The following is a 54,055-nucleotide window of genomic DNA, read 5'->3' as shown; positions in this document are numbered from 1 at the left end:
CGCGCCTGGCGACACGCTGCACGTCGACCTCGCGCGCGGGAGCAGCCACGGGAGCTGGATCTGGCTGCAGACGGTGGTGGCACATCCGCCGCTGACGACGGAGCCGTAGGGATTTCGCATCCGGTCGGCGTCGAACGTTTCCGTGTACCACGATGGCACTCCTGGGCGTCGCGGCCGGCTACCTCCGGCTCCTCGGGACCCGCGAGGGTCTGCCGCCAGTCGCCGCAGCTGCCGCGGTTGCGGTGCTGGCCGTGGTCTCGGCCGCGGCGCAGCCACTGGCCGGCCGCGTCCGCGACCGCGTCAGGCTGCCGGTGCGGCTCGGAGTCCCGGTCGCGCTACTGGTCGGCGCCGCGTCGCTGCTGCTCATGCTGTGGTCGAACCCGGCCGCGGTGTAGGTGTCCGCGCTGCTTGCCGGACTCGCGGTCGGCACGGCGACCCCGCCCACCTCGCTGCGACCACACCTCCCGGGCGGATGGACCACACCATGGGCGACGCCGAACTCGGCCGCGAACTCGGCGATGCGGGAGGGCCGCTGCTGGTGGGCGCAATCGGAACGGCGGCGGGGATCGGGGTGCTGGCGGCGGTGACGGTGGCGGCGTCGGGGGCGACGGCGGTGGGGCTGCGGGAGCCGGCCGGCCGCGGGTAGGGGTCGGCCACGCCCAGCGGCCGCGGTCGCTCGTCTGAGCGCTACAGCCAGAAGGAAACGCGGTCGCGAAACTCCTTCCGCATGCCGCTAGGAAGGAGCCGGGCGGCGTGTCGCGAGCAGTTCTCCTGCGGAGGGCGGGAGGGAGGGAGACTAGGTCGACTACACATTGAACCGGAACTCCACCACATCCCCGTCCTGCATCACATACTCCTTCCCCTCCATGCGCGCCTTGCCGCGCGCCCGCGCCTCCGCCACGCTGCCGGCGTCGACGAGGTCGTCGAAGGAGATGACTTCGGCCTTGATGAAGCCCTTTTCGAAGTCGGTGTGGATGACGCCGGCCGCCTGGGGCGCCTTCCAGCCCTTGTGGATGGTCCAGGCGCGCGACTCTTTCGGGCCGGCCGTGAGGTAGGTCTGCAGGCCGAGCGTGTCGAAGCCGATGCGGGCGAGTTGGTCGAGGCCGCTTTCCGTCTGGCCGGTGGAGGCCAGCAGCTCGGCGGCGTCTGCGGCGTCGAGGTCGATCAGCTCGGACTCCAGTTTGGCGTCCAGGAACACCGCCTGGGCGGGGGCCACCAGGGCCGCGAGCGAGGCGCGCCGCGACTCGTCGGTCAGCACGTCCTCGTCCACGTTGAACACGTAGATGAACGGCTTGGCGGTGAGCAGCCCGAGCTCGCGGATCGGCTCCAGGTCGATGGTGGAGGCCGACAGCGGCTTGCCGTCGTTCAGGAACGCGATCGCCTCCCGGGCCGTCTCCAGCACCACGGCCTCCAGCTTGCGGCCCTTGACCTCCTTCTCGTAGCGCTGCTCCGCCTTCTCCAAGGTCTGCAGGTCGGCGAGGATGAGCTCGGTGTTGATGGTCTCCATGTCGCCGGCGGCGTCCACCTTGCCGGCGACGTGCACCACGTCGGGGTCGGAGAACCCGCGCACGACCTGCGCGATCGCGTCGGCCTCGCGGATGTTCGCGAGGAACTTGTTTCCGAGGCCCTCGCCCTCGCTCGCGCCCTTCACGATGCCCGCGATGTCGAGGAACGACACCGGCGCGGGGAGGATCCGCTCGCTCCCGAACAGCTCCGCCAGCTTGTCCAGGCGCGGGTCGGGGAGGTTGACGACGCCGACGTTCGGCTCGATGGTCGCGAACGGGTAGTTCGCCGCGAGGGCGTCGTTCTTGGTCAGCGCGTTGAAGAGGGTCGACTTGCCGACGTTCGGGAGTCCGACGATACCGATAGTGAGAGCCACGGTCGTCCATTCTACGGGCGACCGCGGCGACCCTCAGCCCCCCCCCCCCCCCGGTCCAACCGGGCGCCGCGCGGCGTCAGCCCAGCGCGGCCCGGTAGCAGCGCGTCACGTAAGGCAGCTCGATCCACTCCGCCCCGGCGAGGTCCGGATGCTCGGCGTGCAGGCGGCGCAGGGAGGCGATGACGGCCGCCTGGGCGTCCGGCTGCTTGGCGATGAAATAGCTGCGCGAGCGGGCCAGGTCGAGGAGGCCGTCCAGCGTGAGCCGCTGGACCCAGCGAACGTCGTGCCGCTCCAGCGGGCCGAACGGCGCGCCGACTTCGGGCTCGGCTTCCTCGCCGAACGTCGCCTCCCCCGCGCCCATCAGTTCGCCGAGCTGACGCACCCAGTCGACGCTCTCGTCGCGGTCGTTCCAGACCAGGCCGATCCTGCCGCCGGGGCGCAGCACGCGCGCGACCTCCGGGACCGCCCTGGCGCGGTCCACCCAGTGCCAGGCCTGCGCGGCCACGACCAGCCCCGCTGCGGCGTCGGCGACCGGGATGCTCTCGCCCGCCCCGATGCGCGTCTCGGCCTCCGGGACGCGCTCGGCCAGCACGCCCAGCATCTGCGGCGACGGGTCGACCGCGACGACGTCGAAACCGCTCGCGACCAGGGCCTGCGTCAGCTTGCCCGTGCCCGCGCCGAGGTCGACGACCGGCCCGGTCACACCCTCGGTGAGCCACCCGACCGCCTCCGCCGGATAGTCCGGACGCGCCGCGTCGTAGAGTTCCGCCGCCTGATCGAACGCGCGCGAGTGCGCCTCGCGTTCCCGTCTCTCCCGCATGGGTTCGACCCTACTCCGACGGTTTTCCTGTGCTCGGCGGCGTGGGCGACGGGGGGACGTCGGTGGGGCGTGCGAGAGTTCGGGCGTGCCATTGGACTTCACCGCCATTGATTTTGAGACTGCGAACTCTTCGGCGGCTTCGGCCTGTTCGGTCGGGCTGGTGAAGGTCCGCGCCGGGCGAGTGGTGGACCGCGCGAGCTGGTTCATCCGGCCACCGCTCGGGCACGACGTGTTCCAGGAGTGGAACGTCCGCATCCACGGCATCCGGCCGGAGGACGTCGCCGGCGCTGCCAGCTGGGTCGACCAGCTCGCCGACCTCGTGGAGTTCGCGGAGGACGACCACCTCGTCGCCCACAACGCCGGCTTCGACATGGGCGTGATCCGCGCCGCGTGCGCCGCCACGTTCGTGGCCTGCCCCGACTACAGCTACCTGTGCAGCCTCCAGGTCGCCCGGCGCACCTACCACCTGGAGTCGTACCGCCTCCCGGTCGCGGCGATGGCGGCCGGTTTCGAGGACTTCAACCACCACGACGCCCTCGCCGACGCGGAGGCCTGCGCGGCGATCGTGACGCACGCCGCGCGCCGGCACGACGCCGCCACCATCGACGACCTCGCCGCCCTCACCGGCGCCCGCATCGGGCGCATCGGCATCCCCGCCGCGGCGTAACCCGCCTCGCTCCCCTGCCCGCGCGCCGGGCCCGGACGCTGCATCGGCCATCCCGCGCGCATGTCCAGAAATCAGGCATAAAAGCCTCATCAATAAAAGCATTGCAACTTCGCGCGTCACGTTCTAATGTCCAGACATAGCAACAAGACGCGAAGGAGCGATCATGACCGCATCCCCTCACCCGGAGACCGCAGCCGCGGCCTCCGCCACATCCCACCCGGAGCCGCCCCATCCCGACGATCCGCGGGCACGCCGCTTCCTCCGCCGGGTCGCCGTGCTCGCGACCTTCGGCGGCCTCCTGTTCGGCTACGACACCGGGGTCATCAGCGGCGCCCTGCCGTTCATGCAGTTCGACCAGCGGCCGCTCACCCCGCTCGAAGAAGGCACCATCGTCTCGTCGCTGCTCATCGGCGCGGCGCTCGGCTCGTTCCTCGGCGGCCGGATCGCCGACCGCCGCGGCCGTCGCGGCCTCATCGGCGCGCTGGCCGTCGTGTTCTTCATCGCCGCCGCCGCGTGCGCGTTCGCGCCCACGATCGGTGTGATGATCGCCGCGCGGTTCATCCTCGGGCTCGCCGTCGGCGGCGCCTCGGTCACCGTCCCGATGTATCTGGCCGAGCTCTCCCCCGTCTCCCGCCGCGGCCGCATCGTCACCCAGAACGAGCTCATGATCGTGTCCGGCCAGCTCGCCGCCTTCGTCGTGAACGCCGCGCTCGCCGCCGCCGTGCCCGAGCACGCCGCGGTGTGGCGCTGGATGCTCGTGGTCGCCTCGCTGCCCGCGGTGGTGCTGTTCTTCGGCATGCTCGTCGTCCCGGAGAGCCCGCGCTGGCTCATCCTGCACGGGCGCTTCGCCGAGGGCGTCGCCGTCCTGCGCCGCATCCGCATCGAGGAGCAGGCCGTCCGGGAGGCCGAGGAGATCCGCCGCCACGACGAGCGCGCCGTCCGCACGCCCCTGCTGAAGGAGCTCGCCGTCCCCTGGGTCCGCCGCGTGTTCGTCATCGGCCTCGGCATCGCCATGGTGCAGCAGCTCACCGGCGTGAACTCGATCATGTACTACGGCGTCCAGATCCTCCAGAAGTCGGGCTTCGACCAGCAGGGCGCGCTCATCGGCCAGATCGCGAACGGAGTCATCTCGGTGCTCGCCACGTTCGTGGGCATCGCGCTGCTCGGCCGCATGGGCCGGCGTCCGCTGCTGATCACGGGACTGGTCGGGACGACGACGTCGCTGCTCCTCGTCGGCGGCGCCTCCGCGCTGCTCGCCGGCTCGCCCGCGCTGCCGTTCGTGGTGCTCTCGCTCACCGTGACATTCCTGGCGTTCCAGCAGGGCGCGGTCTCGCCGGTGACCTGGCTGATGCTCGCGGAGATCTTCCCGGCCCGCATCCGAGGCGCGGCGTTCGGGCTGGCCGCCCTCATCCTGTGGCTGACGAACTTCCTCGTCGGGTTCCTGTTCCCGCAGCTCGTCGACGGGATCGGGATCTCGCCCACGTTCTTCCTGTTCGCGATCGTGGGCGTCGGCGCGGTCGTGTTCGTCGCACGCTCCCTTCCCGAGACGCGCGGGCGCAGCCTGGAGACGCTGGAGGCCGAGCTCCACGAGCGCTTCACGCGCTGATCCGCCGCCGCGAGCGGGACCGCCCGGCGGGCGGGACGGGAACGTATTCCCGCCCCGCCCGCCCGCGTTCGCGGCGGTTGTCGGCGGCCCCTGCGACACTGAGGCCATGGACACTCCCGCTCTCCTCCTCGGCCTCCTGATCGGACTCCTCGTCGGGGCGGCGGGCGCGGGTTTCGCCGTCGCGAAACTGCTCCGCAGCCGCGAGACGGCCGCTCCGCTCGCGGAGGACCCGGCGGTCGTGGCCGCCCGGCATGAGAAGGAGATCCTGGAGGTGCGCGCCGCCGAGGCCGCCGCCCAGGCGGGCCTCCGCGCTGAACTCGCCGCTGCCGACACCCGGGTCGACGCCCTGCAGGAGCAGCTGCGCGGCACCCAGGAGCAGCTTCGCGAGACCGAGGAACGGCACCGCGCCGAGGCGCTGGCCCAGAACGAGCGCGAGCGCGCCGAGAGCAAGGTCCTGCAGGCGCTGGCGCCCGTGCGCGAAAGCCTCACCGACATGCAGCGCAAGGTGGTCGAGCTGGAGACGCAGCGCAACCAGCAGCACGGACAGCTCGCGCAACAACTCCGCTCCGCGGCAGAGTCCGAGGAGCGCCTGCGCAGCACGGCGGAGTCGCTGGCGTCCGCCCTCCGCTCGAACAGCACGCGAGGCGTCTGGGGCGAGACCCAGCTCCGCAGCGTCGTGGAGGCCGCCGGCCTGATCGAACGCGTCGACTTCGATGTGCAGTCCAGCATCCACTCCGAGTCCGGCGCCGGCCGTCCCGACATGATCATCCGCCTCCCCGGCGGCAAGAACATCGCTCTCGACGCCAAGGTGCCGTTCAACGCCTATCTGGAGGCCAGCCAGATCCCCGCCACCGCGACCGGCGTGGAGGGCGCCCAGCGCGAAGCCCTGCTGAAGCAGCACGTGAAGGCCGTGCGCGACCACATCACCACGCTCGGCAGCAAGGCGTACTGGACCGGGCTCGAGTCCTCGCCCGAGCTGGTGATCGCATTCATCCCGAGCGAGTCCCTGGTGTCGTCGGCGATGGAGGCCGACCCGTCGATCATGGAGTTCGCGTTCGGCAAGCGGGTGGCGCTGGCGTCCCCCGTGACGCTGTGGTCGGTGCTCAAGACGGTGGCGTTCAGCTGGCAGCAGGACGTGCTGACCCAGGATGCCAAGCAGCTCTTCGACCTGAGCCGCACGCTCTACACCCGGCTGGGCACCACGGCCGGCCACATCGAGAAGCTCGGCCGTTCGATCGAGCGCACGGTCAAGGACTACAACGGCTTCGTCGGCTCCTTCGAGCGCCAGGTGTTCCCCACGGCCCGAAAGCTCGCAGCGATCGACGAGTCCAAGGTCATCGGCGTCATGGAGGGCATCGAGGAGGCTCCGCGCGAGCTCACCGCATTCGAGCTCGTCGATGAGCTGGAGGCGCAGGCCGAGGCCCGCATCCACGTCGAGGCACCCGCCGACCACACCCGCGACATGCACGGCATCGACACGCTGGCGATCGAGGAGCGGGCTCGCGCCGCCTCCTCCGACGAGGCCTCCGGCGCCGCCTGACGCGCGACCCTGTCAGAGCGGCGAACGATCACAGCTCGTCGGCCGACAGCCACTTCTCCGCGAGGTGGTCCGCGACCACGCGGCGGATGGTGCCCGACTTCGAGCGCAGCACGATCGACTCGGTGCGGATGATCGGGCCCTTGCGGCGCACGCCCTCCACGAGTCCGCCGTCGGTGACGCCGGTCGCGACGAAGAAGGTGTTGTCGCCCTTCACCAGGTCGTCCGCGCCGTAGATCCTGTCCATGTCCAGGCCCGCGGCGATCCCGCCCGCGCGCTCCGCGTCGTCCTTGGGGGCGAGCCGGCCCTGCATGAAGCCGCCGATCGCCTTGATCGCGCACGCCGTCGTGATGCCCTCCGGGCTGCCGCCGATGCCGACGCACAGGTCGATGCGCGACTCGTAGCGCGCCGCGTTGATGCCGCCGGCGACATCGCCGTCCAGCATCAGGCGCGTCCCGGCGCCCGCCGCGCGGATCTCCTCGATGAGACCCTCGTGGCGCGGCCGGTCCAGCACCGCCACCCGGATCTCGCCCACCGGCTTGCCCTTGGCCTTCGCCAGCTCGCGGATGTTGTCCCCGATCGGCTGCGACAGGTCCACCACACCGCGGCCCTCCGGACCGGTGACGATCTTGTCCATGTAGAAGACGCTGGAGGCGTCCAGCATCGTGCCCCGGTCGGACACCGCGATGACCGACAGCGCGTTCTGGCGTCCCGCAGCCGTCAGCGAGGTCCCGTCGATCGGGTCGACCGCGATGTCGCAGGCCGGTCCGCGCCCGTTGCCGACGTGCTCGCCGTTGAACAGCATCGGGGCGTTGTCCTTCTCGCCCTCGCCGATCACGATCAGCCCGTCGAAGTTCACCGTGCCGAGGAACTTGCGCATCGCGTCGACGGCCGCGCCGTCCGCCGCGTTCTTGTCTCCGCGGCCGATCCACGGGGTGGCCCGGATGGCCGCCGCCTCGGTCGCCCGGACCAGCTCCATGGCCAGGTTCCGGTCGGGATGAAGGAAGAGGGACGCGGTGTCGGTGCTGGTCATGATGGGTCCTCCCGGACGAATCGGATCGGGCCGCCGGACGACGGCGAAGCCAGTGTATCGAGGGGAGGTCGCCGGAGGCAGTGCGGCCGCGTCGGTATGATGAGTCCCGTTCGACATCCCGATCCCAAGGAGCTCCAATGCCCATCGCCACGCCGGACCAGTACGCAGAGATGCTCGACAAGGCGAAGGCGGGCGGCTTCGCCTACCCCGCGTTCAACGTCTCCTCGTCGCAGACCATCAACGCCGTGCTGCAGGGTCTGACCGAGGCGGGCAGTGACGGCATCATCCAGGTGACCACCGGCGGCGCCGACTACTTCGCGGGCCAGACGGTCAAGGCCCGCGCGACCGGCGCGCTGGCCTTCGCCAAGTTCGCCACCGAGGTCGCCAAGAACTACCCCATCACGGTCGCGCTGCACACCGACCACTGCCCGAAGGGCGCCCTCGACGACTTCGTGCTGCCGCTCATCGCCGCCTCCGAGGAGGAGGTCCGCGCCGGCCGCAACCCGATCTTCCAGTCGCACATGTGGGACGGCTCGGCGGTCCCGCTGGCCGAGAACCTGGAGATCGCGCAGGAGATGATCAAGCGCACGAAGGCCATCAACGCCATCCTCGAGGTCGAGATCGGCGTTGTCGGCGGCGAGGAGGACGGCGTGCGTCACGAGGGCTCCAACGACGCCCTCTACACGACCCTCGCCGACGTCGAGAAGGCCGTCGAGGCCCTGGGCCTCGGCGAGAACGGCCGCTACATGGCCGCGCTCACGTTCGGCAACGTGCACGGCGTGTACAAGCCGGGCAACGTCAAGCTGCGTCCCGAGCTCCTCAAGGAGATCCAGGACGGCCTGGCGGCCAAGTACGGCACCGGCCCGAAGCCGCTCGACCTCGTCTTCCACGGCGGCTCCGGCTCGACGGACGCCGAGATCGCGGAGGCCGTCCGCAACGGCGTCGTGAAGATGAACATCGACACCGACACCCAGTACGCGTTCACCCGCTCGGTCGCCGGCTACATGTTCGAAAACTACGACGGCGTGCTGAAGGTCGACGGCGAGGTGGGCAACAAGAAGGCCTACGACCCGCGCGCCTGGGGCAAGGTCGCCGAGACCGCGATGGCCGCGCGCGTGGTGGAGGCCACGCAGCAGCTCGGCAGCGCCGGTCACTCCGGCAAGTAGCCACGGAGGCTGGGGGGGATGAGCGAGCACGACCCGAAGAAGGCGCCGGACGAACGTCCGCGCCCGCAGTACGGCGAGCTCGCCCCTCCCGGCTGGGTGTGGAAGCCGCCGCAGGACGCGGACCGGCTCGACACCACGCACCACAGCCCGGCGGCGTCGGAGGTCGAGCAGCCTCCCGTCGCGCAGCCTCCTGCGCCGTACGGCGCAGGTCAGTACGACGGAGTCCCGCACGACGACGGCCCGGCCGGGCGAGACGCCTACGGCCGCCCGTACCCGTCCAGTCCGCAGCTCCGCGCCGACGCGCCGCGCTGGAACATCACGACCACGATCGTGCTGCTCGTCATCGGCTTCTTCGGCATGTCGTACACGATCGGCACCCTCCAGGGGCTGCCGTCGGTGATCCAGCTGATGCACACCTCGCTGAACCTCGGCAAGTACGTCCAGGACCCGTCGGTCGCCCCGCTCATCACCGGGGGCACGATCGCCATGGCCGGCATCTGGGCGGTCTCGCTCGGGCTGTCGGTCTGGCTGCTCGTGCAGAAGCGCCTGGCGTTCTACGTCCCGCTGGTCGCCGGGATCCTGGCGTTCCTCACCCTCTTCGTGATCCTGGGGATGATCTTCTCGACGGACCCGGTGCTGCTGGATTACTACAACGGGATTGCCCCTGCGACACCGGGCCCGGCGACACCGAGCCCGGTGCCCACGAGCCCGGTGCCGACACCGGGGTCCACGACCTCGGCCTGAGCCGCCGGACCCCCGCGGTGTTCAGGCCGCGCGCGACTCCGCGAGCCCCACGGCGAGCGGCGTCGTCGGCCGGCCGATCAGTTCGCTGAGCGTCCCCGGGGCGTCGGCGAGCGCGCCGTCCCGGATGTTGCCGTCGAGCGCGACCACGAACCCGGCGGTCCCCTCGTCGAGCCCGGCCTCGCGCAGCGCCTCGCCGTGCTCCTCCGGGGTCACCGAGCGGTACGCGACCGGACGCCCGAGCAGTTCGCCGACGGCCGCGGCGAGGTCGTCGAACGTCCACGCGACGTCGCCGGAGAGCTCGTACACCGCACCCTCGTGGCCGTCGGTGGTGAGGACCACCGCGGCGGCCTCCGCATAGTCCTTGCGGGAGGCGCTGGCGACCCGGCCGGCCGCCGCGCTGCCGACCAGCTCCCCCGTCGCGGCGGCTGCATCCAGCTGCCCGACGTAGTTCTCCGTGTACCAGTTGTTCCGCAGCACCGTCGCCGGGAGGCCGGAGGCCGTCAGCAGCCGCTCGGTCTCGGCGTGCTCGGGCGCGAGCACGAGGTCCGTGTCGGTCGCGTGCGGGGCGCTGGTGTAGACGATGCGGCCGACGCCCGCGCGCACGGCGGCGTCGATGGCGTTGCGGTGCTGCGGGATGCGCTGGCCGACCTCCGAGCCCGAGACGAGCAGGAGGGCGTCGGCTCCGGCGAACGCCGCGTCCAGGGTCTCCGGCTTCTCGAAGTCGATGACGGCCGTCTGCACGCCACGTGCGGCCAGCGGGGCGAGCCGCTCGGCGCTGCGCCCCAGGGCGCGGATGTCGGCGGCGGGCACTCCGCGGTCGAGGAGGGCGTCCACGGTGAGGCGTCCGAGGTGTCCAGTGGCTCCGGTGACGACAATGGTCATGGGTGTTTCCTTTCGGTCGGTCGTCGGTGGCAACTCCGGTCCCGTCCCGAAACTTCCCTGTCGGAGGTACCCACTTTTCGGTAAGTTACTGACGTGGACACCAGATTCGAGTCGTTCGAAGCACTCGGCTTCACCGACGGAGTCCTCCCGTCGGAGTGCCCGTCGCGCATCGTGCTCAACCACGTCACCAGCACCTGGGGCGTGCTCGTGCTGGTCGCGCTCGGCCGCAGCGACCTGCGCTGGGGCGAGCTGCGCCGCACTGTGCAGGGCATCAGCGAGAAGATGCTCGCCCAGACCCTCCGCACCCTCGAGAAGGACGGCTTCGTGCTGCGCACGGCACAGCCGACCGTCCCGCCGCGCGTCGACTACAGCCTCACCGCGCGCGGCCGGGAGGTGACCGGGCTCCTGCTCCCGCTGATGGGCTGGATCGCGGTCAACGCCGACGACATCCTCTCCGGCGAGCCGGCCGCGCCGCCCGCTCCGCTCGGCTTCGAGACCGGGTACGGCTCGGTCAGCGGGGACTACCGCGAGGGCAACGAGGACTCGCTCTACGCGTCGGCGTGGTCGGCGTTCGTCGCCGACGGGGTCGGCGGGCACGCGGCCGGCGAGATCGCCTCGGCCACCGTCGCGATCCGGCTGGCGTCGATGCTGGACGCCACGGAGGGCCGCGTCTCCGGCGAGGAGCGGCTGCGCGAGCTCGTCGCCGTCGCGAACTCCGACCTCGCGCTCCGCGTCCGCGTCGACCCGGCGCTGACCGGCATGGCCACCACGCTCGTCGGCGTGTTCTCGGACGGCGAGCGCATCGCCGTCGCGCACACCGGCGACTCCCGCGCCTACCGCCTGCGCGACGGCATCCTCGACCAGATCACCCAGGACGACTCCCTGGTGCGCGAACTGCTCGCCACGGGCGCGATCGGGGAGGCCGACGTCGCGCACCATCCGCTCCGGTCGGTTGTCACGCATGTGCTCGGCGGGGACCCGGAGGACGCCGCCGCGCTGCACGTCGCCGCCGAGCCGGCGCGCCGCGGCGACCGCTGGCTGCTGACCAGCGACGGGCTGACCGACTATGTGCCTGTCGCCGACGTCGCCGAGACCCTCGTGGCGGCGGCCACGCCCCAGGAGGCCGCCGACGCGCTGGTCGCGCTGGCGCTGCTGCACCAGGCGCGCGACAACATCTCGGTGGTCGTCGCGGATGTGGTGGAGCTCGCCGAGACGCCCGTCTACCGCCCCGCCTTCGGCGGCTCAGCCGCCGCCGACCCCGCGTCAGCACGCGCCGTCTGACGTCGCACGCCGCGCGTCAGGACTGGGAGCGGCCCCCGAGGGCGCGGGAGTCCTGCTTGCCGCTGATGTCCTTGCGGAGCTCCTTCGGCAGCGAGAACATCAGGTCCTCCTCCGCCGTCTTGACCTCCTGGACCTCGGCGTAGCCCGCACCGGAGAGGTCGGCCAGCACCTCCTGCACCAGCACCTCGGGCACGGACGCTCCGCTCGTCACGCCCACCGTGGCGACGCCGTCGAGCCACTCCTGGCGGATCTCGCTGGCGTAGTCCACGCGGTACGCGGCCTTCGCACCGTACTCGAGGGCGACCTCCACGAGGCGCACCGAGTTGGACGAGTTGGCCGAGCCGACCACGATCACCAGGTCGGCATCCTCAGCGACCTTCTTGATCGCGACCTGGCGGTTCTGCGTCGCGTAGCAGATGTCGTCGCTGGGCGGGTCCTGGAGGTTCGGGAAGCGCTCGCGGAGCCGGCGCACCGTCTCCATCGTCTCGTCCACGGACAGCGTGGTCTGGGAGAGCCACACCACCTTGTCCGGGTCCTTCACCTGGATGCGGTCGACGTCCTCCGGGCCGTTGACGAGCGTCACGTGCTCGGGGGCCTCCCCCGCGGTGCCCTCGACCTCCTCGTGGCCTTCGTGGCCGATCAGCAGGATCTCGAAGTCGTCGCGGGCGAAGCGCACGGCCTCGCGGTGCACCTTGGTCACGAGCGGGCAGGTGGCGTCGATGGCCAGGAGGCCGCGCTCGGCCGCGGCGTTCACGACCGCGGGCGAGACGCCGTGGGCGGAGAACACCACGTGGGCGCCGGAGGGCACCTCGTCGACCTCGTCGACGAAGATCGCGCCCTGCTGCTCCAGCTCGGACACGACGTGGACGTTGTGGACGATCTGCTTGCGCACGTACACCGGCGCGCCGTAGTGCTCGAGCGCCTTCTCGACCGCCACGACAGCGCGGTCGACGCCCGCGCAGTAGCCGCGCGGCGCCGCCAGCAGCACGCGCTTGTGTCCCTGGACCGGGATATCCTGAAGCCGCCCGCGCTCGCCGGCGTCCCGTTTGACGGGGATCCGGGGCATGGGGAGGCTGATGGTCGCATCGCTCACCCTTCGATCGTACGCGGTGGGCGCTGATCAACGGATGGGAGGCCGGGTGGCACAGGTCGCTGGCGGTACGTCGGGTGCTCCGACGATGAACCCGGGACCGCCGACCCTGGACGCCCCGTGGCCGGTCGCGCTGCTCGCCGACCGCATCCGCGGCTGGATCGACCGGCTCGGCACCGCGTGGGTCGAGGGCGAGATCACGCAGTGGGGCGTCTCCGGCGGCAACGTCTACGGCAAGCTGAAGGACCTCCGCGAGGACGCGACGATCAGCTTCAGCATCTGGTCGTCGGTGAAGGCGCGCATCCCCGCCGACCTCAAGCAGGGCGACCGGGTGATCGCGGCGGTGAAGCCCAACTACTGGGTCAAGGGCGGCAGCCTCACCATGCAGGTGAGCGATATGCGCCACGTCGGCCTCGGCGACCTCCTGGAGCGGCTGGAACGGCTGCGCGCGCAGCTCGCCGCGGAGGGGCTGTTCGCGGCCGAGCGCAAGAAGCGGCTGCCCTTCCTCCCGCACACCATCGGCCTGGTGACCGGCAAGGACTCCGACGCCGAGAAGGACGTGCTCCGCAACGCGCAGCTGCGCTGGCCGCAGGTGCGCTTCCGCGTCGTCCACGCGGCGGTGCAGGGCGACCGGACAGTGCCGGAGGTCGTGTCGGCCATTCGCACCCTCGACGCCGACCCCGAGGTGGAGGTCATCATCGTCGCGCGCGGCGGCGGCGACTTCCAGAACCTGCTCGGCTTCAGCGACGAGCGCGTGGTGCGGGCGGCCGCCGAGGCCGTGACGCCGATCGTGAGCGCCATCGGCCACGAGGCCGACCGGCCGCTGCTGGACGACGTCGCCGACCTGCGGGCTTCGACGCCGACCGACGCCGCCAAGCGGGTGGTCCCGGACGTCGCGGAGGAGCTGACGCGCGTGCAGCAGGCCCGCATCCGGATCGGGACGCGGCTCACGCACATGATCACCCACGAGATCGACCGCATCGGACACCTGCGCACCCGCCCGGTGCTGGCCTCCGCCGGCTGGATCGTGGACTCCCGGGCCCAGGAGCTCACCCGCTACGTCGCCCGCGGCGTCGAGCTGGTCGAGCGCCGAGCCGACCGGGAGACCACGCGCATCGCCGAGCTCCGCGGCCAGCTCCGCGCGCTCTCGCCGCAGGCGACCCTCGACCGCGGCTACGCGATCGTGCAGAACGCGGCGGGACACGTCATCACCTCGCCGGCCGAGGCGCCCGCGGGCGCCGCCGTGCGGGTGACGGTGGCGGGAGGCGCGTTCGCGGCGACGGCCGGCGATCCGCTGCCGTCGCCGGCGGGCGATCCGGATCCAGCGGCCGCCCAGCGAGACAAATAGAATGGATGCCATGCCCACCCCGGAGATCAGCACGCTCAGCTACGAGGAGGCGCGGGACGAGCTCGTCCGTGTCGTCACCGAGCTCGAGCAGGGCTCCACGACTCTGGAGGAGTCCATCGCGCTCTGGGAGCGGGGCGAGGCGCTCGCCCGGCACTGCGAGGAGTGGCTGATCGGCGCGAAGGCCCGGCTGGACGCCGCGCGCGCCGGCACCGTGACCGCTGCGGCAGGGAGCGTGTCGGAAGCCGAATGAGCCCCCGAACCCGCAGCAGCACCGCCGCGAAGCCTCCTGCGATCGTCGCCGAGCTCGGCCGCCCGGAGACGCCGGAGGAGACCGCCGCCCGCAAGGCGCAGAACTCCGCGAACCACCGCAACCGGCAGACGGTCAACAACCTCGTCTACTCGCTGATCGCCACGGTCGCCCTGGTCGCCGTGATCGTGCTCGTCGTGCCGCGCGGCAACCCGACCTCGTCGGCGCCCGCTGTCGACTACGCCGCCGTCGCCCAGCAGGCGCAGGGCAGCGAGCCCGACCGGCTCGTGGTGCCGCGGCTCCCCTCCGCCTGGACCTCGAACAGCGCGGAGCTGCGCACCAAGACCGCCGACGGCGTCGACGCCTGGTACATCGGGCTGCTCACCCCGAAGGGCCAGTACATCGGCGTCACGCAGGGCTTCGGCGCGAACGACAGCTGGGTCGCCGACCAGGTGAACCGCACCCGGATCGCCGGCACCCGCGAGATCGACGGCGTGAAGTGGGACGTCTACGACAACCGCGCGGCCGGCTCCGACGCGGGCAATGTCGCCTACGCGCTCGTGACGAGCGCCGGAAAGAGCACCGTCGTCGTCTTCGGCACCGCCGCCGACGCCGAGTTCACGGCGGTCGCCGCCTCGCTCTCCGACCAGCTCCACTCCCTCGGCTCACCCACCCCAGGAGGAAACTAGATGCCCACGACGCGCCCCGGCCGGATCTGGAACGAACTGCTCGCCGGCAACGAGCGCTTCGTCTCGGGAGCGCCGCAGCACCCGCGGCAGGACGTCGAGCGCCGGGAGACCGTCGCGCAGGGGCAGAGCCCGGTGGCCGCGATCTTCGGCTGCGCCGACTCGCGGCTCGCCGCCGAGATCATCTTCGACCTCGGCCTCGGCGACGCGTTCGTGGTCCGCAACGCCGGACAGGTCGCCTCCGACTCCGCGATCGCCTCGCTGGAGTACGCGGTCGCCGTGCTGAACGTCCCGCTCATCCTGGTGCTCGGGCACGACGCCTGCGGGGCGGTCGCCTCCGCCATCGCGTCGCAGGCCGACGGCGCCGACCCGCTGCCGCCGCACATCGCGCAGCTCATCGCACCGATCGTGCCCGCGGTCCACCGGGTCGCCGGCACCGCCCCGGGCCAGGCCGTCGAGCCTGCCGCGGTCGACGCAGCCGAGGTGGGGCGCCTGCACCTGCGCGACACCGTCGGGGAGCTCCTCGCACGCTCGGAGATCATCAGCGACGCCGTCGCCGCCAATCTCCTCGCCATCGTCGGAGCGAACTACGTGCTCCAGGAAGGTCGGGTCGTCCCCGACGCCGTCGTCGGACTGGCCGAACCGGTCGCCGACCCAACACTCGGGCGCTGACGCGCCCGGGCCCAGAAAGGAAGAACACACCGTGGTGGACACGCAGGCGGGCTCCGAGTACCGCATCGAGCACGACACGATGGGCGAGGTGCGGGTTCCCGCGGCCGCCCTGTACGGCGCGCAGACGCAGCGCGCCGTCGAGAACTTCCCGATCTCCGGGTCGGTTCTCGAGCCGGCTCAGATCGCCGCGCTCGCCCGCATCAAGAAGTCGGCGGCGCTCGCGAACGCGCGCCTCGGCGTCCTCGACGCGGACGTCGCCGAGGCAATCGCGGCCGCCGCGGACGAGGTCGTCTCCGGCGCGCACAACGGCGATTTCCCGATCGACGTCTACCAGACCGGGTCCGGCACCTCCTCGAACATGAACATGAACGAGGTGCTCGCGACGCTCGCCTCGCGCCGCCTCGGCCGTCCGGTGCACCCGAACGACCACGTCAACGCGTCGCAGTCGTCCAACGACGTCTTCCCGACCTCGGTGCACATCGCCGTCACCGGGGCCCTGATCGACGACCTGATCCCGGCACTCGACCACCTCGCGGTGGCGCTGGAGGAGAAGGCGGAGCGCTGGGCGACCGCCGTCAAGTCCGGCCGCACGCACCTGATGGACGCCACCCCGGTCACGCTCGGGCAGGAGTTCGGCGGCTACGCCGCGCAGATCCGCTACGGCATCGAGCGCGTCCAGGCCGCGTTGACCCGCGTCGCGGAGGTCCCGCTCGGCGGCACCGCCGTCGGCACCGGCATCAACACCCCGATCGGCTTCCCGCAGCTGGTGATCGAGCTGCTGACCGCCGAGACCGAGCTGCCCATCACCGAGGCGCGCAACCACTTCGAGGCCCAGGCCAACCGGGACGCCCTGGTGGAGGCCTCCGGCGCGCTCCGCACGATCGCCGTCAGCCTCACCAAGATCTGCAACGACCTGCGCTGGATGGGCTCCGGCCCCAACACCGGTCTCGGCGAGCTGCACATCCCCGACCTGCAGCCGGGCTCGTCGATCATGCCGGGCAAGGTCAACCCGGTGATCCCGGAGGCCGTGCTGATGGTCGCCGCCCGGGTCGTCGGAAACGACGCGACGATCGCGTGGAGCGGCGCCTCCGGCCTGTTCGAGCTGAACGTGGCAATCCCGGTCATGGGCACCGCGCTGCTGGAGTCGATCCGCCTGCTCACCCAGGCCAGCCGGGTGCTCGCGGACAAGACCGTGACGGGCCTGGAGGCCAACCTCGACCGCGCCCGCGCGTTCGCCGAGTCGAGCCCGTCGATCGTGACGCCGCTGAACCGCGTGATCGGCTACGAGGCCGCCGCCAAGGTGGCCAAGCACGCCGTGGCCCAGGGCATGACCGTGCGGGAGGCCGTGATCGACCTCGGCTTCGTCGAGCGCGGCGAGGTCACCGAGGAGCAGCTGGACTCGGCGCTCGACGTGCTGAGCATGACCCACCCGGGCTGAGCCCGGACCCGGACCGCTCGCGAGCCGTTCGATCGAGGCGCCCCTCCCGCGTCGTCGGGAGGGGCGCCTCACTGTTTCGCACGGCGGTCACCCCAGCAGCACGAACCCCCAGAACGTCCCCAGCAGCACCGGCCCGAACGGCACCTCCCCGAACGCCACCGCAGCGGGCAGCCGCGGCCTCACCCCGCGACCGCTGACCGCCAGCCACGCCACCGTCGTCCCAGTCACGAACGACAGGACCGCCCAGCACCCGACGACCGTCACGGCCTCCTCCAGCGGCTGTCCGCGCTCCGCCGCCACCGCCGCGAGCGCCGCAGCCAGCACCGCCGCGAGCTTCACATCGCCCATCCCGAGTCCGTCACCCGACGCCAGCACGACGAACCCGACGAGCGCACCCGCACCGCAGACGGCCGCGGCGACCGCGACCCGCCAGTCACTGAGAGCGAGCGAGCTCCACACCGCACCGACCGCCACGAACGCAGCCCCGGGGAGCACGAGAGCGTTCGGGAGCCGCAGCTCGCGCACGTCGTACTGGACGAGCGCCGCCGTCACCGCGGCGACGTAGAGCGCACCGATCGCGGCCGGTCCGGCGTCGCGCGCGGCCAGCAGCGCGACGCCCAGACCGACCGCGACGGCGATCCGTAGCGTCGTGTCCCCCATCCCCTCACGCTAGGCGCGAGAGTCCGGTGGGATCACGAATCCACAGTCGATACCGGTATCCCGGAACTGTGCACAGCCCTCAGGCGAGTTCGTTGCCCTCCAGCATCTCCGTCACGAGCGCCGCGATGGCCGACCGCTCCGAGCGCGTCAGCGTGACGTGCGCGAACAGCGGGTGGCCCTTGAGCGTCTCGATCACCGAGGCGACGCCGTCGTGCCGGCCGACCCGGAGGTTGTCGCGCTGCGCCACGTCGTGGGTCAGCACCACCCGCGAGTTCTGCCCGACACGGCTGAGCACGGTCAGCAGCACGTTCCGCTCCAGCGACTGCGCCTCGTCCACGATCACGAACGCGTCGTGCAGCGAGCGGCCGCGGATGTGGGTGAGCGGCAGCACCTCCAGGATGCCGCGGTCCAGCACCTCGTCCAGCACGTTCTGCGACACCAGCGCGCCGAGCGTGTCGAACACCGCCTGACCCCAGGGGTTCATCTTCTCGCCCTGGTCGCCCGGCAGGTAGCCGAGCTCCTGGCCGCCGACCGCGTAGAGCGGCCGGAACACCATGATCTTCTTGTGCTGCTGACGCTCCAGCACGGCCTCCAGCCCGGCGCACAGCGCGAGCGCCGACTTGCCCGTGCCTGCCCGGCCGCCGAGCGACAGGATGCCGATCTCGGGGTCGAGCAGGAGGTCGATGGCCAGCCGTTGCTCCGCCGAGCGCCCGTGCAGGCCGAAGACGTCGCGGTCGCCGCGGACCAGCTTCAGCTCGCCGTCCGCGACGACCCGCCCCAGGGCCGAGCCGCGGTCCGAGTGCACGATCAGGCCGGTGTTCACCGGGAGCGCGTCGACCTGCGAGGTGCTCATCCACTCGTTCTCGTAGAGCGCGCTCATCTGGTCGCTGCCGAGGGAGATCTCCGCCAGGCCCGTCCAGCCGCTGTCGACGACCTGCTCGTGCCGGTACTCCTCCGCCGCCAGGCCGATCGACGACGCTTTGACGCGCATCGGGAGGTCCTTGGAGACGACCGTGACCGCCAGCCCGTCGTTCGCGAGGTTCATCGCCACCGCGAGGATGCGCGAGTCGTTGTCGCCGAGCTGCATGCCGCTCGGCAGCACCGACATGTTGGAGTGGTTCAGCTCCACCCGCAGCGAGCCGCCGTCCCCCACCGGGATCGGGAAGTCGAGCCGTTCGTGCTGGACGCGCAGATCGTCCAGGTTGCGCAGCGCCTGCCGCGCGAAGTACCCGATCTCCGGATCGTTGCGCTTGCCCTCCAGCTCGCTCACGACGACGACAGGGATGACGACAGAGTGTTCGGCGAACCGGAAGATCGCCTTGGGGTCGGACAGCAGAACCGATGTGTCGAGCACGTACGTGCGCTCGTCCTGACGGGTTCCGCTGGGCGCCGACTCGAACTGCCGGGTTCCTGATTCAGCCACGACCACTCCCACCCCGCCGCTCCGCTTCCGCAGGAGCCGGCGGATCATTGGCGAGCCGGCCAGTTGGGTTTCGAAACGAACTTATGTGGCCGTCTCGATCGGGCGCCGTGCCCGATGAGTCGAACGTACGCCGCACCGGCGACATGCGCAGATCGCGCGACCGCGTGTCGTGTTTCGTTCAGGTGAACATTCGCCCCCAGTTCTGGGAGGCGCGGATCAGGCCGCCGAGGCGTACGAGGTGAGCGCCGCGCGCAGCATGTCCAGCGTCTCCCCGGTGGTGCCGGCGTGCACGCTGAGCCGCGCGCTCGTCGTGCGCACCTTGGCGCTGACGCCGTGGTTGAACAGGGAGGCCGCCAGGACCGTGAGCTGTTCGGGCAGCGGCTCCAGCACGACGATCCCCGCGCGCTCGGCGGCGTTGCGCGAGGAGGCGACCGGCACGGCGAACTCGTCGGCGAGGTCGATCACCTGTTCGGCGAGGTCGGAGATCGCCGCGGAGATCTCGGCGACGCCGACGGCAGCGACCTCCTCCAGGGCGGCGGCGAACCGGGCCTCGGCGACCGGGTCCGCATTCGACACCGTGAAGGCCGCTGCGGTCTTCGCCGGCTCGACGATTTCGTCCCACAGTTCGCCCGCACCCGTTCCCACCCAGCCGCTGAAGACGGGTGTCAGATGCTCGATCGCCCGCTCGCTGAGCGCGAGGAAGCCGGTGCCCCAGCCCGCGCGCGTCCACTTCTGGCCGCCGGAGACGACGACATCGGCGACCTCGTACGGCGCTTCGACCACCCCGAAGCCCTGGATGGCGTCGACGATGAGGAGGCGGTCCCCGATCACCTGGCGGATCCCGTCGATGTCCGCGAGGTAGCCGGTGCGCGAGTCGACCAGGCTCACCATCACCGCGCTCGTGGAGTCGGTGAGCTGCTCCTTGATCTGCGCCGGCGTGACCCGGCCGTGGTCGGTCTGCAACCACACCGGCGTCACGACGCGCATCGCCTGCGCGGCGCGCGCGGCGGCGTAGGTCACGCTCGGGAACTCGGCCGGCGACACCAGCAGGTCGCCGCCGGTGAGGCCGAACGCGGCGTGCATCAGCCCGGTGGAGGCGTTCGGCTGGAAGGCGATCTGCTCGGCGGGGAAGCCGGTCAGCGTGCCGATCGCGTCGCGCACGCGCTCGTTCTCGGCGTGCATCCGGTCGACCGTGCCGAAGCGCGCCTTGCCGAGCACCTCGTACTGGCCCAGCGCCTCGGCGCGGACCGTCGCGGACACCGGGCCGACCCGGCCGTAGTCCAGGTACCCCGGCTCCTCGCCGAACCCGGCGGCGAACTCCTCGATCGTCGTCATCGTGACCTCCGGGGTCCATCCTGCCGCCGGAGCCGCCGACTACGCGAATTCTGCGCGCGTCCGGCTGCGGATCAGGACCCGTACCGGCGGTGGCGGCGCGAGTAGTCGCGCATCGCGCGCAGGAAGTCGACCTCGCGGAGGTCAGGGCCGAGCGCCTCCACGAAGTAGAACTCGCTGTGCGCGCTCTGCCAGAGCATGAAGTCGCTGAGCCGCTGCTCCCCCGAGGTGCGGATGACGAGGTCGGGGTCGGGCTGGCCGCCCGTGTAGAGGTGCTCGCCGATGAGATCGGGGGTGAGGAGGTCGGCGAGCGTCTCCAGGCTGCCGCCCTCCGCCGAGTGCGCCGCGACGATGCTGCGCATGGCGTCCGTGATCTCCTTGCGCCCGCCGTACCCGACGGCGAGGTTGATGTGGAGGCCGGTGTTGCCGGCGGTGCGCTTCTCGGCGTCCGCCAGGGCGGCGACCAGCTGCTCGGGGAGGCCGGCCGTCGAGCCGACGTGCTTGACGCGCCAGTCGCGGTACCGGGAGAGGTCGTCGGCGAGCTCGGCGATGATCTCGATGAGCTCGGACAGCTCGGAACTCGGACGGTTGGTGAGGTTGTCGGACGACAGCAGGTAGAGCGTCACGACCTCGATCCCGAGGCCGTCGCACCACTCCAGGAACTCGCGCATCTTGGCGGCTCCCGCGCGGTGGCCGTGTCCGACCGTCGCCATGCCCGCCTGCCGGGCCCAGCGCCGGTTGCCGTCGATGATCATGGCGACGTGCCGCGGCAGCGACTCCGGGCCGAGGTCGCTGAGATAGCGCCGAAGCCGTTTCTGGTACAGGCCGTAAAGCAACCCGTTGGCCGTCTCGGAACTCCGTCTGCTCACGCAGCTACGTTAGCGCCCCCGGAACGGCCCGGTTCCCAGCATCCGGCCACTCGTCTCCCCTACTCTTGCTCCATGACGCCGCGAAACGCCCCCGAGCCCGAGGACGTGGCCGAGATGCTCACCGAGCCGGCCGCCGACCTCCCGCCCGCCGACGCCGCCGTCAAGGAGGACGAGTCGCGCGGGCCGCTGCTGCCGAACATCCCGCTGCTGGACGCGTCCCCCGCCTACCCGGCCGACATCAAGCCGACCTGGCGCGGCTGGATCCACGCCGGCACGTTCCCGGTGACCATCGCCGCGGGCATCGTGCTCATCTCCCTGGCCCAGGGCGCTCCGGCCAAGTGGGCGTCGGCGGTCTTCATGCTCACGTCGATGCTGCTGTTCGGCAACTCCGCGCTCTACCACCGCTTCAACTGGAAGCCACGCACGAAGGTCGTGCTCAAGCGCATCGACCACGCCAACATCTTCCTGCTGATCGCCGGCACCTACACACCGCTCGCGGTGCTCGCGCTGCCGCCGTCGAAGGGCATCGTGCTGCTCTGCTTCGTGTGGGGCGGCGCCCTGCTCGGCATCGGCTTCCGAGTGTTCTGGATCTCGGCCCCGCGCTGGCTGTACGTGCCGATCTATCTGCTGCTCGGCTGGGCGGCGATCATGTACATCGCCGACCTGGTGGACGCCAACGTGGCGATGATGGTGCTGGTCTGCGTCGGCGGTGTCTTGTACACGATCGGCGCCGTGATCTACGGGATCAAGAAGCCGAACCCCTTCCCCGGGGTGTTCGGATTCCATGAGATCTTCCACACCCTGACGGTGCTGGCGTTCCTCTGCCACTGGACGGCCACGCTGCTGATCGCGCTGCATCCCGCGTACAACGGCTGACTCAGCGCCGGGCTGACTCAGCGTTGGGCTGACTCAGCGTCGGGTGTCGCCGTCCGTGTCGTCCGGCTCGGCGCCGTCCTTCGGCTCGCCGGCCTCCGCGTCCAGCTTCTGCGCGATCTCCTCGCGGTAGCGCACGCGGCGGATGCGCCGCGTCATGTCGAGGACCAGCAGCACCGCGGCCACAGCGATCAGGAACGTGACGGTGAAGCCGACCACGCCGGGCGTCACCGAGTCGTCGCTCGGCCCCGAGGTCGGCGACGGCGTGGGGGTCGCGGCCAGCCAGACGCCCGCCTTCAGCAGCAGTTCGCCCATCACACGGCCTGCACGAACGCTGCGGACGGGTCGTTCTGACGCATGGCGGGCTTCGCTTTCGGGTCGGGTGGTTCGGGAGGCGCGAAGCGCGATTCACAGCTTCGTCTCCTAGTCTTGTCTGAGCCTACCGTCACCCCGACGGCGGGCCTGAACGAAGCCCCTGAGAGGCGGACGGCGAGGACATGGCACGCGAGACCGAGGCGCCGTCCGAGACCCTCGCATCCCGCTACGGCCGCACTCCCACGCGCCGCCGCCGCGACCGCTGGCTCCTGATCGGCGGGGCCGTCGGCGTCCTCGCCGTCGTCACCGCCTGGGTGTTCTGGGCCGGCTGGGACAACAACCAGGTCGACCTGGACACCACCGACACCGCTTATGTGATCCCGGACGCCCACCACGTCCGCATCACCTTCACCATCAACGCCCAGCCCGGCACCGGGGTCACCTGCGCGCTGCAGGCGCTGAACGAGGACTTCGCCATCGTGGGCTGGCGGATCGTGAGCTATCCCGGCTCCGTTTCGCGGGTGACGACGCACACGGAGACGATCCGGACCATCCAGCAGAGCAACACGGGTTTGATTAACACCTGCTGGCTGACCTAACATTCTCTGGATACGCCCCGGCCGAGGCCGGGGCGTCTACTTTACCCACCGGCACCGTCCCGGCCGGCTCCGGCCGGTCGTCAGCCGACGCGGCTCAGGCCGCAGGCGCGAAGGAGTTCATCATGTCCCAGGAGTCTCAGGTCACGTTTCTGACCCAGGACGCGTACGAGCGGCTGTCGGCCGAACTCGAGGAGCTCAGCGTCAACGGCCGCAACGAGATCGCGAAGCGCATCGAGGCGGCGCGCGAGGAGGGCGACCTCAAGGAGAACGGCGGCTATCACGCCGCCAAGGACGAACAGGGCAAGATCGAGGCCCGCATCGTGCAGCTCACCAACCTGCTGCGCAGCGCCACGGTCGGCGAGGCGCCGGAGAGCCACGGCGTCGTCGAGCCCGGCACCGTCGTGACCGCGACCATCGCGGGCGACGAGAGCGTCTTCCTGATCGGAAACCGCGAGATCGCGGCCGGCACGGAGCTCCCCGTCTACAGCGAGCAGAGCCCGCTGGGCGCCGCCATCCTCGGGCTCAACACCGGCGACGCGACCGAGTACACCGCTCCGAACGGCCGCCAGATCCCGGTCACGATCGTCAAGGTCGAGACCTACACCGGCCAGTAGCCGCTCGGGTACGCCCGAATCCTCTCGAGAACCGCCGAATGCGCAGACTGTCTGCGCGCCCGGCGGTTTTCGTCATTCCTCGTGGAGGACGGGGTCGTAACCGGCGGAGCGGAGCACCTGGATGACCTGCTGCCGGTGCTCCGTGCCGCGGGTCTCCACGGAGACGTCGAGCTCCACCTGGCTGAGCTGGAAGCCGGTGCCGTGCCGCGTGTGCAGCACCTCCACCACGTTGGCGTTGACGCCGGCGAGGATCTCGGCGATGCGGGCGAGCTGTCCCGGCCGGTCCGGAAGCATGATCGAGAGCCGCAGGTAGCGGTCGGAGGCCGCGAGGCCGTGGGCGATGACGCGCTGCATGAGCAGCGGGTCGATGTTGCCGCCGGAGAGGATCGCGACGACCGGGCCGGGCTGCGTGCCGTCGCCGGTTTCGGGGATCAGCCCGGCGAGGATCGCCGCCACGCCGACCGCTCCGGCCGGCTCCACCACGAGCTTCGCGCGCTCCAGCAGCACCAGCAGCGCGCGGGCGATGTCGTCCTCGGTGACCGTGACAACGGCATCCACCGCGTCGCGGATGATCGCGAAGTTGAGGATGCCGGGCTTGCTGACCGCGATGCCGTCGGCGATGGTGGCGACGAGCCCGATCTCGGTCGGCTCGCCCGCGGCGAGCGACGCCGGGTACGCGGCGGCGTTGGCCGCCTGCACGCCGATGACCCGCACGGTACGCCCTTCGCGGGCGGCGCGCTGCTTGACAGCGCTCGCGACGCCGGAGATGAGCCCGCCGCCGCCGATCGGAACGACGATGGTCTGCACGTCGGGCACTTCGTCCAGGATCTCGAGGCCCAGGGTGCCCTGCCCGGCGACGACGTCCGGGTGGTCGAACGGCGGGATGAGCACCGCGCCGGTCTCCGCTGCGAAGTCGGCCGCGGCCCGCAGGGTCTCGTCGACGATGCTGCCGCTCAGCACGACGTCGGCGCCGTACGCGCGCGTCGCCTGGAACTTGGGGATGGCCACGCCCACCGGCATGAAGATCGTGGCGTGGATGCCGAGCTCGCGGGCGGCGAAGGCCACACCCTGCGCGTGATTGCCCGCCGATGCGGCGACGACGCCGCGCGCCCGCTCCTCCGCGTTCAGCTTGGAGAGCCGGTGGTAGGCGCCGCGGATCTTGTACGACCCGGTGCGCTGCAGGTTCTCGCACTTGAGGATGACCGGTGCGCCGAGCACGTCGGTCAGGTACCGCGAGGTCTCGAGCGGCGTCGGCTGAGCGACCTTGGCCACGATTGCGCGCGCCGCTTCGATCTCGTCGAGGCCGGGGCCTGCGAACGGGGTGCGCGTCGGATCGGTCGCCGTGTCCACTCGCACAGCCTACCGGTGCGCATATACCGCTGACTGTATGCGTTTGCCGCTATCCGCGGGGCGCACGCCGGGGCCGCGGGACGGTCTCCCAGATCGCGCCCTCGGGGGCCACGGTGGCCACGGGCGGCCGGGTGCGCCACGCTCCCGACGAGACGTAGTGCACCATCACGTTGAGCACGGCCACGAACGGGACCGCGAAGAGTGCGCCGGGGATGCCTGCCAGCAGCGACCCGGCCGCGACCGCCAGCACAACGGCCAACGGGTGGACCTTCACGGCGCTGCCCATGATGAGCGGCTGGAGCACGTGCCCTTCGATCTGCTGCACGAGCAGCACGACCCCGAGCATGATGAGCGCGAACACCCAGCCCTTGAACACGAGCGCGATGAAGACCGCCAGTGCGCCGGTGATGACCGCGCCGACGATCGGGATGAACGACCCGAGGAAGACGAGCACCGCGATCGGGATCACCAGCGGCAGGCCGAGGAAGAACGCGCCGAGGCCGATGCCGAGGGCGTCGATGGAAGCGACGAGCACCTGCACCTTCGCGAAGTTGCGCAGCGTCAGCCAGCCCGCCTGGCCCGCGCCGTCGACGGCCGCGCGCGCGTTCTTCGGGAAGATCCGGACGATCCAGCCCCAGATGCTGCGGCCGTCGATGAGGATGAACAGCACGCTGAACAGCGTCAGCAGCGCCCCGGTGAGCACGTGGCCCAGCGTGGAGCCGATCGAGAGCACGCCGGAGATGTAGACCTGGCTGTCCTGCTGCACGGACGTCCAGATCGACTGGAACGCGCTGTCGATCTGGTCCTTGGTGAGGCCGAGCGGCCCGGTGGTCAGCCAGCGCCGGAACTCGTCGAACGCCGCGACCGACTGGGTCTGGAGGTCGCGGCTCTCCCGCGTGACCTGCCAGATCGCGAGGTAGAACAGTCCGCCCACGACCACGACGAGAGTGACGACGGTGACGACGATCGCCAGCCAGTGCGGCCAGCGGCGCCGGATCAGGAAGTCCTTGAACGGCACCAGCAGCGCCGCGAGGAGCACGGCGATCAGCACCGGGACGACGATGAGCCGGAGCTGGACGATGAGGAAGATCGCCACGGCGATCACCGCACCGATGACCAGCAGACGCCACGACCAGGCACCCGCCAGGCGGACGCCGCGCGGCAGCGACTCCGCCACGGGCTCGGCCGGCTCGGTGCGCGCCGCGAGGTCGCGCCGACGCTTCAGGAAGCGCGCCCTGGCCGGCGGGACGGACGGATTCTGCGCTGCCGGAGCGTCGCTCTCTGCCATGCCCGCCAGTCTAGGCGCGCTCAGCGGTGGTTCCTGAAGGATCGCTCAGCGAGCTCCGATCAGGGTTCGAACACGAGTGGCGGGTGCTCGATGGAGGTCGAGAACCACTGCCAGCCGGGGCCGGACGACGTCTGCTGGATCGAGGCGTAGGTGATCTGGTTGGGTGGGACGTTGTTGAGGCGGACCGAGACCGAGACGTTGCCGTTCACGGTCTTGACGCCGGCGCCGGAGACGGTCCCCGGTCCGGCGTAGCCTCCCACCGTGAGCGACACCGGGCCGCTCGTGGCGATCAGGAACTCCACGACGTAGCTCGCGACTCCCGTGGCCCCGTAGGCTCCCGGGTCGAAGTGCACGGAGACGCCCGGGCCGCCGGACGGGACCTGCCGGAAGCTGAACGACGCGTACGGCGTGCCGGTGGTGTCGGTCTGCATGATGTCCGACGCGATCAGCGTCAGGTTGGTGCGGCCTTTGCCGACCGTGTGGGTCGGGCTGATGGTGTCGATCGGGAAGAAGAAGGGCGGCCACCAGTGGATGTCGCCCGGGCGGATCCGAGTGACCACGTCACTCGGCGAGAGGGTCTTCACGAATGTTGAGGGGTCGATGGCGTCCGAATACTCGGCGTCCGCCCCCGGGACGATGCCAGACATGAGGATTACTCTACTGACGCCGCCCGCGATGCGCGACCGTGCCTCCACGGATTCCGGGCGGAGGCTAGGCCTCCGGCGCGACGGTGACGGGCGTGCCCGACAGCGCGAGGCGCACGTGCTCGCCCGGCACGGGGAGGTCGCGCGCACCGTGCTGGACGGCGAGCTCGGACCCGTCCGCGAGGCGCACCCGCGTGCGGCGCAGCGCGCCGAGGAAGCTGGTCGTCAGCACCTCGGCCGGGATCCCGTCGCCCGCCAGCAGCACGTCCTCAGGGCGCAGGTACGCCGTGACCGGCCCGTCCGCCGCGGGCGCCGCGAGCGGCACCGTCTGGCCGAGCACGGCGAGCACGCCGCCCGACACCGTCCCCGGCACGCGGTTGGTCAGCCCGACGAACTCCGCGACGAACGCCGTCGCCGGCCGGTGGTAGAGCTCCTCCGGCGAGCCGATCTGCTCGATCGCGCCCGCGCGCATGACCGCGACCCGGTCGGCGACGGCGAGCGCCTCCTCCTGGTCGTGCGTCACGAAGAAGGTCGTGATCCCGAGCTCGGTCTGGAGGCGGCGGATCTCCTCGCGCAGCTGCACGCGCACCTTGGCGTCGAGCGCCGACAGCGGCTCGTCCAGCAGGAGGACGCGCGGCTCGGTGACCAGTGCCCTGGCGAGCGCCACGCGCTGCTGCTGACCGCCGGAGAGCTGGTGCGCGTAGCGCTCGGCGTGGTGGTGGAGGCCGACCAGCTCGAGGGTCTCCAGGGCGCGACGACGGCGCTCGGCTGCCGGGACCTTGCGCATCCGCAGCCCGAACTCCACGTTCTGGCCGGAGGTGAGATGCGGGAACAGCGAGTACGACTGGAAGACCATGCCGAGGTCGCGCCGGTTGGTCGGCTCGTCGGTGACGTCGCGGCCGTCGATGAGGATGCGGCCGGAGTCCACCCGCTCCAGCCCGGCGAGCGAGCGCAGCGCGGTGGTCTTGCCGCAGCCGGACGGCCCGAGCAGGGCGATGAACTCCCCCGGCTCGGCCGCGAGCGAGAACCCGGCCAGGCCGGCGCCTCCGCCGAAGTCGCGGACGAGCCCTTCGAGCGCGACGGTCGAGCCGAGGCGCGGGGCGGTTTCGAGTGCGGACATCTACGAGCCTTTCGCGACGCGCCGCCGGGCGCTGACGGCCCGGTCGACGACGAAGAGGAGGACGAACGCGAACACCAGCGCGAGGAGCGCGAAGATGACCGCGACGAACGGGTCGGACTGCGACACCAGCAACAGCGAAGTCTGCAGGTTGACGCGGCTGAGCAGGGAGGCGATGGTGAACTCGCCGAGCACCACGGCGACCGACAGGGCCGAGGCGGCAAGGATCCCGCGGCGCAGGTTGGGCACGAGCACGCGCCAGAACACGATGCCCCACCGGGCGCCGAGCGAGCGCGCGGCTTCGCTGAGCGTCGTCATGTCGACGGCCGCCACGTTGCTCTGGATGGCCCGATACGCGTACGGGAGCACGGTGATGCCGTACGCGAAGGCGAGCGTCCAGGCGCCGGAGCCGAACACGCTCGTCACGACGGCGTAGGTCGGCGCGAGGCCGACCACCATCACGATCGCCGGGATCATGATCGGCAGCAGGCAGACGCCCTCCAGCAGCCGGCGCAGCTTCGGGAAGCGCAGCTCGACGAGCACGATGGTCGGCAGCAGCACGAGCAGGACGATCGCGACCGTGACCACCGCGAGCACGAGCGAGTTGCCGAGACCCTGGTAGACGCGGTCGTACCGCGTGGTCTCGCCTCCGAACACGGCCGCCCAGCGGTCGAAGCTGTAGACCCCCGGCTTCGCGGTGCGCAGCGTGAACTCGAGCATCGAGAACAGCGGGATGAGGAAGAACGCGCCGAGCACCACCCAGATCACCGTACGGACGACCGGGCCGGGACCGAGGCGCAGCGGCTGCGCGCGCCGGCTCATCGCTGCCACCGGGCGGTCCGGCGCACCAGCGCCGAGTAGGCGAGCATGACGACGACCATGACCGCGAGCATCCCGAGCGCCATCGCGCCGGCGAGGTTCGCCCGGCCCAGCACGGTCTCGGAGATGAGCGCCTGGCGGATCTGCAGCGACACGATGTTGTTCGCCTGGCCGACGAGGGCCGCCGCGGTGGCGTACGACGAGAACGCGTTGGCGAACAGCAGCAGCAGGCTGCCCAGGAACGACGGCAGCAGAATCGGCCCGCCGACCCGGGTCCAGTAGGTCCAGCGGGTGCCGCCGAGGGTCGCGGTCGCCTCCAGCCACTGCGGGCGCAGGCCCTCCAGTGCGGGCAGGAAGGTGATGACCATGAGCGGGATCTGGAAGTACAGGTACGGCAGGATCAGGCCGGGCACGGTGTAGAGCCACACGCCGTTCGCGTAGATGTCGAGGTGGAAGGTGTTGCGCAGCAGCACCGTCACCAGGCCCTGCGCGCCGATCGTGGCGATGAACGCGAAGGCCAGCATGACGCCGCCGAACTGGGCGAGGACGCTGCTGGCGGAGTCGACGAGGGACCGCGCGGCGCCGCCCTGGCGCGAACCGAGCATCGCGAAGCACAGCGCGGCTCCGGCGACCGCGCCGACGATGGCGGTCACGGCCGACAGCCAGAACGCACCGAAGAACGAGCCGGCGATGGCCGGCTCGGCGAGACCGGTGAGGTTGGCCCAGGTGAATCGGCCGTCGGCGTCCACGAAGCCGCTGCCGACCGCGACCAGGGTCGGGACGGCGAGGAAGATCACGACGTAGAGGGCGAACGGGGTGAGGCCGAGCGCGGCGGCGACACCGCGGCGCCGGCCGCGGCCGCGCGTGGAACGGGGCGGCTGCGCCGCCGACGACGGCTGCCGCCGGGAGTCGCGTGAGGCGACCCCGGCGGCAGCGTCGGCCGCGGGTGCGGCGATGGTTTCGGTCATCAGCCGACCGCGTTGGCCCACTTGGCGTTGAGCAGGGTGCCGGCGTCCGTGGCCTGCTTGTCCGTCATCACGGCGACCTTCTCCAGCTTGCCCGGGAAGTCCTTGGTGTCGAGCGTGCCGGCCTTCTCCATGGCGTCGACGCGGGCCGGGTAGGCGCCGCCCTTCAGCCAGGCGTTCTGCGCAGCGTCGCTGTAGAGGTACTCCTCCCAGAGCCGGGCGGCCGCGGGGTGCGGGGCGTCCTTGTTGATGGCCTGGTTGTAGTAGCCGACGTACGCGGTGCCCGGGAGGACGACGTACTTCCAGTTCACGCCGCCCGACTTGATCGTGTCGGACGTGGCGTAGCCCTTCTGGTTGAACGACCAGTCCAGCAGGACCGGGGTCTCGCCGGACGCGATGGTGTTCGGCTTGCCGTCGGCGGCGTTCCAGTTGCCCGCAGCCTTCAGCTTGGTGAACCAGTCGATGCCCGGGGTCAGGTCGTCCAGCGTGCCGCCGTTCTGGAGGTCGGCGTACGCGACGGCGCCCGCCGCGGCGGCCGCCTGGGTCGGGTTGCCGTTGAGCGCGACGGCGCCCTTGAACTCCGGCTTGAGCAGGTCGGCGAACGACTTCGGCGCGGTCTTGATCTTGTTCGCGTCGTAGCCGACGGACATGACGCCGTAGTAGCCGACCTTCCAGAGGCCGTCCTTCTCCTTCTGCGCGGCCGGGATGTCGGCGAAGCCGGTCGGCTTGTACGGCGCGAAGTACTGCGTGTTCGCGAGCGCCACCGACGAGCCGATGTCGAAGGTGTCGGGAGCGGTGTCCTGACCCTTCAGCTTCTTGGCGGCGTCGATCTCCTCCTGGCTGGACGCGCTGTCCTGGCTCGGGTTGATCGTGATGCCGTACTTCTTGGTGAAGCCGTCGAAGATCTCCTGGTAGTTGGCCCAGTCACCCGGCGTCGCGATGATGTTGAGGCTGCCCTCCTTCTTCGCGGCGGCGACGAGAGCGTCCATCCCACCGGCGGAGGCGACGTCGGTGGCGGTGGCGGCCTTGTCGCCCCCGGTGCTGCTGCTCGCGTCGGCGCCGCCGGAGCAGGCGGCGAGCGAGAGGGCCACGACGGCGGCCGCTGCGGCGAGTCCGGCGATGCGGGCGCGCTTGTTGATCACGGAATATCCTCCAGTGCACGGGTTGTCGGCCGGGAAGTGCGACCCGGCTCGTCGCCACGCTAGGGACGTTGGGATACGCGTGGGCCAGCGGGCGGTGTCCAGTCGGTGAACGTCCAGTGTCAGACCTTGCCGCTAGGGTCGACCCGTGGTCGAACAGCTCTCCCCCGCCCTCGCGCGCCGCATCGCGCTCGCCGCCCAGGGCTTCGGCCGCCCGCGCCCCGCCGTCGTGGGCGCGCGCCAGCTCAACGGGCTCATCGACCGCATCAACCTCCTGCAGATCGACTCGGTGAACGTGTTCGAGCGCAGCCACTACCTGCCGGCGTTCGCCCGGCTCGGCGCCTACGACCGCAGCCTGCTCGACCGGCTGACCTTCGACGCGCGCGGTCCGCACACCGAGTACTGGGCGCACGAGGCGGCGTTCGTCCGCAAGGAGGACTGGCCGCTGTTCCGCTGGCGGATGCGCCAATATCAGGAGCGGTACGGCACCGGCAACGCCTGGTTCGCCGCCCACGAGTCGACGCTGACGTGGCTGCGCAGCGAGCTGGCCGCCAAAGGCCCGCTCGCGGCCAGCGAGATCGAGCACGACGCCAACCGGCGCTCCGGGCCGTGGTGGGGCTGGTCGGAGGTCAAGCGCGCGCTGGAGCGGATGTTCCTGTTCGGCGAGGTCGCCATCGCCGGCCGCACGCGCTTCCAGCGCCGCTACGGGCTGGTGGAGGACGTCCTCCCGGCGAGCGTGCTCGACCGCACGGTGAGCGACGCCGACGCCATCCGGGAGCTGATGCGCCGCTCCGCCGTCGCGCACGGCATCGGCACGGTCCGGGACTTCGCCGACTACTACCGGCTGAAGGGTCCGGCCGTCGCGGTCGCGCTGCAGGAGCTGGAGGACGCCGGCGAGGTGATCCCGGTGCAGGTGAAGGGCTGGAACGGCGCCGGAGACCGGCCGCTCACGACCTGGCTGCACCGCGACGCGCGCAAGCCGCGCAGCATCGAGACGGCGGCGCTGCTGTCGCCCTTCGACCCGGTCGTCTGGTTCCGCGACCGGGCGCTGCGGGTGTTCGGGTTCCACTACCGCATCGAGATCTACACGCCGGCGCCGCAGCGCGTGTACGGGTACTACTCGCTGCCCATCCTGCTCGACGACGAGCTGGTCGGCCGCATCGACCTCAAGAGCGACCGTCAAGCCGGCGTGCTGCGGGTCCAGTCCGCCTGGACGGAGGACGGCGACGCCGGCCGCGTGGCCGAGCGCCTCGTCCCGCTGCTCGGCGAGACGGCCGCCTGGCAGGGCCTCGGCGATGTCGTGGTCGCCGAGGGCGCGCGGGGCGACCTGGCGCCGATCCTCGCCGCCGAGCTCGCGGCGCAGAGCGCGTCGGGCGGCTGAGACTCGACCTCGCGGAAGCGCGGGGTGCGGGGGTAAGGTGCGGGCATGAGTTCACCGCTGGAGTACCTGGACGCCGACGGGGCCGATGAGGCCGACTACGAACAGCCCATGCGCGAGCTCTTCGCCTACCGCGACGGCGAACGCTGGCTCGACGGCATCGTGACCGGCGTCAAACGCGGGGCCGACGGCCGCGCGCACGTGCAGTTCGACAACCGGATGTGGGTGACCACCGACGACATCCGGGAGTCGAGCCACTACATCGCGGTGCTGCTCAACCCGGACTCCACGGTGTACGCGGAGGTCATCACCGGCTACCGCGACGGCGCCCCCGCCGAGCTCATCCGCGACATCGACGTGGTCGACGGCGCGAACAATGCCGGCACCGCGTGGCGTCCGCTGGACGAGCGCGCCGTCGGCAGCCGCGTCCGCTACCGCTACACCGGCACCGCCGAGCTGGAGGCCGCCGAGGCGTAGCAACTCCGGAGACTCCACGCGACACGCCGCCGCGGAGTCCGTAACTCCGGAGATCCGACCGACGCACCCCGCGAAGACCGTAACTCCGGAGATCCGACCGACGTACCCCGCGAAGACCGTAACTCCGGAGAGTCGCGGCGCGTGGCGACCGAGATCTCCGGAATTGCTGACCGGCCTAGAAGGTGGAACCCATCTTCTCGAGGCGGTCGACGCGCTCCGGGATGGGCGGGTGCGTCGAGAACAGCCGGCTCATCAGGCTGGGCTTGAGCGGCTCCGCGATCCAGAGGTGCGCCATGCTGCTGTTCTGCCGTCGCATCGGACGGCCGTAGTCCTGCAGCTTGAGCAGGGCGCTGGCGAGCGCGTCGGGGTGCCGTGTCGTGATCGCCCCGGTGGCGTCGGCCAGGTATTCGCGCTGCCGGGAGACCGCGAGCTGCACGAGCGTCGCCACGAGCGGGGCGATGATCGCCGCGACCAGCCCGAACACCAGCAGCAGCGGGTTGCCGCCGTTGTTGTTGTTGTTGCGGTTGTTGCCGCCGAAGAACGCCATCCGCACGAAGATGTCGGCGATGAGCCCGATCGCGACCGTGAGGCCGAAGACGATCATCGAGAGCCGGATGTCGTAGTTGCGCACGTGCCCGAGCTCGTGCGCCATGACGCCCTCCAGCTCGGCGTCGTTCATGATGTCGAGCAGGCCGGTGGTCGCCGCGACCGAGGCGTGCTGCGGGTCCCGCCCGGTGGCGAACGCGTTGGGCGCCGGGTCGTTGATGATGTAGACCGCGGGCATCGGGGTGCCGGTCGTGATCGAGAGGTTCTCCACGACATTCCAGAGGCGCGGGTTGTCGGCCTTGGTGATCGGCACCGCGCCGGACATGCTCAGCGCCTGGCTGGACGCCATGAAGTACTGGAAGACGGCGTAGACGATGGCGCCGATGCCGACCCAGGCGAGGATCGCCCAGCTGTTGTAGATGACCGAGAACAGCCAGCCGAGCGCGCCGATGAGGATCAGGAACAGCAGGATGATGAAGACGGTGTTGCGCTTGTTCCTTGCGATAGCCCTGTACATCGACGACCTAGAACTGGACGCGCGGCGGCTCGGCGATCGCCGCCAGGTTGTCGACCTCGAAGAACTCGCGCTCGCTGAAGCCGAGGCGACGGGCGAACAGGTTGTTCGGGAACACCTTGATCTTCGTGTTGAACTCGCGCACCCCGCCGTTGTAGAACCGGCGCGAGGCCTGGATCTTGTCCTCGGTGTCGACCAGGTCGGCCTGCAGGCGCAGGAAGTTCTGGCTCGCCTGCAGCTGCGGGTAGGCCTCCGCCACGGCGAAGATGCTCTTCAGCGCGGTCTGCATGTGCCCCTCGGCAACGGACGCCTCACCCGGCGTCTGCGCCGACAGCGTCTCGGCGCGCGCCTTCGTCACCGACTCGAAGACCCCGCGCTCGTGCGCGGCGTAGCCCTTGACCGTCTCGATCAGGTTGGGGATGAGGTCGGCACGGCGCTTGAGCTGCACCGTGATGTCGCTCCACGCCTCGTCCACCCGCACTTTGAGCGTGACGAGCGAGTTGTACGTGGCCCAGAAGTAGATTCCGATGATCGCGACGAGCACGACGACGATGATGACCGGAATGAGCCATTCCATTGCGGGAACTCCTAAGCGTGAATGCGCCGATCGACTGCGCTAACAGCATCCTAAGGGCCGCGGATGCGCCTCCCACGGGCTTCCCATCACACTCGAAGCAACCGCAATGCGGATGGACAGCGCACCCGGTCGGGGGTGCACAATGGCAAACGTGAGTGAGGTCGCCGAGCGCCGCAGGAGGGGTCGGCCGCGCAAGGAGCGCGGAGCGGCCTCGACCCGCACGGCGATCGTGCGCGCGGCGGCGGAGGAGTTCACCGAGCGCGGCTACGAGGCGGCCTCCCTGCGCGCGGTGGCCCGCCGGGCGGGTGTCGACTCCGCGCTCGTCCACCACTACTTCGACGACAAGGCCGACCTGTTCGCGGCGACCCTGGAGGCCCCGCTGCGGCCGGACCGGGTGCTGGACGTCGTGCTCGGCGCCCCGCGCGACGCGGTCGGCGAGACGCTGGTGCGCTACCTGCTCACCCAGCTGGAGGACGAGCGCGCCGCCGGCCGAATGGTGCTCATCCTGCGCACCGTGCTGAGCAGCGGCCCCGGCACCCGGATGCTGCGGGAGTTCCTGACCCGGGAGGTGTTCGCCCGGCTGGCGGCGCTCGCGAACGCCGACGACGCGCAGCTGCGCGCCGATCTGGCCGCCTCGCAGATCGTCGGCGTGATGATGACGCGGTACGCGCTGAAGCTCGAGCCGATCGCGAGCGCGGACCCGGACGAGCTCGCCCGGCGGGTGGGGCCGGTGATCCAGTGGCATCTGTTCGGGGACGTTGACGGAGGCCGCGGTCCAGGCGAATAATTCATCACATGATGAATTCATCGTCCGCGGAGACCGGTCTCGTCGAGGAGGCCGCCGTCGTGATCGACGGGCTGCGGGTCAAGCGCGGCCGCACGATGGTGCTCGACGGCCTCGACCTCCGCATCCCGCGCGGCCAGGTCGTCGGCCTGCTCGGGCCGAGCGGCTGCGGCAAGACGACGCTGATGCGCTCCATCGTGGGCGTGCAGCGCGTGGACGGCGGCGAGGTCGCGGTGCTGGGACAGCCCGCCGGGTCGTCGGCGCTCCGGCACCGGGTCGGCTACGTCACGCAGGCGGCGAGCGTCTACGACGACCTGACCGTGCGGCAGAACCTGGCGTACTTCCGCAACGTGCTCGGCGCCGGCAAGGCGGACATCGAGCGCGCGATCGAGGCCACGGACCTCGGACCGAACGCCGGACGGCTCGTCTCCACCCTCTCCGGCGGCGAGCGCAGCCGGGTGTCTCTCGCCGCAGCGCTGCTGGGTTCCCCCGACCTGCTCGTGCTCGACGAGCCGACCGTGGGACTCGATCCGCTGCTGCGGGTCGAGCTGTGGACGTTGTTCCACCGGCTGGCGCACGGCGGCACCAGCCTCCTGATCTCCAGCCACGTCATGGACGAGGCGACCCGCTGCGACCGGCTGCTGCTCATGCGGGAGGGCGGCATCCTCGCCGACACGACCCCGGAGGAGCTGCTGACCGAGACCGGTGCGGCGGACGCGGAGGGCGCGTTCCTCACGCTGCTGCGGCGCCGCCATCCCCGGCACTCGCTGGGTGAGGCCGCGGAGGGCGCGGAGGACACCGAGCACGAGCACGACGGAGACGGGGAGGCCGCCCGATGAACGCGACACGCACCCTCGCGACGGCCGGCCGCGTGCTCATGCAGATCCGGCACGACCCGCGCACGATCGGGCTGCTGATCGTCGTGCCGAGCCTCCTGATCGGGCTGGTGGCCTGGATCTTCACGGACACGGATGTGTTCGCCACCATCGGCCCGGCGATCGTGGCGCTCTTCCCGTTCATCGTCATGTTCCTGGTGACCAGCATCACGACGCTGCGGGAGCGCCGCACCGGCACACTCGAGCGGCTGCTGTCGATGCCGCTCGGCCGGGGCGACTTCATCCTCGGCTACACGCTGGCCTTCGGACTGCTCGCGATCCTGCAGTCGCTCGTGGCGGTCGGCTACGCGGTCTGGGTGTGCGGCCTGGAGATCAAGGGCGACCCCTGGCTGATGGTGGCGGTCGCCGTCACCGACGCCGTGCTGGGGAGCACGCTCGGCCTGTTCGCCAGCGCGTTCGCGCGCACCGAGTTCCAGGTCGTGCAGTTCATGCCGCTGATCGTGTTCCCGCAGATCCTGCTCGGCGGGATCTTCATCCCGCGCGACCAGCTCCCGGACGGCCTCCGGCAGATCAGCGACTGGCTGCCGCTCTCGCACGCCGTCGACGCGCTCAACGCCGTCTCAACGGACTCGCACGACGCCGCGTACATCGGCGGCCAGCTCCTCATCATCGGCGCCTTCGCCGTCGCCGCCGTCGTCGTCGGCGCCCTCACCCTCCAGCGCCGCACCCCCTAGCCGCCTGCCATCCATTCCTGAGTTGTGTACGCCTGAACACGGCGTGTCGCGTGCGCAACTCCGGGAGAGATGGTCGGTCAGGGGCCGAGGACGCGGCGGAGGTAGGCGTTGTCGAAGCGGCGGTCGGGGTCGAGGCGGTCGCGCACGGCGAGGAAGTCGTCGAAGCGCGGGTAGACGGCGCGCAGCACCCCGGCGTCGCGGCCGTGCATCTTGCCCCAGTGCGGGCGGCCGTCGTGGGCGGCCATGATGTCCTCGACCGCGGAGAAGTACTCGGTCGGGTCCTCCCGGTAGTAGCGGTGCACGGCGATGTAGCCGCTCTCGCGCTGGTACGCGGTCGACAGCCAGTTGTCGTCCGCGGCGGCGGACCGCACCTCGATCGGGAAGGAGATCCGCCAGCCGCGCCGCTCGATGAGCGCCTTGACCTCGGCGAGCGCCCCTGGCACGGCCTCCCGCGGGATCGCGTACTCCTGCTCGCGGAAGCGCACGGTGCGGTTGGTGACGAACACGCGCGGCGCGTGGTCGGTGAAGTCGCGGTTGCCGGTGAGCTTCTGGGCGAGCCGGCTGAACGGCGGGATCACGCCCGGCACGACCGTGCCGACCGCGCAGACGCCGCGGTAGAGGCCGTTGGCGAGCAGCTCGTCGTCCAGCCAGCGGCCGGCCGCCGACAGCGGAGCCCGTCGCTCGGTGAGCGGCAGCCGCGTGTTCGTCTTGGTCAGGCCGGTCTCGGTGTGCGGGAACCAGTAGAACTCGAAGTGGTCCTCCCGCGCCGAGCGCTCCAGGTAGCTGTCGAGCACCTGCTGCAGGGGCTCCGGCCGTTCGACGGCCCTCAGGAGGTACGCCGGCACGCACTGCAGGGTGAGGTCCACGATGACGCCGAGCGCGCCGAGCCCGAGGCGGGCGGCCGGCAACAGCTCGGCGTTCTCGTCCTCGCTGATCGTCAGGAGCTCGCCCGCGCCGGTGACGAGCGTCAGCGCGACGATCTGCGTCGCCAGGCCGCCGAACGATCCGCCGGTGCCGTGCGTGCCGGTGGAGGTCGCGCCGGCGATGGTCTGCCGGTCGATGTCGCCCATGTTCTGCAGCGCGAGACCGTACGGCCGCAGCAGCCGCGGGAGCTGATGGAGGCGGGTGCCCGCTGCGAGGCGGACCCGGCCGCGTTCGAGGTCGACGTCGAGGACGCCGCTGACGTCCTCCAGGTCGAGCAGCACGCCCGGCGCCGCCGCGATCCCGGTGAAACTGTGCCCGGCGCCGACGGCTTTGATCCGCATCCCCTGCCTCGCCGCGGCCATGACGGCGCGCTGCACCGCCTCGGCGTCGCGCGGGCGCTCGACGCGCTGCGGCCGGATGGACTCGCTGCGACCCCAGTTCCGCCAGACGCCGCCGCTGGCCGTCATAGGAACACCCTGCCCTCGCCGCGGTAGGTCGGGACGGAGCCGACGACCGTCGCCCGGCCCGCCACCGTGTCCACGAGGTGGAAGTCGTTCACGTGCTCGCTGAGCTCGCCCGACTTCGTGTGCCGCAGCCAGACCCGGTCGCCGACGCGCAGGACGGCGGCGGCGGCGCCGGTGACCGGCGTCTGCACCTCCCCCGCCATCTCGCGGTCGACCAGGGACAGCCCGGTCGGCCACTCGAGCTTCGGGAGGCGGTCGGGGCCGGGCGGGCCGGACGCGATCCAGCCGCCGCCGAGCAGCGTCGCCGTGCGCTCGTCCGGCCGCCGCACCACCGACAGCGCGAAGGACGCCGCCGGCGCGGGGCGGAACCCGCGGTAGGTGTCGAACAGGTGGCCGCCGAACAGGCCGCTGCCCGCGGCGATCTCGGTGACCGACGGGTCGGAGGCCGTGAACTCGAGCGAGCCGGTGCCTCCGCCGTTCACGAACTCCAGGTCCGCCAGCGCGCGGACGGCGGCGACCGCCTCCCCGCGGCGGGCGATCAGCTCCTCGCGGGAGTTCTTCTGCATCCAGCGCAGCGTCGCGGCCCACGCCGGGCGGCCGGGCGGGTTGTCGCCCTGGCCGGCGATCTGCGCCTCGTAGCCCATCATCCCGACCAGGGTGAAGCCCGGACGGCGCGTGACCGCCTCCGCCACAGCGCGCACGGTCTCGACGCTGTGCAGCGGCGAGCGGTAGACGCCGATGTGGCCGAGCACCGGCGCGTCCCACGAGGAGTCGAGCTCCAGGCAGAGCCGGATGGTCTCCCGCTGCGCCGGCGGGACGACCGCGTCGATGAGGTCGAGGTGCGCGACCGAGTCGACCATGAGCGTCACCCGGGAGGCCAGCTCGGGCGAGGCCGCCAGGCGTGCGATCGCGGCCCGGTCCGCGGTCGGGTAGCCGACGACGACATCCTCGATCGGCGCGTGCCCGCTGTCGCCCTCGGCCAGCCAGAGCGCCTCGGGCAGCGTGTACGCCAGCACTCCCGCGTAGCCGGGGAGGGCGAGGACGGCGTCCAGCACCGAGCGAACGCGCACCGACTTGGAGGCGACCCGGATCGGCTTGCCTGCGGCCCGGCGGAGCATGTCGTGCGTGTTGTGCCGCAAGGCGGGCAGGTGCAGCACGCCGAAGGCGGGGTCGAGCCGTGCGGTCGCGGCGCTCAGCGCCGGCCAGAACACGTCGGGCGTGGTCCAGGTGCGCTCGGCCGCGGTGGGCGCGGTGGCCAGGTCGATCGTGGTCATCAGCGCACCGCCTTCACCCGGGCCACCGCGAGCGCGCCCGCGAACGCGAACACCCCGGAGAGGACGAAGAGGCCGACGAACCCGCCGAGCGCCGCGACGATCGCGGCGCCGAACAGCGGCGCCATCGCCTGCGGCACGGCCGTCGCGATGTTCATGATGCCGAGGTCCTTCCCGCGATTCTCCGGGTCGGGCAGCACCTGGGTCGCGAGCGCCTGGTCCACCGAGAGGAAGCAGCCGTAGCCGAGGCCGAGAAGCCCGGCGGCGACCATCGCGACGGACAGCTCCGGCACGAACGCCAGCAGCAGCGCGGCGACGCCCTGCAGAGCGGAGGACACGAACACGAACGCCTTGCGCCTCCCGAGCCGGTCGGAGAGCCGGCCGAGCGCGAGCGACGCGACGATGACGAACACCATGTAGATGAGGATCAGCACGAGCAGATCGTCGTCGGCGTGCTCATCGTGCAGCCCGAACTCCAGGAAGTACAGCAGCAGGGAGGTGCCGAACGCGTTGCCGAAGTTCACCAGCACCCGGCTCAGCAGCGTCCAGCCGAAGTCGGGATGCTCGCGCGGGCTGATCCAGAGCCCCTCCACGACGCCGCGGAACGTCATCCGCTCGCGCAGGTGCGGCGGCAGCACCGCGTCGGGCAGGAACAGGAACGGCAGCACCAGCAGCACCAGCAGCACGGCCATCGCGGTGTAGCCGACCAGCGCGCCGACGAACACGTAGGTGACAAGCGAGACGCCCAGGATGATCCCGATCGCCTGCGGCGCGCTGATCCAGCCCGAGACGTAGCCGCGCTGGCCCACAGGCACCTGGTCCGAGATCGTCGCGGTCAGCGCCGCGGTGAGGACGCAGAACCCGGTGAGCGCGAGCGACCAGAACACGCCGATGCCGACCATCGTCGTCTGCAGGCCGAGCAGCACCAGCGACAGCGCGAACAGGGCCGTCCCGCCGGCGATCCACGGGCGGCGCCGGCCGAACCGGCTCGTGGTGCGGTCGGAGAGCGCACCGGTGAGCGGGTATGCGACGATCGCGCAGACGCCCGAGATGCCGGAGATGATGCCGAAGGCGACGACGTTGTCGACCCAGTAGGTGGTGTGCAGCTGAGCCTGCACCTGGTCGGGCAGCAGCTTCTGGATGGGGGCGAGCTGCGCCATCCAGACGCCCAGCCAGGCGACGGCGAAGGCGGCGACCCAGCGGCCGGGGACGCGGCGGGTCGGTTCGGCGAAGACGGCCGGCGTCGAGGTGTGGGTCATCGGGCTCCTGCGTTCGGGTGGAGGGCGGAGGGGGTGGAGACGGCGGAGCGGGCGGAGACGGCGGAGGGGGCTGTGGCAGCGGGAGGCGGGGCGACGGCGAGCGCGGCGAGCGCATCAGCGGCGAAGTCCATCGCGCGCTCGGCCGCGGCGTCGTCGCGGGTCACCAGCCAGGCGATGGTGAGCCCGTCGGTGAGGGTCACCAGCAGCCGGGCGACCTCGGCGACCGGCCGGCCCCAGGTGCTGCCGGTGAGCTCGGCCGCGTCGTGCGCGGCGCGTTCGGCCAGCGCGTAGTAGCGGTCGTACTGGCGGCGGGCCAGCGGCGCGAAGCCCGGCCCGCGCAGCGCCCACTGGGTGAGTTCGAACATCGCCTTCTCGCGGTCGGGGTCCGCCCGCACGCCGTCGAGGTAGTGCTGGAGGCCCGAACGGATCGCCGCGCGCAGTTCGAGCGGCGCCGTCGCCGGGTCGAGCGCCGGTTCCAGGTCGGTCTGCTCCCCCGCCACGACGGCGTTCACCAGTTCGGCCATCAGCTCGTCGCGCGACGCGAAGACGTAGTGGAAGCTGGCCAGCGGCATCCCGGCTTCGGCGACGATGCGCCGGGTCGTGGCGGCGGCCACACCGTCCCTGGCGACCACCCGCAGCGCCGCCTGCACCAGCGCGGCACGCCGTGCGGCCGGGGCGATACGCGTCATCCGAGCTCCTCAGGGGTGCCGTCGCGCGTCGTCGCGCGAAGTGGGACAGTTGACCCAGTTGTCAGTATGCCGTAAATCCGGCCGAGTAGTTTGACACGGAGCGCGTCCTCCCCCTGAAATGGTGTGGAATGCGGGTATTTACGTCGGACGTGTCTCCACCAGTCCGGCCCAGGGGGTCGACCGGGCTGGTCGTCGCCGTGCTCGCCGGATTCGTGCTCGCCGCTCTCGCCGTCGCCGGTGGAGTGGTCGCCGGGCTCGCACCGCCGGCATCGGCCACCACGTCCGCCTCGGCCACGGCCGCCGGCGCACACGGCAGCTCCCCCTCCGCAGTCACCGGATCCCGCAGCATCCCGTCTCGCACAGCACCCGCAGACCTCTCCGGCCCGCAGCCCGCCGACACCACCGGCACGCCGACCCCGACACCGACGCCGGGGCCGCCGCAGCTCGACCCGCTGCCGCGCAGCCTGATCACGAGTTTCCCGCTGACCGTCTCCGGAACCGCCGATTCCGGCGACGTCATCGACGTCTCGGGAGGCTCGTCCACGAACGCCGCCAGCTCGTGCACCGCGACCACCGCGGCCGACGGGACGTTCCGGTGCTCCGTGCAGCGCCTGCCGGACGGACCGGGCGTCGCGGTGCGCGCCGTCTCCCGCTCCAGCGGCCTCGCCGACAGCAGCCGCGTCGACGTGCTCTCGCCCCCGGTCATCGCCTCGGCCGACGGCGGGGCCACCGGCGGCGGGATCCGCGGCACGGCCTACCCCGGCGCCTCCGTGACCGTGACCGCCGAGACCGGCGCCTCGTGCACCTTCCCCGCGGACAGCGCGGGCAACTGGGGCTGCGTCATCCCGGGGCTCGGCGACGGCCGCCACACGGTCACCGCCACCCAGGTGGCGCCCTTCTCGTCCACGCGCTCGGCCCGGAGTCCCGCGGCGAGCGTCGTCGTCGACACCGTGGCGCCGGCCGCGCCGACGCTCACCTCACCCGCGCCCGGGACGACGGTCGCCGCCGGCGGGACGATCTCATTCGGAGGCGCCGGCGAGCAGGGCGCCGTCGTCACCGTCTACGCCAGTACGTCGCGGGGCACGACCCTCGCCTGCACGGCGACGGTCGCGGGCGGCGCCTGGTCGTGCGCCGCCCCGCTCGGCGCCGGAGACTACGTCGCGTCCGCCCTGCAGCGCGATGCGGCGGGCAACGTCAGTGCGGGCAGCAACCCCGTCGCCGTCACGGTGGCCGCGCCCACCGGCTCGGCCACGTCGCCGAACACCCGCTCCACGCCCGCGCCCGCGCCGGCGCCCGCCGTGCCGCCGCCGAGCAGCACCGAGCCGACCGCGCCCTCCGGCTCGACGCATCCCGACACCAAGGGCTGGACCGCCACTCCGTTCACGACCGCCTCGGCGCCCGTGGTCAGCGTGGCCTCCGTGCCCGGCTGGCTGCGCTCGGTCGGACTTGCAGTCGCCGCACTGCTGCTGCTCGTGCTCCCGGCACGCCTGCTCGTCGTCTCGCTGGCGCGGCCGCGGGAACGCCGGGCCGAGCGCAGCTTGCTCTTCGGCCGCAACCGCGCCACCGCCGAGCTGGGCGAGGCCGACGCGCTCTTCGGCCGTTCGCGCGTGGCGGGTGGAGCGCACGCCGCGCTGAGCGACGCACAGGACGGAGCCACAGCGCTGCACGCCGCGGAAGCCGGCGCAGCGCAACCGGTGTGGCTCGCGCCGCTGGTGGGCGTCGCCGCCGCCGCGCTCGTGACACTGTCGACGTCGGTCCACGACGCCGGGGCTTACGTCCGCCTGCTCATCGCGGTCTCGCTCGCGATCGCGGGCGTCAACGCCATCTGGGTCCTCTCGGCCCGCGGGATGACCCGCCACCTCGGACAGCCCGTGGCGCGGACGGTGGTGCGGCCCGTCCTCCTCGTGGTCGTCGCGGCCGCGGCGATCGGTTCCCGGCTGCTGGGGCTGGAGCCCGCCCTGCTGTTCGGGCTCGTCCTCGGCGCGGTGCTCCCGGCTGGGATGGGGCGCGTCGAACGCGGCCGCACGGCGGCCGTCCAGCTCTCGGCGGTCGCCGCCGCCGGCGTGCTCGCGTGGCTCACCGTCGCCGTCCTGCCGACGCCGACCGGCGTGGTGTCGGCGTTCGTCGTGGAGCTGGTGAACGCCGTGGCCCTGGTCGCGATCGGTTCCACGGCCATCGCGCTGCTGCCGTTCGGCGGTCTCGCAGGCCGCGCGGTGCTGCAGTGGTCGCGCCCGCTCTGGCTGGCGATGGGACTCGTGGTGTACACCGTGCTGTTCGCCCTGCTGCTGCCGGTGGCCTCCCTGGTGCAGACCGGGGCCGGCGCCGTCGCCGCGGTGATCGCCGCGCTGGCGTTCGCCGTCGTGGGGCTGTCGGTGTGGCTGTGGGAGCGCTACGTGGAGCCCGCCCGCTGACGCTGCGCGGGCGCCGCGGTCAGACCGCCTCGACGTAGAACCAGTGGCCGCCCTCCCGGACGAAACGGGAGACCTCGTGCAGGTTGCCGCGTTCGGCGCCCTTGTAGTACGCGGTGAACGCGACGACGCCGTCCCGGTCGAACGGGCCTCCCCGCTCGGTCGACTCGATGTCGAGCCGGTACCAGCGCAGCCCGTCGTCCAGGTCCAGAGCGTCGGGCCGCGTCGACGGGTGCCAGCTGCGCAGAAGGTACCCGGAGTCGCCCAGCGCGAAGGCGCTGAAGCGCGACCGCATCAGCCGCTCGGCCGTGGGGGCGGGGGCGCCGGCGTGCAGCTGACCGCAGCAGTCCGCGTAGGTCTCGCCGCTCCCGCAGGGGCATCGCGTGTCGGTCACCCGGAGAGCCTAGCCGAGCGGCGCCCCGAGGTCAGGCCGAGCAGGCCGCGGGCATAAAGGACCCGGCCGGAGCCGTACGTCGGGGGATCTCGGGCTCCAGCCGGGTCTGAGGACACCTCACCAGAAAGGGTGTCGGCGTTCAGTCTGCACGGTATTGGTGGGTGGACCCTTCGGGCGGCCTGAAGGTCCTCTCAGTACGCGGCCTCCCCCGCTGCGACGACGCAGAACCTGTTCCCGTCCGGATCCGCGAGCACCAGGTAGTCGGCGCCCTCCTCGTACTCCCACTCGACGTCGAGGGCGCCGAGCACCCGCAACCGGTCCGCCTCGGCCTCCTGGTCGTCGGCGTACAGGTCGAGATGGTGCCGCGGCGACGGGTTCGCCTCGCTCCCGACGAGCTTGAGCGCCAGCTGCGGCCCGTTCCCGGCCACGGGCACGAGGATCGCCCAGTCGACGTCCGGCTCCCGCAGCGGCCGGTAGTGGAGCGCCTCCGACCAGAACTCGACGGCACGCGGCAGGTCGCGCACACCCCACACGATGGAACCGATCCGGATCATGGACCCACCCTCCGCTCCTGCGACCCGCTCGACAAGGGGCGCGGGGTGCCGCGCAGCGTATATGGTGGGACACATGGAAGGCCTGCTCATCGGACTCATCTCGGCCGTCGTCATCGTCGGCGGCGCACTCGCTTTAGCGGCCATCGTCCAGATGGTGAAGTCGCCCTACCGCGACCGCTGACCACGAACCGGGCGCTGGACGGCTCGCCCCCATAGCCCAATTGGCAGAGGCAGGCGACTTAAAATCGCCCGAGTGTGGGTTCGAGTCCCACTGGGGGCACGCAGCTACTCATCACACTCAATCGACGCCCCCGTGCCCCAAACTGCCGACCGAAGCGCGACTGCAGCCGGACGAGCTCGCGAGGCTGACCTTTGCCGCGCTTAGGCTCTGTTCATGGTCATCGCCGCTCTTGTCGTCACCGCTGTCGGAGCATTGCTGAGCGTGTGGGGTGCACTGTGGCTGCTCTTCGGCTTCCGGGCAGATGACCCGCGCTATGTCGACGACGGATCGCTTTACCCTGGCCCGCAGAGGTCCACGGTGGTCCCGAACTTGCTCAAGGACCAGCGAAAGGTCAGCGTGGTGATCGCTCTGGGAACGTCGGTGCAGATGGTTGGGGCAGTGCTCGCGGTTGTCGCCTGGTCGTCCAATTCTCAGTGAATCAGCGTCCACTGTCAGCCCGAGATCCCATCCCGGGACAGCAGAAGGCCCGGTCCCCGTGGGGACCGGGCCTTCTCACAACCGGGCTACTTGGCAGCGGCCTCGGCGGGCTGCTTGTCGGCGGCCTTCGCGCGCACGGCCTTTTTCGGTGCCTCGGCCGGGGCGGCCTCGACGGCCAGCTTCGGGCGGGAGGCGAACTCCTCGAAGACGGCGCGCGGCTGCTGGAGGGCGTTCAGAGAGACGATGTCGCGGCCGAGCCAGAAGTTGTTCCACCAGCCCCACAGCACGCGCCACTTGCGCTCCCAGCTCGGCATCGCCAGGCCGTGGTAGCCGCGGTGCGCGAACCAGCCGAGCACGCCCTTGATCGCAAGCTTGCCGGACTGCAGCACACCGATGCCGAGGCCCAGGCCCGCGACGGCGCCGAGGCTCTTGTGGTAGTACTGGCGCGGCAGCTCGCCGCGCAGGTCGGCGATGAGGTTCTTCGCGAGCAGCTTGCCCTGGCGGACGGCGTGCTGGGCGTTCGGCACGCAGTAACCGCCGACGCCGGCGCCGGTCAGGTCGGGGACGGCAGAGACGTCGCCGGCGCCCCAGGCGCCCTCGATGATCTCCTCGTCCGTTCCCACGCGCAGGTCGGCGCGCACGCGCAGCCGGCCGCGCTCCTCGATCGGGAGGTCGGTGTGGCGGACCACGGTCGGGTTGGCCATGACACCGGCCGTCCAGACGATGAGGTCGGTCTCGAAGGTCTCACCGGTGGAGAGCTCGATGCGGCCGTCGACGGCGCTGGTGAGCTGGGTCTCCAGGTGGATCTCCGCGCCGCGCTCGGCGAGGTTCTTGATGACCCAGTGGCTGGTCGGCAGCGAGACCTCGGGCATGATCCGGCCCATGGCCTCGATCAGGTGGAAGTGCGTGTCCTCGAACGAGAGCTCGGGGTACTTCTTGAGCAGCGCGCTGGCGAACGAGCGCAGCTCGGCGAAGATCTCGATGCCCGCGAAACCGCCGCCGATGACCGTGACGGTCAGCAGACGGTCGCGCTCCGGACCGGCCGGAAGCGTCGAGGCCTTGTCGAAGTTGCTGAGCAGGCGGTCGCGGATGTACACGGCCTCCTCGATCGTCTTGAGCCCGACGGCCTGGTCGGCGACGCCCGGGATCGGGAAGGTGCGCGACACGGCGCCCGCGGTGACCACGACGATGTCGTACTCGAATTCGTACGGCTCGCCCGCGGCCGGCGCGATGGTCGCCGTCTTGTTCGCGTGGTCGATGTAGGTGACCTTGCCGCTGACCATGTTGGTGGTCTTCAGGTGGCGGCGGTGCGAGACGACCGCGTGCCGGGGCTCGATGGAGCCGACGGCCACCTCGGGGAGGAACGGCTGGTACGTCATGTACGGCAGCGGGTCGACCATGGTGACTTCGGCTTCGCCCGGGCGGAGCTGCTTCTCGAGCTTCCACGCGGTGTAGAAACCGGCGTATCCTCCGCCGACGATCAGGATTTTGGGCACAGTAAGGCGTCTCCTCAACACGAAAGTATGGGTGTTAATCTACCCCCTGCCGTGCGCTCGTCTGAAATGCAGCCACGCACCGACCCCGCCGAGGGCGAGAAGTGTGACGAAACCGCAGATCAGACCGAACGGAAGCCAGAAGGTCGTGAGGACGCTCCATTGCGGCCAGAAGAACGAGCTCCATGTTACAGGCCGTTCCGGACTGAGCTTCGCGGGCGCCGGAGCGGCCTGCGCGTCCGGCTGTTGCGGCACGGCGGTGGAGGGCGTCTGCGCCCGACGGTGGATGTGGATCCACTGGGTCAGGTCGCCCATCGGGTTCGCGCTGACGTGCGGCACGGTCGCCGTCACGGCGGCCGCGGCGTCGAGCAGCCCGTACCCGTACACGGGGCTCGGCACCGGCCCTCCCCCGGCGGGCGGCCGCGCGGTGCGGATTATGCGGTTGATGACGTCGGGCGCCTTCAGCTCGGGATGCGCGGCCCGCACAAGGGCGACGGCCCCGGCCACCAGCGGCGCCGCCCCGCTGGTGCCCGCCCACTGCACGTAGCCTCCGCCCGGGTTGGCGCCGACCAGCTCCTCGCTCGGCGCCGAGACGCCGATGGTGATGCCCTGCGAGGACGCGTCGAAGGACGCCTGCCCGGCGCGGTCGACGCCGGCGACGGTGAGCACTCCGGGGATCGTGGCCGGAGCCCCGACCTCGGTCGTCCCGCTCCCCCGGTTGCCGGCGGCGGCGACGACGACCACGTCGTGCGAGAACGCGTACTGGAAGGCGTCGTCCCACGTCGTCGGCCAGTCCAGGGTGTTCCTGGTGAGCGACACGTTGATGACGGAGGCGCCGCTGTCGACCGCCCAGCGGATCGCCTCCGCGATCTGGTCGTCGCTGTCGACGGCGCCCGTCGACTTCCCGAGCGCCACGGACGCGCTCAGGATGCTCGCCTGCGGCGCCGCCCCGAGCACGCCGGAGTCCGGGCCGGTTCCGCGCCCGGCCAGCAGGGAGGCCACCCAGGTGCCGTGGTTCGCGGCGTCGCCGTCGCCCAGCGGCTTCTGTCCGTTCGGCGCGCCGACACCGGACACGTCGGTGCCGCCGGTGACCGCGCCGGCCAAATCGGGGACCGTCCCGTCGACGCCGGTGTCGATCACCGCGACCTTCACGCCGGCGCCCTGGGTGGTGTGCCAGGCCTGGCTGAAGCCGTACTCGGCGAGCCAGTACTCCATGTCGCGCACCTGGTCGGCGTGCGCGGCGGTCGCGGGTGCGATCCCCACGACGAGTGCGGCGGCGAGCGCCGTCGCGCCGGCCGCCAGGGTTCGGCGGAGCCGGGTCAGCCGGCCTGGATGCGGCACTCGCACACCTCGGGCGACCACCCGCCCCGCGCCAGGGCCAGGTCGCCGATCGGGTTCACGCCCGGCCCGGCCGCGAGCGCGTGCGCGGCTAGGGCGTGCAGGCACTTGACGCGGGTCGGCATCCCCCCGGCCGAGACGCCGTCGAGCTCGGCGACGACGCCGACCGACTCGCGGTCGGCGAGGTACTGCTCGTGCGCGGCCCGGTACTGCTCGCGGACGTCGTCGTCGGACGCCAGCAGGTCGTTGTACTCGTTCATCACCTGGGTGGCCTCCAGCTGCGACATGGCGGCCGTGGCGGCGGGGTGGCTGAGGTAGTAGAAGGTCGGGAACGGCGTGCCGTCGTCGAGCCGCGGAGCGGTGGACACGACCGTCGGACGGCCGCACACGCAGCGCGCGGCGATGCCGACGACGTTGCGCGCGGGGCGGCCGAGCTGCTCGGTCACCGCGGCGATGTCGGCGTCGGTCACGGGGTCGAACGGTGGTCTGGTCATGTGGTGCCTCGGGTCTGCCGGCTACTTGCCGGGTGCGGGAGTCGGGGTCGGCGCGGGCGTGCCGCCCAGCTGCGCCGGGGTGGCGTCGGTCAGGCCCGCGCCCATCAGCGAGCCGAAGAGCGAGCCGACCCAGTCGGTCTTGGTCTTCTGCAGCTTGGAGCTCACCGGGGTGGTGTCGGCCTTCGCGGCCGGCGCGCGGTCGTCGATGACGAGGTAGCTGACCTCCCCCGGCATCACGTAGTACAGCCGGTCCCGGGCCTGCGCGCGGAGGTAGCTCGGGTCGTTCCAGCGGGCGCGCTGCTCCTTGAGCGCGTCCACCTGCGCCGAGAGCTGCTGGACGGCCTTCTGCTGGTCGGCGATCTGCTGCCGCTGCGCGAGGAAGCCCTGCAGCGACGGCGCCAGGATGACGACGGCGAGCACGACGGCTCCCATCATGACGAGCGAGAAGGCGGAGAAGTGCAGGCCGCGCAGCCAGCGGCCGGTCGCCGTCGGCTGCTCGAAGGAGGCGGCGACGCGCTGCGTGCGCGGCTTCGGCATAGCCCCTCCTGCTGGTCTCGGCGGACGTCGAGGACCGGTGCGTCCCCGCTGTCAATCGTAGGCGATGCCTCCTGAGCGGCGGCCGCGTGGCCGGGGTGTCGGCGAGGTGTCGGCGCGGTGTCGGCGGGCGCTCAGGACGCGGTCAGCAGGACCACGAGGCGCACGCCGCCCACGGCGACCAGGCCCAGGCCGCCGAGGGTGAACACGAGCCCGATCGCGCGCGCGTCGCGCGGCCGGAACCGCTCCCGCGCATCCCGGTCGGCGAACAGCGCCGCGGCCCGTTCCGGGCGGCGCAGCAGGTATGCCCCGAACACGACGAACAGCCCCGCCAACAGGAGGAACACCCCCAACGGCACAACCTCCCCCGAAACCCGCACACCCCCATCCTCCCAGCTACGCCGAAAGGTGAGTAGTCGCGGAAATCCGTGGCGGATAACCGCGATTACTCACCCTTCGGCGGTAGGTCAGCCCTGGAAGCGGGGGAACGCGCTGCGGCCGGCGTAGACGGCGGCGTCGCCGAGCTCCTCCTCGATGCGGAGCAGCTGGTTGTATTTGGCGACGCGCTCGGAGCGGGCCGGGGCGCCGGTCTTGATCTGGCCGGCGTCGGTGGCGACGGCGAGGTCGGCGATCGTGGTGTCCTCGGTCTCGCCGGAGCGGTGCGAGAGCACGGCGGTCATGCCGCTGCGCTGGGCGAGCGACACGGCGTCGAGCGTCTCGGTGAGGGTGCCGATCTGGTTGACCTTCACCAGGATGCTGTTCGCGGCCTTGGCGGCGATGCCCTGGGCGAGGCGCTTCGGGTTGGTGACGAACAGGTCGTCGCCGACGAGCTGCAACTTGCCGCCGAGCTCGGCGTTCAGGAGGGTCCAGCCCGCCCAGTCGTCCTCGGCCAGCGGGTCTTCGATGGAGACCAGCGGGTAGTTCGCCGCGAGCTCCTGGTAGTAGGCGCTCATCTCGGCCGCGGTGCGGTCCTGGCCCTCGAAGCGGTAGACGCCGTTCTCGAAGAACTCGGTGGAGGCCACGTCGAGGCCGAGCGCGATCTGCGAGCCGACCGTGTAGCCGGCCTTCTCGATGGCCTCGGAGATGAGGTCGAGCGCCGCGCGGTTGTGCTCCAGCTCCGGGGCGAAGCCGCCCTCGTCGCCGAGGCCGGTGTTGAGGCCCTTGGATTTGAGCAGCGCCTTGAGCGAGTGGTAGGTCTCCACACCCCAGCGCAGGCCCTCGGAGAAGGTCTCGGCGCCGATCGGCAGGATCATGAACTCCTGGATGTCCACGCCGGTGTCGGCGTGCGCGCCGCCGTTGATGATGTTCATCATCGGGACGGGGAGGACGTGCGCGTTCGGGCCGCCGATGTAGCGGAACAGCGGCAGGTCGGCCGAGTCGGCCGCGGCCTTGGCGACCGCGAGGCTGACGCCGAGGATGGCGTTGGCGCCGAGGCGCTTCTTGTTGTCGGTGCCGTCGAGCTCGATCATGGCCTCGTCGACCAGACGCTGGTCGCTGGCCTCGTAGCCCTCGATCGCCGGGCCGATCTCGTCGAGGACCGCGTCGACCGCCTTCTCGACACCCTTGCCCAGGTAGCGGTCCTTGTCGCCGTCGCGAAGCTCGTAGGCCTCGAACGCGCCGGTGGAGGCACCGGACGGAACGGCGGCGCGGCTGACCGTGCCGTCTTCGAGGAGCACCTCGACCTCGACGGTCGGGTTGCCGCGCGAGTCGAGGATCTCGCGAGCGCCTACAGCTTCGATCTGAGCCACAACAGTCTCCTTGGTGGTTTTTCGTGGGTTGCCGAATCAGTCTAGTGACGTCGGGTTAACGGCTTTAACGGAGTGGCGGGATGCTTGCGACAAATGGCGCGCGAGCGCGGGCGCCGCTCAGGACAGCGGCTTGAACTCCAGCGCGGCGGCGTCCGCGGTCCCCGGATCGACGAACGCGAACGACCGGTACCCGGCCGCGGCGGCGCGATCCAGCACGGCCTTGAGGTTCTTCGCCCTCCGGTCGAGCCGCACCCGGCGTCCGGACGCCACCAGCTCGGACTTGATCGCCATCAGCCGGTCCAGCGGGACGCTCGGGTCGTGGACGAGCACGACGGAGTCGGCGGCGCCGTCCTCCGGCAGCTCGATCAGGTCGACGACCCGCTCGAAGCCGATCGAGAACCCGCACGCGGGCACGTCGGTGCCGAGGAAGCGCCCGATCATCCCGTCGTAGCGGCCGCCGCCGCCCACCGAGCTGCCCGAGCCCGGGTGGGCGATCTCGAAGATCGTGCCGGTGTAGTAGCCCATGCCGCGCACCAGGGTGGGGTCGAACCGCAGCGCGACGCCCTCCGGGAGGGTGTCGAGCGCGTGCGCGAGCGCCTCCAGGTCGGCGATCGCGTCGGTGTCCATGCCCTCGGGCAGGATGCCGGAGATGGCCTCGACCGTGAGCTCCACTCCGCCGTCGGCGAGGTGCGGCTCCAGCGCGGCGAGGATCCCGCCCAGCACGGCCGCGGAGTCCGCCCCGCCCTCGCTCAGCTCCTCGACGACGCCCTGCGCGCCGATCTTGTCGAGCTTGTCGATCGAGATGAGCACCTGCGGCCAGCGCGACTCGGCGAACCCGCAGTACTCGAGCAGGCCGTTCAGGATGCGGCGGTCGTTGATCCGGATGGTGCAGCCCGTCAGGCCCAGGGCCTCCAGAGCGGCGGCGGTCGCGGTGATGAGCTCGACCTCCGCGAGCTGCGAGCCTTCGCCGATGATGTCGATGTCGCACTGGACGAACTGGCGGTAGCGGCCCTTCTGCGGCCGCTCGGCCCGCCAGACCGGCGCGATCTGGATGCTGCGGAACACGGGAGGCAGTTCGGCGCGGTGGGTGGCGTAGAAGCGGGCCAGCGGGACGGTGAGGTCGAAGCGCAGGCCGAGGTCGGAGAGCGCGAGGGTGTCGCCGGACTCGATCGCGGCGCGGAAGTCGTCGCCGCCGAGACCGCGCTTGAGCACGCTGAAGGCGAGCTTCTCGTTGTCGCCGCCGAGCCCCGAGTGCAGGCGTGCGACATCCTCGACGACCGGGGTCTCGATCTCGTCGAAGCCGTGGGAGGCGAAGCTCCGCCGGATCACGTTCAGTGCATGTTCGCGGCGGGCCTTCTCGGCGGGGAGGAAGTCGCGCATGCCGCGGGGCGGGGTGATCGGGGAGGCCATGCGACGATTCTTCCAGATCGAGGGCTCCCGATGCCGCCCCGGGGGATCGCACCCGCACCGGGAGCGGACGTAGACTGCTGGCGTTGCCACCCTGATGTCGCGCCGACCCCGTGCGATGCGGTGGTGTCCCAGAGGACCTGGCATGAGCCGCAGCCGTCCGATCACCTCGGCTGCGTTGCCAGAGACACGACAACGCGTTCGCCCGGGACCGGATGACAGCGCCGCCGCACGGCGCCCGTCACCCGATCGGCGGTCCGGGTCCCCCGGCGGACGCGCTGCCGGCCACCCGTTTCCCGCGGATCAGACGGTGTGGTGACGGCCGAGCGGGACGACGAGCGGGGTGCCGGCGACCGGGTCGGGTGCGATGACCGACTCGACACCGAAGACGTCGCGGACAAGGTCCGCGGTCACGACGTCGGCGGGGTCGCCGGATGCGACGATCGACCCGGCCCGCATCGCCACCAGGTGGTCGGCGTAGCGCGCGGCGAGGTTCAGGTCGTGCAGGACCATGACCACCGTGGTGCCGCGTGCCGCGTTCAGGTCGAGCAGCAGGTCGAGCACGTCGAGCTGGTGGCTGATGTCGAGGAAGGTGGTCGGCTCGTCCAGCAGCAGGATGCCGGTCTGCTGCGCGAGCGCCATCGCTATCCACACCCGCTGGCGCTGGCCGCCGGAGAGCTCGTCGATCGCACGGTCCGCCAGCTCGGTGACGCCGGTCGCGGCCATCGCCTCCTGCACGGCCGCGTCGTCCTCCGCCGTCCAGCGCCGGAACCAGCCCTGGTGCGGGTAGCGGCCGCGCGAGACCAGGTCGGCCACGGTGATCCCGTCGGGCGCGGTGGGCGTCTGCGGCAGCAGGCCCAGCCGCGTCGCGACCTCCTTGGTGGGCAGCGACCGGATGTCGGCGCCGTCGAGCAGGACGCTGCCCGAGGTGGGCGCGAGCAGCCGCGACAGCCCGCGCAGCAGGGTCGACTTGCCGCAGGCGTTCGGCCCGACGATCGCGGTGACGCGCCCGGGCGGGAGGTCGAGGTCGAGGTCGTCGACGACCACCCTGCCCTCGTAGGCGAGGGTCAGGTCCCGAGCCGAGAGGGTCCGGTCCGTCATGTGAGCACTCACTCTCTCAGCCTCCACGGCCGCTGCGATTGGTCCTGGTGAGCTGCCAGAGCAGGTAGGGCGCCCCGACGATCCCGGTCACGACGCCGACCGGGAAGATGACGCCGGGCACGGCGAACTGGGCGACGACGTCGGAGAGCACCAGCACGAGCGCGCCGACGAGCGCCGCGGGCACGAGCGCGAGCGATCCGCGTCCGACCAGCCGGCGCGCGACCGGAGCGGCCAGCAGCGCCACGAACGCGATCGGCCCGGCGACGGAGACGGCGACCGCCGCGAGCGCGACCCCGACGCCCACGCTGAGGATGCGCGCGCGCTCGGGCCGCACGCCGATGCCGGCCGCCAGGTCGTCGCCGAGGCCGAG

General features: G+C 71.5%; 57 protein-coding genes, 1 tRNA gene and 2 pseudogenes (1 of these 60 cut by a window edge). 26 read left to right on the top strand and 34 right to left on the bottom strand.

Going from position 1 to position 54,055, the window contains the following annotated elements:
* The 3 genes from AC3A3H_RS03615 to AC3A3H_RS03605 all read left to right on the top strand — a co-directional run.
* On the top strand, nt 1-109 hold the 3' end of the coding sequence (locus AC3A3H_RS03615) for a hypothetical protein (protein WP_487613172.1). 479 nt of this gene lie to the left of the window's left edge; 109 of the gene's 588 nt are visible here — the last part of the coding sequence; its start codon lies beyond the left edge, outside the window; its stop codon occupies nt 107-109.
* 43 nt (nt 110-152) lie between these two features.
* The gene (locus tag AC3A3H_RS03610) at nt 153-395 is read left to right on the top strand and encodes a hypothetical protein (RefSeq protein WP_487613171.1); all 243 of its coding nucleotides are present in this window, start codon (nt 153-155) and stop codon (nt 393-395) included.
* Between the two features lie 89 nt (nt 396-484).
* Nucleotides 485-646 (top strand): hypothetical protein, encoded by a 162-nt coding sequence (locus AC3A3H_RS03605; RefSeq protein ID WP_487613170.1) that lies wholly within the window; start codon nt 485-487, stop codon nt 644-646.
* A 159-nt stretch (nt 647-805) separates the two neighbouring features.
* Here AC3A3H_RS03605 and ychF read toward each other — a convergent pair whose 3' ends face one another.
* Nucleotides 806-1,879 (bottom strand): redox-regulated ATPase YchF, encoded by a 1,074-nt coding sequence (gene ychF, locus AC3A3H_RS03600; RefSeq protein WP_487613169.1) that lies wholly within the window; start codon nt 1,877-1,879, stop codon nt 806-808.
* A gap of 76 nt (nt 1,880-1,955) precedes the next feature.
* Nucleotides 1,956-2,699 carry a class I SAM-dependent methyltransferase gene (locus AC3A3H_RS03595; protein WP_487613168.1) on the bottom strand — a complete coding sequence of 248 codons (744 nt, stop codon included), beginning with the start codon at nt 2,697-2,699 and terminating at the stop codon, nt 1,956-1,958.
* Nucleotides 2,700-2,784: 85 nt separating this feature from the next.
* On the opposite strand from AC3A3H_RS03595, the gene AC3A3H_RS03590 reads away from it, so the two are divergent.
* The 3 genes from AC3A3H_RS03590 to AC3A3H_RS03580 all read left to right on the top strand — a co-directional run bounded on the left by AC3A3H_RS03590 (nt 2,785) and on the right by AC3A3H_RS03580 (nt 6,512).
* The gene (locus AC3A3H_RS03590; RefSeq protein ID WP_487613167.1) at nt 2,785-3,366 is read left to right on the top strand and encodes an exonuclease domain-containing protein; all 582 of its coding nucleotides are present in this window, start codon (nt 2,785-2,787) and stop codon (nt 3,364-3,366) included.
* A gap of 163 nt (nt 3,367-3,529) precedes the next feature.
* On the top strand, nt 3,530-4,972 hold the full coding sequence (locus AC3A3H_RS03585; RefSeq protein WP_487613166.1) for a sugar porter family MFS transporter: 1,443 nt from the start codon (nt 3,530-3,532) through the stop codon (nt 4,970-4,972).
* A 106-nt stretch (nt 4,973-5,078) separates the two neighbouring features.
* Nucleotides 5,079-6,512 (top strand): DNA recombination protein RmuC, encoded by a 1,434-nt coding sequence (locus AC3A3H_RS03580; RefSeq protein ID WP_487613165.1) that lies wholly within the window; start codon nt 5,079-5,081, stop codon nt 6,510-6,512.
* Between the two features lie 28 nt (nt 6,513-6,540).
* Here the strand turns inward: AC3A3H_RS03580 and glpX are convergent, their stop codons facing one another.
* Nucleotides 6,541-7,542, bottom strand: coding sequence for a class II fructose-bisphosphatase (gene glpX / locus AC3A3H_RS03575; RefSeq protein WP_431349243.1), 1,002 nt, complete (start codon nt 7,540-7,542; stop codon nt 6,541-6,543).
* A gap of 137 nt (nt 7,543-7,679) precedes the next feature.
* Here glpX and fbaA point away from each other — a divergent pair, with 137 nt between their 5' ends.
* Together fbaA and AC3A3H_RS03565 are read left to right on the top strand one after the other, a co-directional pair.
* Nucleotides 7,680-8,708, top strand: a complete 1,029-nt coding sequence (fbaA, locus tag AC3A3H_RS03570; protein ID WP_487613164.1) for a class II fructose-bisphosphate aldolase — start codon at nt 7,680-7,682, stop codon at nt 8,706-8,708.
* 18 nt (nt 8,709-8,726) lie between these two features.
* Nucleotides 8,727-9,452: a DUF6264 family protein gene (locus AC3A3H_RS03565; RefSeq protein ID WP_487613163.1), complete on the top strand. Its 726-nt coding sequence runs from the start codon at nt 8,727-8,729 to the stop codon at nt 9,450-9,452.
* Nucleotides 9,453-9,473: 21 nt separating this feature from the next.
* Here the strand turns inward: AC3A3H_RS03565 and AC3A3H_RS03560 are convergent, their stop codons facing one another.
* Complete coding sequence (locus AC3A3H_RS03560; protein ID WP_487613162.1) at nt 9,474-10,334, bottom strand: SDR family oxidoreductase; 861 nt, start codon at nt 10,332-10,334, stop codon at nt 9,474-9,476.
* A 93-nt stretch (nt 10,335-10,427) separates the two neighbouring features.
* Between AC3A3H_RS03560 and AC3A3H_RS03555 the strand changes: the two are divergent.
* Nucleotides 10,428-10,811: pseudogene (locus AC3A3H_RS03555) on the top strand (winged helix-turn-helix transcriptional regulator); the annotation flags it as partial.
* An 87-nt stretch (nt 10,812-10,898) separates the two neighbouring features.
* A pseudogene (locus AC3A3H_RS03550) lies at nt 10,899-11,615 on the top strand (PP2C family protein-serine/threonine phosphatase); the annotation flags it as partial.
* A gap of 16 nt (nt 11,616-11,631) precedes the next feature.
* Here the strand turns inward: AC3A3H_RS03550 and AC3A3H_RS03545 are convergent.
* The gene (locus AC3A3H_RS03545; RefSeq protein ID WP_487613183.1) at nt 11,632-12,681 is read right to left on the bottom strand and encodes a 4-hydroxy-3-methylbut-2-enyl diphosphate reductase; all 1,050 of its coding nucleotides are present in this window, start codon (nt 12,679-12,681) and stop codon (nt 11,632-11,634) included.
* 112 nt (nt 12,682-12,793) lie between these two features.
* Here AC3A3H_RS03545 and xseA point away from each other — a divergent pair, with 112 nt between their 5' ends.
* The 5 genes from xseA to AC3A3H_RS03520 are packed head-to-tail and all read left to right on the top strand — an operon-like array spanning nt 12,794 to nt 17,096.
* Nucleotides 12,794-14,053: an exodeoxyribonuclease VII large subunit gene (gene xseA, locus AC3A3H_RS03540; RefSeq protein WP_487613182.1), complete on the top strand. Its 1,260-nt coding sequence runs from the start codon at nt 12,794-12,796 to the stop codon at nt 14,051-14,053.
* 1 nt (nt 14,054) lies between these two features.
* The gene (locus tag AC3A3H_RS03535; RefSeq protein ID WP_487613161.1) at nt 14,055-14,303 is read left to right on the top strand and encodes an exodeoxyribonuclease VII small subunit; all 249 of its coding nucleotides are present in this window, start codon (nt 14,055-14,057) and stop codon (nt 14,301-14,303) included.
* Nucleotides 14,300-14,989 (top strand): DUF4245 domain-containing protein, encoded by a 690-nt coding sequence (locus tag AC3A3H_RS03530; RefSeq protein WP_487613160.1) that lies wholly within the window; start codon nt 14,300-14,302, stop codon nt 14,987-14,989. The genes AC3A3H_RS03535 and AC3A3H_RS03530 overlap by 4 nt, the downstream gene beginning before the upstream one ends.
* Nucleotides 14,990-15,658: a carbonic anhydrase gene (locus AC3A3H_RS03525; protein WP_487613159.1), complete on the top strand. Its 669-nt coding sequence runs from the start codon at nt 14,990-14,992 to the stop codon at nt 15,656-15,658. It begins immediately after the preceding gene.
* 31 nt (nt 15,659-15,689) lie between these two features.
* A complete protein-coding gene (locus AC3A3H_RS03520; protein WP_487613158.1) occupies nt 15,690-17,096 on the top strand; it encodes a class II fumarate hydratase in 1,407 nt (468 codons plus the stop codon).
* 87 nt (nt 17,097-17,183) lie between these two features.
* Here the strand turns inward: AC3A3H_RS03520 and AC3A3H_RS03515 are convergent, their stop codons facing one another.
* The 4 genes from AC3A3H_RS03515 to AC3A3H_RS03500 all read right to left on the bottom strand — a co-directional run bounded on the left by AC3A3H_RS03515 (nt 17,184) and on the right by AC3A3H_RS03500 (nt 21,380).
* A complete protein-coding gene (locus AC3A3H_RS03515) occupies nt 17,184-17,756 on the bottom strand; it encodes a prepilin peptidase (RefSeq protein ID WP_487613157.1) in 573 nt (190 codons plus the stop codon).
* Between the two features lie 79 nt (nt 17,757-17,835).
* Complete coding sequence (gene phoH2, locus AC3A3H_RS03510) at nt 17,836-19,185, bottom strand: RNA 5'-3' helicase PhoH2 (protein WP_487613181.1); 1,350 nt, start codon at nt 19,183-19,185, stop codon at nt 17,836-17,838.
* Nucleotides 19,186-19,395: 210 nt separating this feature from the next.
* Nucleotides 19,396-20,514 (bottom strand): aminotransferase class V-fold PLP-dependent enzyme, encoded by a 1,119-nt coding sequence (locus tag AC3A3H_RS03505; protein WP_487613156.1) that lies wholly within the window; start codon nt 20,512-20,514, stop codon nt 19,396-19,398.
* 71 nt (nt 20,515-20,585) lie between these two features.
* On the bottom strand, nt 20,586-21,380 hold the full coding sequence (locus AC3A3H_RS03500; protein ID WP_487613155.1) for an isoprenyl transferase: 795 nt from the start codon (nt 21,378-21,380) through the stop codon (nt 20,586-20,588).
* A 72-nt stretch (nt 21,381-21,452) separates the two neighbouring features.
* Between AC3A3H_RS03500 and trhA the strand changes: the two genes are divergently transcribed.
* Nucleotides 21,453-22,256 carry a PAQR family membrane homeostasis protein TrhA gene (gene trhA, locus AC3A3H_RS03495; RefSeq protein WP_487613154.1) on the top strand — a complete coding sequence of 268 codons (804 nt, stop codon included), beginning with the start codon at nt 21,453-21,455 and terminating at the stop codon, nt 22,254-22,256.
* Between the two features lie 33 nt (nt 22,257-22,289).
* Here the strand turns inward: trhA and AC3A3H_RS03490 are convergent, their stop codons facing one another.
* On the bottom strand, nt 22,290-22,568 hold the full coding sequence (locus AC3A3H_RS03490) for a hypothetical protein (protein WP_487613153.1): 279 nt from the start codon (nt 22,566-22,568) through the stop codon (nt 22,290-22,292).
* Nucleotides 22,569-22,750: 182 nt separating this feature from the next.
* Between AC3A3H_RS03490 and AC3A3H_RS03485 the strand changes: the two genes are divergently transcribed.
* Both AC3A3H_RS03485 and greA read left to right on the top strand, forming a co-directional pair.
* Nucleotides 22,751-23,167, top strand: a complete 417-nt coding sequence (locus tag AC3A3H_RS03485) for a DUF4307 domain-containing protein (RefSeq protein ID WP_487613152.1) — start codon at nt 22,751-22,753, stop codon at nt 23,165-23,167.
* 122 nt (nt 23,168-23,289) lie between these two features.
* Complete coding sequence (greA, locus tag AC3A3H_RS03480; RefSeq protein WP_487613151.1) at nt 23,290-23,781, top strand: transcription elongation factor GreA; 492 nt, start codon at nt 23,290-23,292, stop codon at nt 23,779-23,781.
* A 72-nt stretch (nt 23,782-23,853) separates the two neighbouring features.
* On the opposite strand, the gene ilvA is transcribed toward greA, so the two are convergent.
* The 7 genes from ilvA to AC3A3H_RS03445 all read right to left on the bottom strand — a co-directional run bounded on the left by ilvA (nt 23,854) and on the right by AC3A3H_RS03445 (nt 31,106).
* On the bottom strand, nt 23,854-25,131 hold the full coding sequence (ilvA, locus tag AC3A3H_RS03475) for a threonine ammonia-lyase (RefSeq protein WP_487613150.1): 1,278 nt from the start codon (nt 25,129-25,131) through the stop codon (nt 23,854-23,856).
* Between the two features lie 49 nt (nt 25,132-25,180).
* Complete coding sequence (locus AC3A3H_RS03470) at nt 25,181-26,419, bottom strand: AI-2E family transporter (RefSeq protein WP_487613149.1); 1,239 nt, start codon at nt 26,417-26,419, stop codon at nt 25,181-25,183.
* A 59-nt stretch (nt 26,420-26,478) separates the two neighbouring features.
* The gene (locus AC3A3H_RS03465; protein ID WP_487613148.1) at nt 26,479-27,066 is read right to left on the bottom strand and encodes a hypothetical protein; all 588 of its coding nucleotides are present in this window, start codon (nt 27,064-27,066) and stop codon (nt 26,479-26,481) included.
* A gap of 64 nt (nt 27,067-27,130) precedes the next feature.
* A complete protein-coding gene (locus tag AC3A3H_RS03460) occupies nt 27,131-28,183 on the bottom strand; it encodes an ABC transporter ATP-binding protein (RefSeq protein WP_487613147.1) in 1,053 nt (350 codons plus the stop codon).
* Nucleotides 28,184-29,002: an ABC transporter permease gene (locus AC3A3H_RS03455; protein ID WP_487613180.1), complete on the bottom strand. Its 819-nt coding sequence runs from the start codon at nt 29,000-29,002 to the stop codon at nt 28,184-28,186.
* Nucleotides 28,999-29,988, bottom strand: a complete 990-nt coding sequence (locus tag AC3A3H_RS03450; protein WP_487613146.1) for an ABC transporter permease — start codon at nt 29,986-29,988, stop codon at nt 28,999-29,001. The genes AC3A3H_RS03455 and AC3A3H_RS03450 overlap by 4 nt, the downstream gene beginning before the upstream one ends.
* Nucleotides 29,967-31,106 carry an ABC transporter substrate-binding protein gene (locus AC3A3H_RS03445; protein ID WP_487613145.1) on the bottom strand — a complete coding sequence of 380 codons (1,140 nt, stop codon included), beginning with the start codon at nt 31,104-31,106 and terminating at the stop codon, nt 29,967-29,969. The genes AC3A3H_RS03450 and AC3A3H_RS03445 overlap by 22 nt, the downstream gene beginning before the upstream one ends.
* 145 nt (nt 31,107-31,251) lie before the next feature.
* Here AC3A3H_RS03445 and AC3A3H_RS03440 point away from each other — a divergent pair, with 145 nt between their 5' ends.
* A complete protein-coding gene (locus AC3A3H_RS03440) occupies nt 31,252-32,484 on the top strand; it encodes a winged helix-turn-helix domain-containing protein (protein ID WP_487613144.1) in 1,233 nt (410 codons plus the stop codon).
* A gap of 45 nt (nt 32,485-32,529) precedes the next feature.
* On the top strand, nt 32,530-32,958 hold the full coding sequence (locus AC3A3H_RS03435; RefSeq protein WP_487613143.1) for a hypothetical protein: 429 nt from the start codon (nt 32,530-32,532) through the stop codon (nt 32,956-32,958).
* A 175-nt stretch (nt 32,959-33,133) separates the two neighbouring features.
* Here the strand turns inward: AC3A3H_RS03435 and AC3A3H_RS03430 are convergent, their stop codons facing one another.
* Both AC3A3H_RS03430 and AC3A3H_RS03425 read right to left on the bottom strand, forming a co-directional pair.
* Nucleotides 33,134-34,021, bottom strand: coding sequence for a M48 family metalloprotease (locus AC3A3H_RS03430; protein ID WP_487613142.1), 888 nt, complete (start codon nt 34,019-34,021; stop codon nt 33,134-33,136).
* Between the two features lie 7 nt (nt 34,022-34,028).
* On the bottom strand, nt 34,029-34,595 hold the full coding sequence (locus tag AC3A3H_RS03425) for a LemA family protein (protein ID WP_179605411.1): 567 nt from the start codon (nt 34,593-34,595) through the stop codon (nt 34,029-34,031).
* 151 nt (nt 34,596-34,746) lie between these two features.
* Here AC3A3H_RS03425 and AC3A3H_RS03420 point away from each other — a divergent pair, with 151 nt between their 5' ends.
* The 3 genes from AC3A3H_RS03420 to AC3A3H_RS03410 are packed head-to-tail and all read left to right on the top strand — an operon-like array spanning nt 34,747 to nt 36,949.
* On the top strand, nt 34,747-35,382 hold the full coding sequence (locus AC3A3H_RS03420; protein ID WP_487613141.1) for a TetR/AcrR family transcriptional regulator: 636 nt from the start codon (nt 34,747-34,749) through the stop codon (nt 35,380-35,382).
* A gap of 8 nt (nt 35,383-35,390) precedes the next feature.
* Nucleotides 35,391-36,218, top strand: coding sequence for an ABC transporter ATP-binding protein (locus tag AC3A3H_RS03415; protein WP_487613140.1), 828 nt, complete (start codon nt 35,391-35,393; stop codon nt 36,216-36,218).
* On the top strand, nt 36,215-36,949 hold the full coding sequence (locus tag AC3A3H_RS03410) for an ABC transporter permease (protein ID WP_487613139.1): 735 nt from the start codon (nt 36,215-36,217) through the stop codon (nt 36,947-36,949). The genes AC3A3H_RS03415 and AC3A3H_RS03410 overlap by 4 nt, the downstream gene beginning before the upstream one ends.
* Before the next feature lie 77 nt (nt 36,950-37,026).
* Here AC3A3H_RS03410 and AC3A3H_RS03405 read toward each other — a convergent pair whose 3' ends face one another.
* From AC3A3H_RS03405 to AC3A3H_RS03390, 4 genes are read right to left on the bottom strand one after another with little or no spacing between them, the layout of a single operon-like run.
* Complete coding sequence (locus AC3A3H_RS03405; RefSeq protein WP_487613138.1) at nt 37,027-38,340, bottom strand: D-arabinono-1,4-lactone oxidase; 1,314 nt, start codon at nt 38,338-38,340, stop codon at nt 37,027-37,029.
* A complete protein-coding gene (locus AC3A3H_RS03400) occupies nt 38,337-39,611 on the bottom strand; it encodes an amino acid deaminase/aldolase (RefSeq protein WP_487613137.1) in 1,275 nt (424 codons plus the stop codon). Before AC3A3H_RS03400 ends, AC3A3H_RS03405 begins: the two co-directional genes overlap by 4 nt.
* Nucleotides 39,611-40,867 (bottom strand): MFS transporter, encoded by a 1,257-nt coding sequence (locus AC3A3H_RS03395; protein ID WP_487613136.1) that lies wholly within the window; start codon nt 40,865-40,867, stop codon nt 39,611-39,613. Before AC3A3H_RS03395 ends, AC3A3H_RS03400 begins: the two co-directional genes overlap by 1 nt.
* Nucleotides 40,864-41,556, bottom strand: coding sequence for a TetR/AcrR family transcriptional regulator (locus AC3A3H_RS03390; RefSeq protein ID WP_487613135.1), 693 nt, complete (start codon nt 41,554-41,556; stop codon nt 40,864-40,866). The genes AC3A3H_RS03395 and AC3A3H_RS03390 overlap by 4 nt, the downstream gene beginning before the upstream one ends.
* A gap of 149 nt (nt 41,557-41,705) precedes the next feature.
* Here AC3A3H_RS03390 and AC3A3H_RS03385 point away from each other — a divergent pair, with 149 nt between their 5' ends.
* Nucleotides 41,706-43,967 (top strand): Ig-like domain-containing protein, encoded by a 2,262-nt coding sequence (locus AC3A3H_RS03385; RefSeq protein ID WP_487613134.1) that lies wholly within the window; start codon nt 41,706-41,708, stop codon nt 43,965-43,967.
* A 19-nt stretch (nt 43,968-43,986) separates the two neighbouring features.
* On the opposite strand, the gene AC3A3H_RS03380 is transcribed toward AC3A3H_RS03385, so the two are convergent.
* Complete coding sequence (locus AC3A3H_RS03380; protein WP_487613133.1) at nt 43,987-44,358, bottom strand: YchJ family protein; 372 nt, start codon at nt 44,356-44,358, stop codon at nt 43,987-43,989.
* 191 nt (nt 44,359-44,549) lie between these two features.
* Nucleotides 44,550-44,912, bottom strand: a complete 363-nt coding sequence (locus AC3A3H_RS03375; RefSeq protein ID WP_487613132.1) for a VOC family protein — start codon at nt 44,910-44,912, stop codon at nt 44,550-44,552.
* 206 nt (nt 44,913-45,118) lie between these two features.
* Between AC3A3H_RS03375 and AC3A3H_RS03370 the strand changes: the two genes are divergently transcribed.
* Nucleotides 45,119-45,192, top strand: a tRNA-Leu gene (locus tag AC3A3H_RS03370).
* Nucleotides 45,193-45,306: 114 nt separating this feature from the next.
* Entirely contained in the window at nt 45,307-45,570 is a 264-nt protein-coding gene (locus AC3A3H_RS03365; RefSeq protein WP_487613131.1) for a hypothetical protein, read from the top strand.
* Nucleotides 45,571-45,656: 86 nt separating this feature from the next.
* On the opposite strand, the gene AC3A3H_RS03360 is transcribed toward AC3A3H_RS03365, so the two are convergent.
* The 9 genes from AC3A3H_RS03360 to AC3A3H_RS03320 all read right to left on the bottom strand — a co-directional run.
* Nucleotides 45,657-47,066 (bottom strand): NAD(P)/FAD-dependent oxidoreductase, encoded by a 1,410-nt coding sequence (locus AC3A3H_RS03360; RefSeq protein ID WP_487613130.1) that lies wholly within the window; start codon nt 47,064-47,066, stop codon nt 45,657-45,659.
* Nucleotides 47,067-47,105: 39 nt separating this feature from the next.
* The gene (locus AC3A3H_RS03355) at nt 47,106-48,404 is read right to left on the bottom strand and encodes a S8 family serine peptidase (RefSeq protein ID WP_487613129.1); all 1,299 of its coding nucleotides are present in this window, start codon (nt 48,402-48,404) and stop codon (nt 47,106-47,108) included.
* Nucleotides 48,383-48,895 (bottom strand): DUF501 domain-containing protein, encoded by a 513-nt coding sequence (locus AC3A3H_RS03350; protein ID WP_487613128.1) that lies wholly within the window; start codon nt 48,893-48,895, stop codon nt 48,383-48,385. Before AC3A3H_RS03350 ends, AC3A3H_RS03355 begins: the two co-directional genes overlap by 22 nt.
* A 21-nt stretch (nt 48,896-48,916) precedes the next feature.
* Nucleotides 48,917-49,432 (bottom strand): FtsB family cell division protein, encoded by a 516-nt coding sequence (locus AC3A3H_RS03345; protein ID WP_487613127.1) that lies wholly within the window; start codon nt 49,430-49,432, stop codon nt 48,917-48,919.
* Nucleotides 49,433-49,563: 131 nt separating this feature from the next.
* Nucleotides 49,564-49,776 (bottom strand): hypothetical protein, encoded by a 213-nt coding sequence (locus AC3A3H_RS03340; protein ID WP_487613126.1) that lies wholly within the window; start codon nt 49,774-49,776, stop codon nt 49,564-49,566.
* 120 nt (nt 49,777-49,896) lie between these two features.
* Entirely contained in the window at nt 49,897-51,177 is a 1,281-nt protein-coding gene (gene eno, locus AC3A3H_RS03335; RefSeq protein WP_487613125.1) for a phosphopyruvate hydratase, read from the bottom strand.
* Between the two features lie 117 nt (nt 51,178-51,294).
* On the bottom strand, nt 51,295-52,587 hold the full coding sequence (hisS, locus tag AC3A3H_RS03330; protein ID WP_487613124.1) for a histidine--tRNA ligase: 1,293 nt from the start codon (nt 52,585-52,587) through the stop codon (nt 51,295-51,297).
* 300 nt (nt 52,588-52,887) lie between these two features.
* Entirely contained in the window at nt 52,888-53,685 is a 798-nt protein-coding gene (locus tag AC3A3H_RS03325) for an ABC transporter ATP-binding protein (RefSeq protein ID WP_487613123.1), read from the bottom strand.
* A 16-nt stretch (nt 53,686-53,701) separates the two neighbouring features.
* The coding region (locus AC3A3H_RS03320) for an iron chelate uptake ABC transporter family permease subunit (RefSeq protein WP_487613122.1) at nt 53,702-54,055 on the bottom strand (354 nt) is incomplete at its 5' end.

Source organism: Leifsonia sp. Soil_N53 (assembly GCF_057655165.1).
Note: the sequence above shows the minus strand (reverse complement) of the source record. Positions and strands in the feature narration are given on the sequence as shown.

Excerpts from the sequence above, each read along its gene's own strand:
- AC3A3H_RS03610 (WP_487613171.1), top strand. The coding sequence starts at position 153 with ATGGCACTCCTGGGCGTCGCGGCCGGCTACCTCCGGCTCCTCGGGACC.
- AC3A3H_RS03605 (WP_487613170.1), top strand. The coding sequence starts at position 485 with ATGGGCGACGCCGAACTCGGCCGCGAACTCGGCGATGCGGGAGGGCCG.
- AC3A3H_RS03595 (WP_487613168.1), bottom strand. The coding sequence starts at position 2,699 with ATGCGGGAGAGACGGGAACGCGAGGCGCACTCGCGCGCGTTCGATCAG.
- AC3A3H_RS03585 (WP_487613166.1), top strand. The coding sequence starts at position 3,530 with ATGACCGCATCCCCTCACCCGGAGACCGCAGCCGCGGCCTCCGCCACA.
- AC3A3H_RS03580 (WP_487613165.1), top strand. The coding sequence starts at position 5,079 with ATGGACACTCCCGCTCTCCTCCTCGGCCTCCTGATCGGACTCCTCGTC.
- glpX (WP_431349243.1), bottom strand. The coding sequence starts at position 7,542 with ATGACCAGCACCGACACCGCGTCCCTCTTCCTTCATCCCGACCGGAAC.
- fbaA (WP_487613164.1), top strand. The coding sequence starts at position 7,680 with ATGCCCATCGCCACGCCGGACCAGTACGCAGAGATGCTCGACAAGGCG.
- AC3A3H_RS03565 (WP_487613163.1), top strand. The coding sequence starts at position 8,727 with ATGAGCGAGCACGACCCGAAGAAGGCGCCGGACGAACGTCCGCGCCCG.
- AC3A3H_RS03560 (WP_487613162.1), bottom strand. The coding sequence starts at position 10,334 with ATGACCATTGTCGTCACCGGAGCCACTGGACACCTCGGACGCCTCACC.
- AC3A3H_RS03545 (WP_487613183.1), bottom strand. The coding sequence starts at position 12,681 with ATGCCCCGGATCCCCGTCAAACGGGACGCCGGCGAGCGCGGGCGGCTT.
- xseA (WP_487613182.1), top strand. The coding sequence starts at position 12,794 with ATGAACCCGGGACCGCCGACCCTGGACGCCCCGTGGCCGGTCGCGCTG.
- AC3A3H_RS03535 (WP_487613161.1), top strand. The coding sequence starts at position 14,055 with ATGGATGCCATGCCCACCCCGGAGATCAGCACGCTCAGCTACGAGGAG.
- AC3A3H_RS03530 (WP_487613160.1), top strand. The coding sequence starts at position 14,300 with ATGAGCCCCCGAACCCGCAGCAGCACCGCCGCGAAGCCTCCTGCGATC.
- AC3A3H_RS03525 (WP_487613159.1), top strand. The coding sequence starts at position 14,990 with ATGCCCACGACGCGCCCCGGCCGGATCTGGAACGAACTGCTCGCCGGC.
- AC3A3H_RS03515 (WP_487613157.1), bottom strand. The coding sequence starts at position 17,756 with ATGGGGGACACGACGCTACGGATCGCCGTCGCGGTCGGTCTGGGCGTC.
- AC3A3H_RS03505 (WP_487613156.1), bottom strand. The coding sequence starts at position 20,514 with ATGACGACGATCGAGGAGTTCGCCGCCGGGTTCGGCGAGGAGCCGGGG.
- trhA (WP_487613154.1), top strand. The coding sequence starts at position 21,453 with ATGACGCCGCGAAACGCCCCCGAGCCCGAGGACGTGGCCGAGATGCTC.
- AC3A3H_RS03490 (WP_487613153.1), bottom strand. The coding sequence starts at position 22,568 with ATGGGCGAACTGCTGCTGAAGGCGGGCGTCTGGCTGGCCGCGACCCCC.
- AC3A3H_RS03485 (WP_487613152.1), top strand. The coding sequence starts at position 22,751 with ATGGCACGCGAGACCGAGGCGCCGTCCGAGACCCTCGCATCCCGCTAC.
- greA (WP_487613151.1), top strand. The coding sequence starts at position 23,290 with ATGTCCCAGGAGTCTCAGGTCACGTTTCTGACCCAGGACGCGTACGAG.
- AC3A3H_RS03470 (WP_487613149.1), bottom strand. The coding sequence starts at position 26,419 with ATGGCAGAGAGCGACGCTCCGGCAGCGCAGAATCCGTCCGTCCCGCCG.
- AC3A3H_RS03465 (WP_487613148.1), bottom strand. The coding sequence starts at position 27,066 with ATGTCTGGCATCGTCCCGGGGGCGGACGCCGAGTATTCGGACGCCATC.
- AC3A3H_RS03460 (WP_487613147.1), bottom strand. The coding sequence starts at position 28,183 with ATGTCCGCACTCGAAACCGCCCCGCGCCTCGGCTCGACCGTCGCGCTC.
- AC3A3H_RS03455 (WP_487613180.1), bottom strand. The coding sequence starts at position 29,002 with ATGAGCCGGCGCGCGCAGCCGCTGCGCCTCGGTCCCGGCCCGGTCGTC.
- AC3A3H_RS03435 (WP_487613143.1), top strand. The coding sequence starts at position 32,530 with ATGAGTTCACCGCTGGAGTACCTGGACGCCGACGGGGCCGATGAGGCC.
- AC3A3H_RS03430 (WP_487613142.1), bottom strand. The coding sequence starts at position 34,021 with ATGTACAGGGCTATCGCAAGGAACAAGCGCAACACCGTCTTCATCATC.
- AC3A3H_RS03425 (WP_179605411.1), bottom strand. The coding sequence starts at position 34,595 with ATGGAATGGCTCATTCCGGTCATCATCGTCGTCGTGCTCGTCGCGATC.
- AC3A3H_RS03415 (WP_487613140.1), top strand. The coding sequence starts at position 35,391 with ATGATGAATTCATCGTCCGCGGAGACCGGTCTCGTCGAGGAGGCCGCC.
- AC3A3H_RS03410 (WP_487613139.1), top strand. The coding sequence starts at position 36,215 with ATGAACGCGACACGCACCCTCGCGACGGCCGGCCGCGTGCTCATGCAG.
- AC3A3H_RS03405 (WP_487613138.1), bottom strand. The coding sequence starts at position 38,340 with ATGACGGCCAGCGGCGGCGTCTGGCGGAACTGGGGTCGCAGCGAGTCC.
- AC3A3H_RS03400 (WP_487613137.1), bottom strand. The coding sequence starts at position 39,611 with ATGACCACGATCGACCTGGCCACCGCGCCCACCGCGGCCGAGCGCACC.
- AC3A3H_RS03395 (WP_487613136.1), bottom strand. The coding sequence starts at position 40,867 with ATGACCCACACCTCGACGCCGGCCGTCTTCGCCGAACCGACCCGCCGC.
- AC3A3H_RS03390 (WP_487613135.1), bottom strand. The coding sequence starts at position 41,556 with ATGACGCGTATCGCCCCGGCCGCACGGCGTGCCGCGCTGGTGCAGGCG.
- AC3A3H_RS03375 (WP_487613132.1), bottom strand. The coding sequence starts at position 44,912 with ATGATCCGGATCGGTTCCATCGTGTGGGGTGTGCGCGACCTGCCGCGT.
- AC3A3H_RS03365 (WP_487613131.1), top strand. The coding sequence starts at position 45,307 with ATGGTCATCGCCGCTCTTGTCGTCACCGCTGTCGGAGCATTGCTGAGC.
- AC3A3H_RS03350 (WP_487613128.1), bottom strand. The coding sequence starts at position 48,895 with ATGACCAGACCACCGTTCGACCCCGTGACCGACGCCGACATCGCCGCG.
- AC3A3H_RS03345 (WP_487613127.1), bottom strand. The coding sequence starts at position 49,432 with ATGCCGAAGCCGCGCACGCAGCGCGTCGCCGCCTCCTTCGAGCAGCCG.
- hisS (WP_487613124.1), bottom strand. The coding sequence starts at position 52,587 with ATGGCCTCCCCGATCACCCCGCCCCGCGGCATGCGCGACTTCCTCCCC.
- AC3A3H_RS03325 (WP_487613123.1), bottom strand. The coding sequence starts at position 53,685 with ATGACGGACCGGACCCTCTCGGCTCGGGACCTGACCCTCGCCTACGAG.